Source organism: Flavobacterium sp. CECT 9288 (assembly GCF_918731615.1).
GTDB lineage: Bacteria > Bacteroidota > Bacteroidia > Flavobacteriales > Flavobacteriaceae > Flavobacterium.
The window spans coordinates 922,743-980,413 of the sequence record NZ_OU957226.1 but is presented as its reverse complement, the minus strand read 5'-3'; the positions used below and the strand labels follow the sequence as shown (position 1 = coordinate 980,413).

At 35.8% G+C, this 57,671-nt stretch carries 32 protein-coding genes (2 of these 32 cut by a window edge); 11 read left to right on the top strand and 21 right to left on the bottom strand.

What is annotated here, in order from left to right; all coding sequences use genetic code 11:
* The 7 genes from LQ189_RS04335 to LQ189_RS04305 form a co-directional block, all read right to left on the bottom strand.
* Nucleotides 1-237 carry the start of a family 16 glycosylhydrolase gene (locus LQ189_RS04335; protein WP_221916645.1) on the bottom strand. Its footprint begins 522 nt before the window's first position, so the window shows 237 of its 759 coding nt (coding positions 1-237); the start codon lies at nt 235-237; its stop codon lies off the left edge, out of view.
* A 6-nt stretch (nt 238-243) separates the two neighbouring features.
* On the bottom strand, nt 244-2,538 hold the full coding sequence (gene bglX, locus LQ189_RS04330; RefSeq protein ID WP_230154528.1) for a beta-glucosidase BglX: 2,295 nt from the start codon (nt 2,536-2,538) through the stop codon (nt 244-246).
* 74 nt (nt 2,539-2,612) lie between these two features.
* Entirely contained in the window at nt 2,613-4,265 is a 1,653-nt protein-coding gene (locus LQ189_RS04325) for a family 16 glycosylhydrolase (RefSeq protein WP_230154522.1), read from the bottom strand.
* Nucleotides 4,266-4,341: 76 nt separating this feature from the next.
* A complete protein-coding gene (locus LQ189_RS04320; RefSeq protein WP_230154520.1) occupies nt 4,342-5,937 on the bottom strand; it encodes a PKD domain-containing protein in 1,596 nt (531 codons plus the stop codon).
* Nucleotides 5,938-5,957: 20 nt separating this feature from the next.
* On the bottom strand, nt 5,958-7,433 hold the full coding sequence (locus LQ189_RS04315) for a RagB/SusD family nutrient uptake outer membrane protein (RefSeq protein ID WP_230154518.1): 1,476 nt from the start codon (nt 7,431-7,433) through the stop codon (nt 5,958-5,960).
* A gap of 11 nt (nt 7,434-7,444) precedes the next feature.
* The gene (locus LQ189_RS04310) at nt 7,445-10,489 is read right to left on the bottom strand and encodes a TonB-dependent receptor (protein WP_230154517.1); all 3,045 of its coding nucleotides are present in this window, start codon (nt 10,487-10,489) and stop codon (nt 7,445-7,447) included.
* 238 nt (nt 10,490-10,727) lie between these two features.
* Entirely contained in the window at nt 10,728-13,529 is a 2,802-nt protein-coding gene (locus LQ189_RS04305) for a triple tyrosine motif-containing protein (RefSeq protein WP_305070272.1), read from the bottom strand.
* A gap of 185 nt (nt 13,530-13,714) precedes the next feature.
* On the opposite strand from LQ189_RS04305, the gene uvrA reads away from it, so the two are divergent.
* Entirely contained in the window at nt 13,715-16,513 is a 2,799-nt protein-coding gene (uvrA, locus tag LQ189_RS04300) for an excinuclease ABC subunit UvrA (protein ID WP_230154515.1), read from the top strand.
* A 58-nt stretch (nt 16,514-16,571) separates the two neighbouring features.
* Here the strand turns inward: uvrA and LQ189_RS04295 are convergent, their stop codons facing one another.
* From LQ189_RS04295 to LQ189_RS04270, 6 genes are all read right to left on the bottom strand, one after another.
* Complete coding sequence (locus LQ189_RS04295; RefSeq protein WP_230154506.1) at nt 16,572-17,369, bottom strand: DUF3575 domain-containing protein; 798 nt, start codon at nt 17,367-17,369, stop codon at nt 16,572-16,574.
* A 48-nt stretch (nt 17,370-17,417) separates the two neighbouring features.
* Nucleotides 17,418-17,726 (bottom strand): hypothetical protein, encoded by a 309-nt coding sequence (locus LQ189_RS04290; RefSeq protein ID WP_086455536.1) that lies wholly within the window; start codon nt 17,724-17,726, stop codon nt 17,418-17,420.
* Between the two features lie 201 nt (nt 17,727-17,927).
* A complete protein-coding gene (locus LQ189_RS04285; protein ID WP_230154504.1) occupies nt 17,928-19,394 on the bottom strand; it encodes a lipopolysaccharide biosynthesis protein in 1,467 nt (488 codons plus the stop codon).
* Nucleotides 19,395-19,432: 38 nt separating this feature from the next.
* Nucleotides 19,433-20,722: a glycosyltransferase family 4 protein gene (locus LQ189_RS04280; RefSeq protein ID WP_230154502.1), complete on the bottom strand. Its 1,290-nt coding sequence runs from the start codon at nt 20,720-20,722 to the stop codon at nt 19,433-19,435.
* Nucleotides 20,723-20,783: 61 nt separating this feature from the next.
* Nucleotides 20,784-23,201 carry a YfhO family protein gene (locus tag LQ189_RS04275; RefSeq protein ID WP_230154500.1) on the bottom strand — a complete coding sequence of 806 codons (2,418 nt, stop codon included), beginning with the start codon at nt 23,199-23,201 and terminating at the stop codon, nt 20,784-20,786.
* Nucleotides 23,202-23,254: 53 nt separating this feature from the next.
* A complete protein-coding gene (locus tag LQ189_RS04270; RefSeq protein ID WP_230154498.1) occupies nt 23,255-23,539 on the bottom strand; it encodes a DUF4834 family protein in 285 nt (94 codons plus the stop codon).
* 132 nt (nt 23,540-23,671) lie between these two features.
* Here LQ189_RS04270 and LQ189_RS04265 point away from each other — a divergent pair, with 132 nt between their 5' ends.
* Nucleotides 23,672-24,631: a transporter gene (locus LQ189_RS04265; RefSeq protein ID WP_230154497.1), complete on the top strand. Its 960-nt coding sequence runs from the start codon at nt 23,672-23,674 to the stop codon at nt 24,629-24,631.
* A gap of 22 nt (nt 24,632-24,653) precedes the next feature.
* Nucleotides 24,654-25,772: a GTP cyclohydrolase gene (locus tag LQ189_RS04260; protein WP_230154496.1), complete on the top strand. Its 1,119-nt coding sequence runs from the start codon at nt 24,654-24,656 to the stop codon at nt 25,770-25,772.
* A 68-nt stretch (nt 25,773-25,840) separates the two neighbouring features.
* On the opposite strand, the gene LQ189_RS04255 is transcribed toward LQ189_RS04260, so the two are convergent.
* Complete coding sequence (locus tag LQ189_RS04255) at nt 25,841-27,103, bottom strand: pyridoxal phosphate-dependent aminotransferase family protein (protein ID WP_230154495.1); 1,263 nt, start codon at nt 27,101-27,103, stop codon at nt 25,841-25,843.
* 265 nt (nt 27,104-27,368) lie between these two features.
* On the opposite strand from LQ189_RS04255, the gene LQ189_RS04250 reads away from it, so the two are divergent.
* The 5 genes from LQ189_RS04250 to LQ189_RS04230 all read left to right on the top strand — a co-directional run bounded on the left by LQ189_RS04250 (nt 27,369) and on the right by LQ189_RS04230 (nt 33,316).
* Entirely contained in the window at nt 27,369-28,133 is a 765-nt protein-coding gene (locus LQ189_RS04250; RefSeq protein WP_086454205.1) for an NYN domain-containing protein, read from the top strand.
* A 96-nt stretch (nt 28,134-28,229) separates the two neighbouring features.
* The gene (locus LQ189_RS04245) at nt 28,230-29,735 is read left to right on the top strand and encodes an FMN-binding glutamate synthase family protein (protein ID WP_230154494.1); all 1,506 of its coding nucleotides are present in this window, start codon (nt 28,230-28,232) and stop codon (nt 29,733-29,735) included.
* A 36-nt stretch (nt 29,736-29,771) separates the two neighbouring features.
* Nucleotides 29,772-30,350, top strand: coding sequence for a non-canonical purine NTP diphosphatase (locus LQ189_RS04240; protein WP_230154493.1), 579 nt, complete (start codon nt 29,772-29,774; stop codon nt 30,348-30,350).
* A gap of 191 nt (nt 30,351-30,541) precedes the next feature.
* Complete coding sequence (locus tag LQ189_RS04235; RefSeq protein WP_230154492.1) at nt 30,542-32,464, top strand: DEAD/DEAH box helicase; 1,923 nt, start codon at nt 30,542-30,544, stop codon at nt 32,462-32,464.
* An 84-nt stretch (nt 32,465-32,548) separates the two neighbouring features.
* Nucleotides 32,549-33,316 carry a carboxypeptidase-like regulatory domain-containing protein gene (locus LQ189_RS04230; protein WP_086454201.1) on the top strand — a complete coding sequence of 256 codons (768 nt, stop codon included), beginning with the start codon at nt 32,549-32,551 and terminating at the stop codon, nt 33,314-33,316.
* Nucleotides 33,317-33,635: 319 nt separating this feature from the next.
* On the opposite strand, the gene LQ189_RS04225 is transcribed toward LQ189_RS04230, so the two are convergent.
* Nucleotides 33,636-35,099, bottom strand: a complete 1,464-nt coding sequence (locus LQ189_RS04225; protein WP_230154491.1) for an aminoacyl-histidine dipeptidase — start codon at nt 35,097-35,099, stop codon at nt 33,636-33,638.
* A 209-nt stretch (nt 35,100-35,308) separates the two neighbouring features.
* Here LQ189_RS04225 and LQ189_RS04220 point away from each other — a divergent pair, with 209 nt between their 5' ends.
* Nucleotides 35,309-36,265 (top strand): DUF3810 domain-containing protein, encoded by a 957-nt coding sequence (locus LQ189_RS04220; protein WP_370634888.1) that lies wholly within the window; start codon nt 35,309-35,311, stop codon nt 36,263-36,265.
* Nucleotides 36,266-36,396: 131 nt separating this feature from the next.
* Here the strand turns inward: LQ189_RS04220 and LQ189_RS04215 are convergent, their stop codons facing one another.
* The 6 genes from LQ189_RS04215 to LQ189_RS04190 form a co-directional block, all read right to left on the bottom strand.
* Nucleotides 36,397-38,355, bottom strand: coding sequence for an OmpA family protein (locus LQ189_RS04215; protein WP_230153766.1), 1,959 nt, complete (start codon nt 38,353-38,355; stop codon nt 36,397-36,399).
* A 14-nt stretch (nt 38,356-38,369) separates the two neighbouring features.
* On the bottom strand, nt 38,370-39,299 hold the full coding sequence (locus tag LQ189_RS04210) for a type IX secretion system membrane protein PorP/SprF (RefSeq protein WP_086455432.1): 930 nt from the start codon (nt 39,297-39,299) through the stop codon (nt 38,370-38,372).
* Between the two features lie 39 nt (nt 39,300-39,338).
* Nucleotides 39,339-51,527, bottom strand: coding sequence for a Calx-beta domain-containing protein (locus tag LQ189_RS04205; protein ID WP_230154487.1), 12,189 nt, complete (start codon nt 51,525-51,527; stop codon nt 39,339-39,341).
* A gap of 566 nt (nt 51,528-52,093) precedes the next feature.
* Complete coding sequence (locus LQ189_RS04200) at nt 52,094-52,240, bottom strand: choice-of-anchor L domain-containing protein (protein WP_230154485.1); 147 nt, start codon at nt 52,238-52,240, stop codon at nt 52,094-52,096.
* Nucleotides 52,227-52,406: a hypothetical protein gene (locus tag LQ189_RS04195; protein ID WP_230154483.1), complete on the bottom strand. Its 180-nt coding sequence runs from the start codon at nt 52,404-52,406 to the stop codon at nt 52,227-52,229. The genes LQ189_RS04200 and LQ189_RS04195 overlap by 14 nt, the downstream gene beginning before the upstream one ends.
* A gap of 1,402 nt (nt 52,407-53,808) precedes the next feature.
* Complete coding sequence (locus tag LQ189_RS04190; protein WP_230154481.1) at nt 53,809-55,113, bottom strand: NAD(P)/FAD-dependent oxidoreductase; 1,305 nt, start codon at nt 55,111-55,113, stop codon at nt 53,809-53,811.
* Nucleotides 55,114-55,474: 361 nt separating this feature from the next.
* Here LQ189_RS04190 and LQ189_RS04185 point away from each other — a divergent pair, with 361 nt between their 5' ends.
* Both LQ189_RS04185 and LQ189_RS04180 read left to right on the top strand, forming a co-directional pair.
* A complete protein-coding gene (locus LQ189_RS04185) occupies nt 55,475-57,337 on the top strand; it encodes an ABC-F family ATP-binding cassette domain-containing protein (protein WP_086455173.1) in 1,863 nt (620 codons plus the stop codon).
* Nucleotides 57,338-57,668: 331 nt separating this feature from the next.
* Nucleotides 57,669-57,671, top strand: partial view of a DUF6090 family protein gene (locus LQ189_RS04180; protein ID WP_230154473.1) — the 5' end (the start) only. It continues 705 nt past the right edge of the window; 3 of the gene's 708 nt are visible here — the first part of the coding sequence; its start codon is at nt 57,669-57,671; the stop codon falls past the right edge of the window.

Sequence of the window (57,671 nt, the reverse complement as noted above, 5' to 3'; positions counted from 1 at the left end):
TTCTTTTTTTGCAGTAATTACCAAACAACTTTTTTCAATTTTATGATTATCAGCCGTATATAACTGTCTTTCATTATTACCCCAACCACAATTTGGACAACCGTCACCCAACTCGATGTTCCAAGTTTTTTCATTTAATGATTTTTCATCAAAATGTTCTTCCCAAACTAATTTGCGTGTACCCACTTGTGCGAATGAACAATTGAAAATTAGGAAACAAACCAATATATTTTTCATAAATGCTTAGTTTTTAAATTGAAAATCTTTTTGGAATTGCGTTACAGAACTGCCTCCAACAAAGACTTTAAAGTCTCCTGCTTCGGCTTCCCACTTTTTATTCGCGGTAAAAAACTCAATCGTTTTTTCATCAATATTAAACACGACTTTCTTAGTTTCATTAGGTTGTAACTCTATTAATTCAAAACCTTTAAGTTCTTTTACGGGGCGCGTAACGCTGGCGATCAAATCTCTAATATACAACTGCACTACTTCTTTACCTATTACATTACTTGTATTTTTAACATTGACCGATACTTGAATAGATCCACCTTTGGTGAAACCATTAGAAGACAATTCAAAACCTGAATATTCGAATTTAGAGTAACTTAAACCATGTCCGAATGGGAATTGAGGCGTGTTTTTCTCGTCAATATAATGAGACCAAAAAACACTTTCTGGTTCATTCATTACAGGTCTTCCCGTATTTTTATAATTATAATACAAAGGCAATTGCCCCACATTGCGCGGGAAAGACATTGGTAGTTTTCCACTCGGATTGTAATCTCCATATAGTACTTGCGCTATAGCGTTACCACTTTGGGTGCCTAACTGCCATCCCTCTAAAATTGCAGGAATTTTTTCTGCAGCCCACGGAATAGTAAGAGGCCTACCATTGTTTAAAACCAAAACAATATTAGGATTCACTTTATACACTGCCTCTAGTAATTCTTGCTGTACACCTGGTAAATCTATCTCCGTTCTACTTCTACCCTCACCAGATTGCAAACCGTGTTCCCCTAAAACCATAATCACAACATCTGCCTGTTTTGCATTTGTAATAGCTTCATCAAAACCGGTTTTATCAGTAGTGTTGATTTTAGTTTCCCAAATAAATTGAGTGCGTCCCACTGCAACATCGGCACCTTTTGAAAAAGTCAGTTGATTTCCAGAGTATTTTTGCAATCCTTCTAAAACAGAAACCGCCGTATTGTCTTCAGCTGCAATTCGCCAGCTTCCTAATGGACTTGTTTTATCATTTGCCAAAGCACCAATTAACGCTATTTTTTGACCTGATTTTTTTAATGGTAAAATATCATTGTCATTTTTTAAAAGCACAATTGATTTTTTTGCCATGTCTAAAACACCTTCATGAAACTCTGGTTTACCTACTGTGGATTGCTCTCTTTTTTCATCACAATATCTATAAGGATCATCAAAAAGTCCCAATTCAAATTTTACTTTCAATATCCGTCTTGCAGCATCATTAATAAAGCTTTCTTTTACTTTACCCTCTTTAACCAATGCCACTAAATGGTCGACATAAGCGCTTGATTCCATATCCATATCAGATCCTGCATTTATGGCAATCTCGGCAGCATGCTTGCTATCTTTTGCGTATCCATGCGCTATCATTTCATTTATAGAACCCCAATCTGAAACTACAAAACCATCAAAATTCCACTCTTTCTTTAAAATATCCCTTTGTAAATATGCATTTCCAGTAGCAGGTATGCCATTCAATTCATTGAAGGAATTCATAAAAGTACGCACGCCAGCATCAACAGCTGCTTTAAAAGGAGGAAATATGGTGTTTTGTAAGGTATTTTCGCTTACATCTACCGTGTTATAATCTCTTCCTGATTCAGCAAAACCATAACCAGCAAAATGTTTGGCACAAGCCAAAATAGTATTGGTCGCAGCCAAATCATTACCTTGAAAACCTTGTACGCGAGCCACCGCAATCTTACTTCCAAGGAATGGATCTTCACCAGCTCCTTCCATAACACGACCCCAGCGTGCATCACGAGCCACATCAACCATGGGAGCAAAAGTCCAATTTAATCCCTCTGCCGAAGCTTCTTTGGCAGCAATAGCAGCTGATTTTTGTATGGCTTGTAAATCCCAACTTGCGGCTTCGGCAAGTGGAATAGGGCTAATTGTTTTATACCCGTGAATTACATCAAAGCCAAAAAGCAAAGGAATTTTGAGACGGGTTTGTTCTACAGCTATTTTTTGTAAAGCACGAACATCCTTTACCCCTTTTACGTTAAGCATAGATCCAACTAAGCCTTTTTTGAGGTCTTCATACTTTTTTGCGGCTTGTCCTTCTTTTGGAGTGGGTCCCGTAATGTCCCAAAAACCATTGTATTGATTGAGTTGACCAACTTTTTCCTCAAGAGTCATCAATTGAAGTACAGAATCAACCTTTTTATCTAATGCGTTTTTTTGCGCCAAAGGAGTTGATGGTTGTGTGATTTTTTTACTACAAGCAACTACAAAAAATAGGCTGCCAAGTATAAATAGAAATGAATACTTCATTTGTGGTATGTTTATTAAAGCAAAAGGCAGGTAAAAAAACCTACCTTTTACTATTATTGCTAATTTAAATGTGCTTATTGATACACTCTTACATAATCAATCTCCATAGAAGATTGACTAAAGGCTGGATCAATAGCACCTCCAAAGGTTCCTCCCATTGCAACATTTAAAATCAAAAAGAAATCTTTGTTAAATGGCAACGCACTTGTATTTGCAACCGTGTGAAACAAAACATCATCAACATATATTTTAACTGATTCTGGGCTCCAAATGGTTTTGTAAATATGAAATTCAGTAGCTGCATTCGCTATAGTTGTTGAACCTCCGTTACCATTCCCTCCTGAATTTCCGGGATAATGTAAGGTGCCATATATAGTAGTAGGTTGACTTCCTTTGAATTCCATGATATCAATTTCTCCGCAGGCTGGCCAAGTATTAGTTGCGTAATTTTCCCCTAACATCCAGATTGCTGGCCAAGTACCAGCACCAGTTGTTAATTTGGCTCTTACCTCAACCCTTCCATAGGTAAATTCAAATTTGTTTTCAGACTTCAATCGAGCCGATGTGTATCCTGAACCTACTTTTTTAGCAGTGATTTTTAAATTTCCACCTTGAACAATCACGTTGTCACTAGCACTTGTATAAGACTGAGATTCATTATTACCCCAACCTCCTGCACCTAAGTCATAACCCCATTTAGTAGGATCTGGCGCTCCATCAGTATTAAATTCATCTGAAAATTTAAGCACGGTATAATCCGTTATAGGCGTTGGGTTCACTACTGAACCTGCTGGCGATGTACTAAATATTAGATACCAAGCTAGTGCAGTATTATTTGCTTGCACCAGTCTTACTAACATTCTATTGTCAGTAATTGATAAAATTTCATATTGCGATGCTCCAGCATAATAGCCCATAAAGCCTCCGTCAGAAAAATTCATCACCGTTCCTGTAGTAACTCTCGTTTCCTTTGGATTTTTTGACACAAATGAAGTAGAAGGACTTAGAGATACTATTTTCGTTCCTGATGTACTATAAGGCAAACAAGCATCATCACCACCATTTACACCTCCAGCAACACTTTTATAAGAATTATGAAAAAAAGTATTTCCTTTGTTATCCTGCTTATATTCAATTTTACCGTTTACCAGAGCAAAAGTATAATTGCCATCATAAAAACAACTAGCTGATTTTTCAAAAGGTTCTGCTTGGTAATAATTTGCAAAATAATTTTTAGTAGCATCGCCATCATTTTGTCCAACACCAAGATGTCCTTTTTCAGATGATGCTAAGTACCATTTTTTTCCTACAGCCGTACCACCAGTAAGTAACTTTGTAGATACTTCATCATTAAAATTAGTAAAAACAGTAACTTCAAGTGTTTGATTTGTTGTTATACCACCTTTACCAGAAGCAATTACCGTTACCATATATGTGTTAGTCCCATTTTTTTTGTAGGGATGCTCTGTAATACCTCCCGGAGAATTTTCTATTTCGCTATCACCGTAGATATATTTATAAGAAATGGCGTTATCTGCCTTACTTATAAATTTTACTTTTCCTGATCCATCTCCATTGGGAAATGCGGCTGATTTCCCAATAATTTCAGCAGTAACTTTTAGATTTGAGGGAGCTTCTATGGCTCCAAATCCTAGATTATCCTCCTGACAATTCACCATTAAAAGCAGGATAAAAACAGAAACTATTTTGATTAGTATTTTTTTCATTTTATTATTTTTTAAAATTCAAATTGTAATAATGTACACTAACTATTAATGCTAATTTTAAAAGTTAAAACCCTAATTAGTTGTGAAAGTAAACATTATCAATATAAACCGTATTGTTACCCGATGGTGCTCCTACATAAATTAATTGTGCAATATGTGCTCTTGTAGTTAAACCTGTAAATTGACTCAATGGAATATCAAGACTAACCCACGATCCTTGGGCTGGAGAATTTACTGTTATTTCGTGTTCAACATCATCGCCTCCACTAAAAGCTCCATCGGCACCAAAATCAACTAGTTTAATCTTGAATTGTGTAAAATCAGAAGACCAAACATCAGTATGAAAATGAGTCATAGCAGTTGCATTTATAGGAGTTGAAGTAGCCTCAATACCCACAAAATTTAGGGCGCTATATTTTTTAGTTGCATTTCCACTTATACTCAAATCAGTTAATGTTGCACTAGACCAAGAAGTTCTCCAAGTATCGACAGCTACATTTGTATATGCATCACTAAACATAGAAATCACACTTGATGCAGGACGTGTAGGTGTTGGCGCTGCAGTAACAGAGCCTGCAGTGTTGTAGAAAAACACATTGTCTACATAAACCGTATTACTTCCTGCTGGAGCTCCTACTAAAATTAATTGCGCAATGTGCGAACGTGTAGTTAATCCTGTAAAATCACTTAAAGGAATGTCTAAACTGACCCATTCCTCTTTTTTAGGATTGGCAATGGTTATTTCGTGTTCTCTATCATCACCACCGTCAAAGGTTCCGTTTGCACCAAAATCAACTAGTTTTACTTTGAATTCGGTTACATCTGACGACCAAATATCAATATGAAAAAATGTCATAGCTGATGCGTTTATAGGAGAAGAAGTAGCCTCTATACCTACAAAATTTAATGCGCTGTATTTTTTTGCTTTGTTTCCACTGATATCAATATCCTCTAAAGTTGCTTGTGACCAAGAAGTTCTCCAAGTATCAACCGCAACATTAGTGTAGCTATCGCTAAACATAGAGATAACATTTGCAGCAGGAACAGTTGGAGCTGGAGCAGCAAATAAATTTGTAACCGTTACTGGAGTTATTTTTTGAGTAGTTGCTGCACCACCACTCAATGCTACAACACGTACATTGTAAGTTCCTGGAGTTTTGTAGGTGTGGGTTATTACTTCACCTTGCATAAAATCTACTGGAACTTCATTAGGAACATCACCAAAATAAACTTGAAAAAAAGTCTCTAATTCTGCTTCTGCAGAAACATTTACGCTTAAATTACTACCAATTGCCACAGTCGCAACTAAATTTCTAGGCGCTAAAAAAGAGACCGTTACGTCTTGAATGGTTTCGGTTTTTTTACCGTTGAGAGTTATCCCGATAATTTTTGCTTTAAAAACTCCTTCGCGGTATTTGTGGGTGTATGTCCCGCCAGGATTCACAATAACAGACTTTGTTGTAGCATCTCCAAAAAAGATTTCAAATTGAGTTACTCCTTCACCTTTTGGCAAAAAAGTAACATTACCGGAGTTATCTTGAGTAATGGTTGTAAGTGCCGACACGTTTTTTGGTGCACCTATAGTTTCTAAATCTACATCATTATTTTCCTCCGTACACCCAAAAGAAAGGGTCAGAATGAAAATACTTAGAATTAATTGTAACTTTTTCATATCTAAATTATGTTAGTTTTTTAATACCCTTGATTTTGTTTCCAATTCCCATTAGAAAACTGAATTTCCTCAATAGGGATAGGGAATAATTCGTGTTTATTAGCTGTAAATCCTGGGATTTCTTGTGCAGCTTTACCAGTACGAACTAAATCAAAGAAACGATGTCCCTCTCCTGCTAATTCTACTCTTCTTTCGGCTAAAATAAAATCTGTTAAAGCTGCGCCAGAAGAGCTGATGTCATGGTTCAAGTCCCCAAAAGCACGTCTGCGAACTAAATTTAGGTATCCTCTTGCTTTTACATCGTCTATTCCACCGCGGTTGAAAGCCTCTGCTGCCATTAATAATACATCGGCATATCGAATAGCACGGTAGTTGTTAGGATTTGTCAAGTTTAAATCATTTTGAGCAGTTGTGCTTCTTTTTCTAGGTATGTACTTTCTGTTAAAAAAACCAGTATGCTCGTATCCTTTTCCAAAAGTTGCTCCTGTACTAGCTGCCCAAGCTTCAATATCAAGAATAGCAACTGCTTTACGATTATCACCGGCTTCGAAAGCATTAACAATTTTTTGTGTAGGAACATTAAAGCTATATCCAGAAGTAAATAAATCTCCACTATAGCTACGAGGACCACTAAAACCTACGGCAACATTCCCTTCACTACATTGAAGACATTCAAAATTGGCACCCTCAACATCTGTATATTGTACTTCAAAAACAGATTCTGGTCCGTTTTCACCTTCGTTTTCAAATATCGTATTGTAATTTGAAACTAATGAGTAACTCCCTGACGTTATCAACTTATCAAAAGTTGCAGCGGCTGGTGCAAATTTGTTTTGATACAAATAGGCTTTTCCTAACAAAGCAAGCGCTGCTCCACGAGTTGCTCTTCCTTTTTGAGTAGTTGTTAAAGGTAAATTTTCAGAGGCAAAAATTAAATCGGCTTCTATAGATGAATAAACTTCTGCTTTTGAAGAACGAGGCATTTTTTTCTCATCTCCTGGAACAAATCTTGCGTCTCCTTTCATCGGGATACCACCAAACCATTTTACTAATTCAAAATGATAGTATGCTCTTAGAAATCGAGTTTCGGCAATAATTTGATTTTTGCCTTGAAAATCAGTTTTATTTTTAAATTCTAAAATATAATTTGCTCTTTGTACACCTGCAAACATCCAATCCCAAAGGTTTTTTAATTGTTTGTTAACTGGCGTATGAATCATATCATCAATTTGCTGAATACCTGGCTCATTTGATGCATTCTCACCTCCTGCTAAAGTGTTGTCTGAGGCTATTTCACCAACTAAAACATTCATATAACTAGACTGTAATAAATCATATGCAGCAATCAATGCTTTGTCATAGTCTTCTTTTGAGTTGAAATAATTTTCAGAATCAATAGAATACTCAACAGGTCTGTCTACGAACTCATCGTTACATGAAATGATAGCCATGGCTATAGCTGCTGTCATTACAATACTAAAAAGATATTTTTTCATTTTTATTCAGATTAAAAATTAATGTTCAAACCTAACAAGTACGTTCTTGGAATAGGGTAAAAACCATTGTCAATACCTCCACCCAATGGAGCTCCACTAGATGCCCCTGGATCAAAACCTTTGTATTTTGTAAAAGTGTACAAGTTGTTTACACCGGCATACAACCTAACTTTTGAAAGACCAGCTTTTTCAATAAACTTATTTTCAAGAGCGTATCCTAACTGTATGTTTTGGATTCTTGCATACGAAGCATCTTCAACAAAGAAACTTGAAAAATTAGAGTTACCTGTTGCACCTGTAGTAACTCTAGGAGTGCTATTTGTACTTCCTTCGCCTGTCCAACGGTCTAAAACATAATTCAGTCTGTTAACATCTGTTAGGTTTCTTTCATAATTTCGAACCATATCATTGCCTACAGAGGCAAAAGTATACATGGCAAAATCAAAATTTTTATAGTTCATTTGAACATTGAAACCCATTGTAGCCTCAGGAATTGGATCACCTATGTTAGTTCTATCACTGGCATTTAAAACACCATCACCATTTACATCAACAAATCTTAAATCACCCGGACTTGCTTCTGCTCCTAATGATAATTGAGATGGATGCGCACTTACTTCGGCTTGATTCTGAAAAATTCCATCAGTTTTATAGCCGTAGAAATAACCAATTGGTCTACCTGCTTCCATTCTTGATGGTGGTGGTGGTTGGCCAACTCCAAAGGATCCTCCCTCAAGATACCCAATACCATTGTTCACCTCTAGCACTTCGTTTTTCAAGAAAGTAACATTGTATCCTACGCTTAAAGAAAAGGAATCTGAAAACTTATTTTTATAATCTAGAGCTAGCTCTAAACCAGTATTTCTAACCGTACCAGCATTAATTGTCGGTGCATTAGATCCTGGTGCAGCAGCACCATTGATACCAGAAACAGGAATAAATGGAATTAACAAATCAGCTCTTGTGTCAATAAAATAATCGGCTACAAATGATATTTTGTTTTGAAGAAATCGTAAATCCAAACCTATATCAAACTTGCGAGCTTCTTCCCATTTCAAATTAGCGTTTGGAATTTGCCCTACAGCAAAACCATTCACTAACACATCATTAAAAACGTAAGTTGCCTCACCATTTAATTGAGAAATATATCCATTGTTAGGGATTTGATCGTTTCCTAAAGTTCCGTAACTTCCTCTAAATTTCATGAAATTAACAAACTTATCTTGTCCAAAGAAACTCTCATCAGATACTACCCAACCAGCTGTAAATGAAGGGAAGTAAGCCACTTTGTTTCCTGGTCCAAATTTTGTAGAAGCATCACGACGAATCATTGCCGAGAAAAGGTACTTGCCTTTATAATCATACTGACCTCTTGCAAAATAAGAAAGTCTACGTTCATCATAATTGTAGGAACTGTTTGTGACAAAAGTTGCTATTCCTCTAGTTAGAGCAATATCAGCAAATTCCCATGAATTATAAGGAACATCAAAACCTGTGGCAAACAAACCATTACCGTACTCTTTAAAAATAGTGTTACCTATAGTTGCTGTGATATTATGCGCATCGGCAATTTTCTTAGTATAGGTACCGTAAATATCAAATGAATAATTATTGTCGTTTATAGCACCTTGAGTTACAGAACTTCTTTGTACATCAAAAACTTTTCCTCCATAACTGATTTGTTTAGAAAATGTCTTCGACTCGCTATTAGACGTATTAAATCCTAGTGAAGTAGTAATCACAAAATCTTTAAATAGTTTGTAATCTAAACCAAAATTACCATTTAGTTTTTTGAAATTATAATCGTTATAGGTATTTGCAATTTGAGCTAAAGGATTTATTATTTCGTTACCAAGACCCGTACCAGCAAGAGTAAAATCACCATTAGCATCATACGGTTTTAGTGTAGACGGCATATTCAACGCATTAAATAACACTGAGCCTAAACCACCTTCATTAAGTGTATTTCTGGTAAAATAAGTGTAAATAACATTCGTTTTTAATTTCAATCTATCAGTAACATCAGCACCAAGTGCAATTCTTGCAGTATTTCTTAAAAAGCCTGATTTTTTTTCTCCAATGATCCCTTCTTGATCAATATGAGAACCACTTACTGCATAGGTTATTTTATCAGATCCTCCAGAGAAAGAAATATCATGATTGATTATTGGAACTGAAGTACTAAAAATTTCATTCTGCCAGTCGGAACCTTTACCCAAACCTGATACATTTGGAAAAGGAATTGCGTTACCACCATTAGCATAACTTTCGTTAAGCAACAAAGCATACTCGGTTGCATTAAGCATAGGTAACTTTCTTGAAGTTTCTTGAAAACCAGTGTAAGCGTTATAACTTATTTTGGATTTAGTATTCTTTTTACCTGATTTGGTTGTAATCAAGATAATACCATTGGCACCAATAGTACCATAAATGGCAGCTTGAGCATCTTTTAATACCGTAATCGTTTCTATATCATTAGGATTTAGTAAGCCTAACTCGCCAACATAACCATCTATAATAGTAGTAGGTCTATTTTCTCCATTCGTAGCAATACCTCTAATTCTTATATCTAAAGCTGCTCCAGGTGCTCCAGATGTAGAGGTAACATTTACTCCAGACACGGTTCCTTGCAATGCTTGTTCCACTCTAACTGGTTTTAATACCTCAAGTGTTTTGCTATCTACAACAGAAACTGCTCCTGTTACTTCTCGCTTTTTTTGTGATCCATAACCTATGACAACAATTTCATCTAATGTATTTGCATCTTCTTTTAAAACAATAGAAAGGTTCTGTGTGGCTTGTGTAACCTTATATTCTACACTTTTAAAACCTACGAAAGAAAATATTAAAACGGAATTAGGCGAAACGCCTTTTACATAAAAACGACCATCAAAATCTGTAGTGGTTCCTGATGAAGAATTTTTTACTTGAATATTTACCCCTGGTATTGGTAAACCAGAACTTGCCTCTTTGACAACACCTCCTACATCATACCCTTGTGAAAAACCTACAGTGGTAATAAATAGAAATAAGATTAATAGATAGTTTGACTTCATAATTTATGTTTTTTGTGAATTATAAAATTAACACCTAAAGAGTGCTAATTAGTAAATTAGAACCACAACAAAAAACATACAAAGCAAAAAAAAAGTAGTATTACTGATGATTTCTCAATTTATCACCTAATTTGCTGTGAAATCTAAATCTTAATAAAATCTTAAATCCCCAAAAAAAATCAACGACAACGTTAATGTTGTGGTAATGTATAGTTTTTTTGACCCAAAAAACTGCAACCTATACAGATAAAATGTACTCTACAAGTCCTTGCTCATGAGACAATTCCATTTTTTTACGCAAACGATATCGTTTTATCTCAACACTTCGTACCGATATGTTCAATAAAGGGGCAACTTCTTTTGAGGATAGATTAAGCCTTAAATAAGCACATAATCTTAAATCATTTGGAGTTAATGTAGGATGCGCCGCCTTCATTTTTTTCAAGAAATCTTTATCGGTACTATCAAATGCCTCTTTAAAAATACTCCAACTATCTCCTTCATTGATGTTTTTATTTATAGTAGAAATTACAGATTTTATACTTTTATTGCCATCCTCACTTGTTTTTTTCAAATCTTCTTTGATAAAAGCCAACAACTCATTTTTACTATTCAAACTCATTGTAGATGCGGCCAATTCTTTATTTTTTGAATCAACTACTTGAGAAAGTTGCTCATTTTTTATTCGCATAACCTCTTGCTCGTTCTCCAACTCTTTTATTTCTAATAACAGATTGTTTTCCTCTATTAATTTTTTTTCTAATTGTTGATAATAGCGTTTGTAAGCCTTGTGTATAAATCTTGCTGCAAAGACCAGCACAATTAAATAAATCAAAAGTGCAACATGAGTAAAATACCAAGGTTTGTTTATTCTAAACGAATAGGATATGGTACTATCTAAAGTAGAATTAGCATATTTTGCTCTAACTTTTAAGGTATAATTCCCCGGAGGTAAATTCTTAAAATTAACGGATGATTTGGCACTCCATTCACTCCACTCCTCTTGAAACCCTTCCAGTAAGTACTGAAACTCGACATTTATATATTTATTGAACTCTGGTACAGCATAAAAAACTGTAATGTTATTTTCATCATGATTAAAACTTCCCTCACTTAGAATACTTTGGTTTTGAAACGATTCGTTTTGTTTATTTGTAGTTATTCCTGATAATGAAATGTTGTAATTCTTTAAACCTAATTCATTTAAATTTAAAATATAATATCCATCCGTTGTTCCTATTAAATAATTGGAGTGAGAAATTTGAGTTATATTTTCATATCCCAACATAGAGTTTGTTAAAGCTGATGGTATGGGAATTACATTTTGCGTAAGTTGCTTGCTAAATTTACTCAGCGAAAAATAATGAATGTAATTCTTTGAAAACAACCAAATCTTGTTAGAATTGTCAACAATTAACTTACCAGATGTGTATTCATCTTTTTCAAAAACAGTACTCAGTATAGTATCCTTTATAAACTGTTTAGTTTTTTGATTCAGTTTAAAAATGCCTGCTTTGTTAGCATAATAAACATCATTATTAAAGGTAGTTAAACTTGCATTTTTCCCTTTTTGAGGTGTTTTATAAGCCTGCACTCGTTTTACTTTCAATAGATCTTTATCAAGTTCCAGTCTAAAAACTCCTTTGTATTCATGACTTACGTAAATATCTGAATTTTTTAAAATCTCAAAATACTTAGATGAGTAATTAAAACCTTTGATTTTATTTCTAAAACTCCATTGATTATTTCTTTTTTCTAAAACTGAAATACCATAATAATTTCCTTGTAAAAGATGTGCTTTGTCATTTGGAGACGCCTCAAATTTCCAAGTTCCAGAGGCCGAAAAAATATTCTTAGCCATTCCATTCTCAACAATAAATGTTCCTGAATCATGGCCACAAAAAAGTGTACCATCATGTTCAAATAAAGACCAAACTTGACCTTTAGTACCACTCACAAAACGAAATTCCTCCTGTACAGAATCCTTTTTAAAAAACAATCCTTGATTTGTTCCTACATATAAGTTCCCGTTACATTTTAAAGAGGTGTAAACAGTCCCCAATATTCCTGTATCATCACTATAATTTTGAATGGGCGAACGCAAATTGATACAATTGATACCATTGTCAAGTCCCAACCATACATTTTGATCAACATCTTCATAGAGTGATAAAACAGTATTATTACTCAAACCTTTATTTTGAGTGATATGAAATTTCAATTTACCTGTTGAATCAAGTATAAAAACACCATTTGAAATAGTTCCTAAGGCAAAACTTCCGTCACTTAACCTCTGACTGCAATACACATTACCTGTAGCAAATTCATTGTCCACATCAGTTTTAATTTTTCTCAAACGTTTATCAATAAGTTTAAAAAAACCATTTTGTTGCGTTTGTAAAAGAAGTCCATCATCATCAGCAAAAATATTTACCATCTTATTTTGCAATACAATTTGATCATTGGTTACAAGACGATACGTACCACTTTCTATTTCAAAAAGACCTTCATTTGCTATTTGAAAATAAATAGCATCTTTAGTACGAAAAGATTTAGTAATGTTGTTTTTGGGACTAATGATGTTAAAAGTATCTGTCTTAGTATCATAAATATACATTCTATTTAAAGACTGAAAAACAACCCATTGTTCAAAATCTAAAACATTCCAAAACTGTTCATCATCAAGAATTTTGTATTTAATTTTCTTACTTAAGGAATAGTATTTAAGTTTCCCGTTGGACATTCGTTTCCAAAAACCAAATTCCATGTAGGCACCAGAATAAATCTTATTCCCTATAACCTTAACAGATCGTATAATAGTTTCGTTTGGGGACGGATACAGTTCCCAGTTAGACCCATTAAACTCGAGTAGTCCGTCATTATTTGCTAGATAAATAAATTGTTTTTTATCCTGTGAAATCATCCAGTTTTGATTTCCTGCGCCATAGGTTGAAGAACTATATTTTACAATAGGCGGCAACTCTTGTGAGAAGGCACAAAAACAGTATAAAAAAAGAATAAAGTATAACTTTGTTTTCAATGGTAGCGTTTGTTTGTTTTGTCAAAAATAAATCTAAAAATAGTACTTATTTATCGGATGGAAAACATAATTACCATACAAGGCCAAAATTGACTTTTAAACCTCATTTTTAATCATTATTTGTGAGTTGTTCATCCTGAAATCTCTGTTCAAAATTGATTACTTTTGTAAAAATTATCATTTTTATGCAAGTTGACCTTTCTAAATTAGACCCAAAGAAAAATATCATTATAAAAGGAGCGCAAGTACACAATTTAAAAAACGTGGATGTTGCTATACCTAGAAATAAACTAGTGGTTATTACAGGTCTTTCTGGATCTGGAAAATCAAGCTTAGCATTTGATACTTTGTACGCCGAGGGACAGCGTAGGTATGTAGAAAGCTTATCCTCTTATGCCCGTCAATTTCTTGGCAGGCTCGATAAACCAAAGGTAGAATATATTAAAGGTATTGCTCCAGCTATTGCCATTGAACAAAAGGTCAACACTACAAATGCCCGTTCTACAGTGGGCACCTCTACTGAAATTTACGACTATATAAAATTACTTTTTGCAAGAATAGGACGCACTTATTCCCCAGTTTCTGGTGCTGAAGTCAAAAAAAACACAGTTACTGATGTAGTAAATGCGGTAAAAAAGCTAGAACAAAACAGTAAATGGTTGTTATTAGCTCCCATTCATTTAGAACCAGGCAGAAAAATACATGACAAGCTTAATGTTCTTTTGCAACAGGGTTTTGCTAGAATATTGGTAAACAATGAAATGATTAGGCTAGATGCTGTTCCTGAAGCTATAAACGATAAAGAAATTTATTTAATAGTGGATCGTATTGTGGTTAACCAAGATCCCGAAGTTGAAGAAGAATTTTACAACCGCCTTGCCGATGCAGTTCAAACTGCTTTTTTTGAAGGGAAAGGCGTTTGCTACTTACAAGAATTAAACACCCATATCAAACATACTTTTTCAAATAATTTTGAACTGGATGGCATCACTTTTTTAGAACCAAATGTACATTTGTTTAGTTTCAATAATCCTTATGGCGCCTGCCCAGTGTGTGAAGGCTACGGAAACGTTATTGGTATAGATGCTGAACTAGTTGTTCCTAACACTACTTTATCTGTTTTTGAAAATGCTATTTTTCCATGGCGTGATGATAGTATGAGTTGGTATCGTGACGAGTTAGTTAACAAAGCTTACAAATTTGATTTTCCCATTCACAAACCTTTTTATCAACTTACTGAAGAACAAAAAGAAGTTCTTTGGACAGGAAATGGTTATTTTCAAGGCTTAAATGATTTTTTTAAAGAGCTTGAAGAAAAAAACTATAAAATCCAAAATAGAGTGATGCTTTCTCGCTATCGAGGCAAGACAAAGTGTACCGCATGTAAGGGAAAAAGGCTGCGTGTAGAAGCTTCTTATGTTAAGATTAATCAAAAAACAGTTTCTGATTTGGTTGATTTGCCTATCAAGCACTTGGTTACTTTTTTCAAAAACTTAGAATTAAACGTTTATGAAAAACAAATAGCCAACAGATTACTTATTGAAATCAACAACAGATTGTCTTTTTTAACCGAGGTAGGTCTTGATTACTTAACACTCAATAGAAACTCAGCCACACTGTCTGGTGGTGAATCACAACGTATTAACTTAGCTACTTCACTTGGCAGCAGCCTGGTAGGATCTATGTATATCTTGGATGAGCCAAGCATCGGGTTACACCCAAAAGATACCGAAAGACTAATAAAAGTTCTGCTTTCTTTACGCGACTTAGGTAATACTGTAATTGTTGTAGAGCATGACGAGGATATCATGAAAGCGGCTGATATGATTATAGACATTGGCCCCGAAGCTGGAAGTCTTGGTGGAAATTTAGTGGCTCAAGGAACATTTGACGAGATATTAAAATCAACTTCACTTACTGCAAAATATCTGAATGGTGATTTAGAAATTTCGGTACCAAAAAAACGCCGACAGTTTAAGAACTTCATAGAAATTAAAGGAGCTCGAGAAAACAACTTACAAAATATTGATGTTACATTTCCGCTAGATGTGTTAACGGTCATTACAGGTGTTTCAGGTAGTGGAAAAAGTACACTGGTAAAGAAAATTCTTTTTCCAGCTATGCAAAAAAAGCTAGAAAATATTGGAGAGAAAGCGGGACAATTCTCAGAAATATCAGGTTCGTTTTCGCAAATAAAACATATCGAATATGTAGATCAAAATCCTATAGGTAGAAGTTCACGTTCAAATCCGGTAACGTATATTAAGGCGTATGACGACATTCGGGATTTGTATGCCAAAGAAAAACTTTCAAAAGTAAGAGGATACCAAGCTAAACATTTTTCATTTAATGTTGATGGTGGGCGCTGCGAAACCTGCAAAGGAGAAGGATCTATCAACGTAGAGATGGTATTTATGGCTGATGTGCAATTGCCATGTGAAACCTGCCACGGTAAACGATTTAAAAAAGAAGTATTAGAGGTAGCGTTTGAAGGGAAAAATATTCATGAAATTCTAACCTTGACTATAGATGATGCAATTGCTTTTTTTACAGCTCAGAAACAAACTAAAATAACTCAAAAACTACAACCTCTTCAGGATGTCGGTTTGGGTTATGTACAATTAGGACAATCATCCTCTACCCTTTCTGGCGGAGAAGCACAACGTATAAAACTGGCTTCATTTTTAGTAAAAGGTGCCACAAAAGACAAAGCTTTATTTGTTTTTGATGAACCAACAACCGGTTTACATTTTCATGACATCAAGAAATTATTAGCTTCCTTTGAGGCTTTAATTGAGAAAGGACATTCTATAATAGTAATTGAACACAATCTTGATCTGATTAAATGTGCCGACTGGTTAATTGATCTTGGTCCCGAAGGTGGAGAAAATGGCGGAAAATTATTAGCGGTTGGTACTCCAGAGCAGGTTGTGAAAAATAAAGAATCTATTACTGGAACCTATTTAAAAGCAGTTCTAAAATAATAAAAAAGCCGATATACTTTTTCAAGTATATCGGCTTTTAATATTTGCAATAAGTTATTTAGAATCGGTATCCTAAGCTAATTCCGCTTCTTACACCACCCCATGGGCCACTTACAATGATCTTAGCACCACGAGCATTAACCTCTGTTTTTATATCAGATAATGGAAGTTCAATGTTATCTAGTTCTTTTTTCAACTCTTGCTGTTCAAAAGTTGTTAAGTTTCTATCCGTTATTCCCACAAAATCACCTTTTGAAGTACCATAATGAGGACCTACGATCCACCAATCAAGGATGATATGTTTCCCTAAATGAAATTGTGCACCAAGCTGTAATCCAAAGGAATTAGCAGTCAATTCACCGCCCATTGCAAGATTTTGCTTTGTTACTCCTGCAGGTTCACTACTAAAAGTGAAATTTACATTGGTAATATCATACCTTACATTTCTGTAGAATGGAGCTACATAAAAACCTTTTCCGTATCCTTTTCCTAAGTAAAATCTAATCTCTGGAGTAAAAGCTTTGTAACCCAATTCTGCATTTTCAAAAATACCTTGAGTATCTTCGCTATCTGCTGTTAAGTCATTTAATTGTGTTCTAAATGGAACTGCTCCTTTTGGAATAAAACTATACCCTACAACAAGTCCAATGCGCTTAGTAAGACTTCTTTCGTATTGCAACTGATAGTTTCCAAAAATTAAACTGGTTAAACTGATTTTAAAGTTGTTCTTTTTTGGAGAATCTACATCATCACTGATAGTGATACGTTCTTTACTATCAATTTCTCCAGGAGATTGTGCAACAGCAATACTAATGTTAAACAGCACAGCTGCAAGGATAAGTAATTTACATTTCATAATGAGTCTATTAAAATATTTGAATATTGATTTCAAAAATAATAAAAATTATCCCATGTAGCATTTTTCTTCAAATGGATTTCCATCCTCATCAATCGATATTAAAATCTTTTTAGCTTTTGATGAAACTTGCGTAATGTAAATCCATACAAAAGACCATAACCCTAAAGTTGCACAAAAAATTGCAAAATTATAGATGTGGTTTACTTTCTTTTTCTTTTTCAATAATACCGCATAAGGAAGTTTATCATTGCGTTCTACGACTACAAATCCTTCTTTCGTTTTTCCTTTCAAAAGATTAGAAAATTTAACCAAGTTAGCATTTGAACTTTCTGCTTGTGACGTTGTATGTATCATTTAAATGAGTCCTTTTGTACTTTATATTATTTTATAATGCACCACAAAATTACCATCTTAATCACACACCAACAATACCCACTTTTAGTGATATTTCAATTATTTTTAATGAAAAATTCAAACTAGAAATACAAGAAAAATTTAATAACAAGAAATAGACTAGTATCCTATAAAATTAGAGTTCACAGTTGCGATTAATCTTTACAAAAATTTTATTTTTTTGAGAACCATATTTATAGCATCATTGATCTCATTTGAAACAACAAATTTGTAATTAACATAAACATACAATACTGTAATCAAGATTGATTTTAGTAAAATATTTAAAATAGGATTAAAAGGAAAATCCCAAAAATAAAACATAAGAAACAACAAAAATGTTATTGCTAGTGAATGTAAAGTTTGCTTTGTAAAAGGATATAAGTGCAATCTTTTGACAACAAAAAGCAATTTAGCGATACTGTACAATGTTATAGAAACCAATGTAGCAAATGCAGAACCCATAATCCCGTAAAGAGGAATAAAAATAGCATTTAAACCAATGGCTACCACTACAAGAAATACACCTAAAAATAAAACGGCACGATAGTATTTTGTATTGAAAATGATTGCATTATTATTCCCTAGAATTAAATCAAAGTACTTAGAAATTCCAATCATAAAAACCACTAATATTCCTCCACTATATTCCTTCGGAACAATTTCATACAACTGATTAATATTAACAAAAATACCTAGCATGACATAGCCACCAACAACTTGCAGATTTATAGATGTTTTTTTATACAATACATTCAACTCCGTGAGTTTGTTATCGTGCATTAATTTTGCAGTAATCGGATAAACAATTTGATGCATGGCTCGACTAGGAACGGATATCACTAACGCTATAAAGGTTGCAATAGAGTAATACGCAATATTATCGATAACCATGTATTGGTTAAGCATAATTTTATCTCCATCCAAAAGTAAATTGGCAACACTACCTGATAAAATGATATAAAAAGTATACTCTAAAATGTCTTTAACGTTTTTAGGTACCGCGATTTGAAAACTAGGCATCTTGATATAAAAAGCATAAGCCATAGTGACTACAAGTGCCAAAAAATAAATTCCAGCAGTAATGTAAATAAAATCTACAATGGTAATCCACTTATAATAGACTCCTACTAATGCTAGTAATGACAACAATCTAAGCCCAACCTCTTTAATAAAATTACCAAAAACGGAGTGCATATGCACTCGTGCCCAAGCATAAAATATTTCGAAATATGCCATTGATAAACCTATAAACGGTATCAACCAAATAAAATCTTTTACAATTGGATTTTTTTTAGAAACAAAAAATAAAATGTCATCAAAAAACAAAAAACCAATAAAGATTAATGGAATCGATAACAATAGTGGAAACAAAACCGTAAAGGATAAAAACTGAGCTTTCTCCTCATCTGTTTTGTATTGAGAATAAAACTTGACTAATGTGTTTTGCATTCCTATTGCAAACAAAGGCATAATCACATTGGCAACAGATAAAATATAATTAGCTAGAGCATAATACGTAGCACCTAAAAAAATAGGATATAAATAAAGTGTATTTAATGCTCCTATCCCAAAACCGGCGTAGGTAATTATGGTATTCTTTAATGATTGATTTAATACTATTCCCATTATTTAATGATTGTAAAACACAAACAGGCTTTACTTTACTATATTTTGTTAAGCAATTGAACTAATTCTTTAGTAAGGTTTTTTCTAGAATAGTTATGTAAACCAACTCCATTGGATTGCAACCTTCCTTCTAAAAATTGATCATAAAACTCTAAAATTACTCTTTTAAGTTTCATTTTCTCAGAATAGTCAAAAAATACACCTGTGTTGGTATTCGTAATAATTTCAGCAAAATCAGAATCTTCAGGCCCAATTGCTATAATAGGCCTATTGGAAACCATGTATTCAAAAAGTTTCCCTGGGATAATACTTTTAGTATCTTCAGAGTTGATTTCGATTAGCAACAAAACCTGTGACTTTCTTTGGTGCGCAATAGCTTCTGCATGTGAAACATAACCCAGATTATTCAAATATTCTTTTAACCCGAATTGAGAAATCGTTTCTAAAACTTCTTGACTGACCGCGCCTATTAGTTTTATTTCTAAATTCAATTTAAAACTAGGGATTTCCTCTAGCAGTTCCAGCAGCACTTCCCATAACATCTTTGGATTTCTCTCAGAGAGAAAAGAACCAATATGTGCTAAGCTAAATTTGACATCTAAAATTTGTTTTTCAACTTGCTCTGTATCATAACCATTGGTAATTACCGAAATTGGTTTATTTGTAATCGCTTGAAATTCCATTTTAGTAGTTTTACTCGTTACAATAACCGTATCAGCAGCATTCAAAACTTGATGCTCTAAAGCTTTATGTTTCTTGGCGGCAAAACTTGATAATCGCAAAGATTTATGATACCCTATTGTGGTCCAAGGATCTCTAAAATCAGCAAACCATTTTAGATTTAATTTTTGTTTTAATTCTAATCCAATAAGATGCAAACTGTGTGGCGGACCCGAAGTAATAATGGTATCAATATCATTTTCTAAAATGTATTTTTCTAAAAATGATACTGATGGTTTTACCCAAAAAACGCGGGCATCAGGAATAAAAAGATTCCCTCTAACCCAAAGAAAAGTTTTATCAAGAAAAGATTGCTTTTTTTGATTAGGAATAATCCCCGAATTCATTTTTTGAGTTTTATTCTTGGATAAAAAAGAGGCCAATTGATAAGGCTCAAAAATCCTATGCTTGATAATAATTGCTTGATCTGACACCTCACTTACAAGATTTTGATCTACAATAGGATAGGTAGGATTCTCCGGAATATAAACAACTGGCTGAACGCCAAAATCTGGTAAATACTTTACAAACTTAAGCCAACGCTGTACTCCTGGTCCTCCCGCCGGTGGCCAATAATAGGTAATTATTAAAACTTTATTATTTTTCAATTTATTCCTGTTGAATTAAAATATTCCTGACAACTACTCCGAAAAAATAAAACAACATGAACTAATCAACGTTCTTCTGGATCTTCTTTTTTTCGTAATAAATTCCCCCAATCAGTAGTAATAATATTCCAACTCCGCTTATCAGCGTAATCGTACTACCCGTTTTTACTACTTGAGGCTCAAATTTAAATTCAATTTTGTGTTTTCCAGCTGGTATTGGCAATCCTCTTAAAAGATAATCAACTCTCAAATGATCTACTTTTTTATCGTCAATGTAAGCATTCCAACCCTTACCATAATAAGCTTCAGAGAATACGGCGAAGCCTTCATTTTTATTGGTAGCAGTATACTTGATGTAATTGGGTTTATACGTAACTACAGATATTTTAGCCGCACTATCTTTGGCGAAAGCCGTATTTTTTACTTGAAACTCCTTTGTATTAATGACAACCGTATTTTTTGAATCTAATTTATCCAAAGCTTTCATTTCGGCATCGGGAGAATTAACTTGTTTCACCTGACTTACAAACCATGCATTACCATTGGCATCAGGGTTAGCAACCGGAAACTCTTTCCCTTCCTTATCTTTCTGTATCAAATACTTCACATTAAGCATGTTCAGCACTTCGATATTGTTTTTTACAATTTGATAATCCAGTAATTGCTGCATTCTTCTTGGTCTCACAGCACTGTAACCCCCAATAGATTTATGAAAATAAGAGGCTCTAGCACCCATAATATCTCCTACCTCAAATACTCTATAATTTGAAGTATCTTTTAAAATTTCCGCATCTGATGGAGATTCTTGGAAAGGAGCTTCTACTTGGTACTTGCTCACAAAATCTTTACCTGAAACATAATTTTTAGCAACAAAAAACAAGTCAGAAACCATCAATAGACCCACGATTACAATAGCAGTATTCTGTGCAAATCTCTCCTTTAAAGACAGCCACAAAACTCCAGCTACCAATATTATAAAGAAAGCAGAGCGAAGCAAATCTGCACTAAACAAACTCATTCTATCTTCCTTCAAAGCGTTGACAAAGTCAGGACCATAGCTTTCTTGAAAATACGCATCAGTACCACCAGAAAAACTAAACATGCTTTTACTTAAAAACAAAATAAGAAGTATACCTAAAGAAAGAATTGTTGTTTCATACAAAGATTTCCACTGCGCATTTTTATCTGATTTGAAATACGATTGCAATCCCATTATTGCAAGTACTGGAAAGCACATTTCTAAAACTACCTGAATAGAAGACACTGCTCTAAACTTATCATACAACGGTATGTATTCAATAAAAAAATCAGTTAATAGAGGGAAATTTTTTCCCCAAGAAAGCAGTAAGGAAACAAATGCGCCTGCTAAGAAAACGTATTTAATTTTTCTTTGGTCTAAAAACAAAGCCATCACTGCCAAAAAGAAAACTACAATTCCTATGTAAGCTGGTGCTGCCACGATGGGTTGATCTCCCCAATAAGTAGGCATTCCTGAGACAAAATCAGTTGCTTGATCCTCAGGAACTCCTTGTCCTATCATGAACTCAAACATGTGACTATCCTTGCCTACTTTTTCATTATTTGAACCTCCAAAAAGACGAGGAGCAATAAGGTTAAAGCTTTCCATTACGCCATAACTATATTCGGTAATATAATCTTTAGACATGGATGAAGTAGTCTGGTTTTTAGTCCCATCAGGGTTAAAAGTAAGCTCACTTTTGCCTCTGATACTGAAATTAGTATATTCAGAAGTAGCCAATAAGTTAGTTGCATTGGCACCAAGCGCAAAAATACCAGCAACTGCTAGAACTCCAAAAGAATATAGTAACGTCTTATATTCTTTATCCTTTATGTATTTATATATAAAATACCCTGAGAGTATTAAAAGGAAAATCAAGAGGTAATACGTCATTTGAAAGTGATTCGCATTGATCTCTAATGCTGTCGCAAAAAGTGTGATCAATCCACCCAACACGTATTTTTTTTGGAAAACCAAAATAAATCCCGCAACAACAAGTGGCATGTACCCAATTGCATGTGCTTTTGCATTATGCCCTACACCCAAAATAACAATCAAATAAGTGGAAAATCCAAAAGCCAAGGCTCCGAAGAAGGCCTTTAGAGGATCTATTTTCAGCACTAATAATAATGCATAAAAACCTAAAAAGTAAAGAAATAAATAATCAGCAGGACGAGGTAAAAATCGCAATGCATCATCCAGAGCACCAATATAATCATGCGAATATTTGGCTCCTAATTGATACGTAGGCATTCCACCAAACGCAGAATTAGTCCAATACGGTTCTACATCATTTGTGGCTCTAAAATCGTTTTGTTCCTTGGCCATGCCTGTATATTGAACAATATCCGATTGGAAAATTTGTTTTCCTTGCAAAACTGGATAAAAGTAAATCAAGGAAACAAGAACAAAACCAAAAATGGCAAGAGCGTGTGGGTAAAACTTATTAATTATTTTCAATTTATAATGTATTGGATTTAATAAATGTATTGATGTGGTTCAAGCAAAACGGTTTAATCTATTTCTTCATAGTCCACGTAATCCCCTACTTTTTTAGTCTCGCGTGGTTTTTTTACGTTTTCTGTGCTATAAATTATTTCATCTTGTTGCTGCTGTTGCTGCGTATTGTTCCAAGATTTTTGCTGATATTGCTGTTGTTGCATGTTTTGACTTGCTTTTTCTACTACTTTTTTTATAATTAATGGCAAAAAAAGTTTTGCTAAAAATTTGAATATGTAGTAAAATGCAATGATAAATAAAATTGTATTTAAAACACTTTTAAAAGAAGCTGTTTGCATAAGGGTAATTTTTTCCAAAAATAATAAATTCAGAACTATATTTGGGGACAAAATTAAGATATCATTCTTAATTAAATGATAAATTATAGTACTTTTGAAAAGCTATGTTAGACAAAAACAAAAAAAACAATCATGCGAAAATTCAAATCATTCCTTGTAGCGGCTCTTTTTGCAATTCCAAGTATTCAATATGCACAGTACACCGATGAAATAAACTCTAATAGACCCGGAGAAACCATGTCTGCATTTGCCGTGGGTAAATCAGTTATTCAGGTTGAAACAGGAGTTTATGGAATCAATCAAAAACACAATTTATTGGGGTATGAAGCAAATGGTTTTGGTCTTGATGCCACATTGCGCTGGGGTTTGTTTCTGGAACGTTTAGAGTTGATAGCTGATATTCAATATCAAAATGAAACGTATACTTCTTTGTTCAGCAAAACGGCCATTGCTGATTTTAAACAACTTGTTTTAGGAGCAAAATATTTAATTTACGACCCTAATAAAAATTATAAGAAAAAAGTAAACCTATATAGTTGGAAAGCAAACAAGGCGTTTCACTGGCGTCAATTAATTCCTGCTGTTTCAGGTTTTGTAGGCGTAAATTATTCGGCAGAGAATAATCCGTATGCGTTTTCAAACAGAAACCCAACCGAAAGTAGATATCCTGCTCAATTCTCGCCAAAAGCAATGTTAATTACTCAAAACAATCTAGGTGACGGAAGATGGGTTTTAGTTTCAAATTTCACTGCAGATTATATTGGTACAGATTTTCCTAGCTATGGTTATGCCGTTACACTTACACGTGGTTTTAATAACAAATGGTCTGGTTTTGTAGAAAATCAAGGTATAAAAAGTGACTTGTATGCAGATGCCATCATAAGAGGTGGAGCAGCTTATTTACTCAACAAAAACATGCAAGTAGACGCTTCAATAGGCTCTAGTTTTAAAGAAACTCCATCAGCTTTATTCGGTGGAATAGGTTTTTCATGGCGATATGATGGCAAATACAAAGAAGTTCGCATTGATGTAAAACCAGACAAAAAAGAAGCTAAAGCTAAAAAAGTAGCCAAAAAAATTAAAAAAGGATAATAAAAACATTCTAAAACACAACATGATTACAATACACGAAGCCGTATCAAAAAAAGAATTAACAACGTTTATTAAATTTCCTTTTTCCCTTTACAAAAACAATCCCTACTGGGTTCCGCCGCTTATTGCTGATGAGCTCGAAACATTTGATAAAACAAAAAATCCAGCTTTTGAAAATGCAGAAGCCTATTTTTATGTAGCCAAAAAAAACAATGAAATCGTTGGCCGAATTACAGCAATAATTAATTGGAGTGAGGTAAAAAACCAACAGAAATTAAAAGTACGTTTTGGTTGGTTTGATGTAATTGATGACATCGAAGTGACAAAAGCTCTATTAGAAAAGGTTTACGAACTTGGCAAAAAAAACAATTTAGATCATGTAGAAGGACCTATGGGATTTTCAAATCTTGACAAAGTTGGGGTTATGACTGAGGGTTTTAATGAAATTAGCACCATGATCACGTGGTACAACCATCCTTATTACGCAAACCATTTTAGAGAACTAGGATTTAAAGTTGAGAAAGAATATTTAGAGAGTAAATTTCCTTTTGAAAATGTAAAACTTGAGTTTTTTGAAAAGGCAAATGATTTGGTTAAAAAAAGATATCAATTGAGTCCGTTGAACTTTAAAACCACAAAAGAAGTAATGCCGCACGTAGATAAAATGTTTGATTTATTCAATAAATCCTACGCTTCCTTATCCTCTTTTGTAGCTATTTCTGATACACAAAAAGAGTATTTCAAGAAAAAATACATCAGCTTTATCAATCCTGAATTTATAAAGTTTGTAGAAGACAAAGATCATAACATTGTCGCTTTTAGTATCGTAATGCCTGATTTTGCTGAGGCTTTACAAAAATCCAAAGGGAAGTTGTTTCCGTTTGGGTTCTTGCACATGCTAAAGGCTAGAAAACAAAGTAAAAATGTGATTTTTTATCTGATAGGTGTACTACCCGAATATCAAAACAAAGCTGTTACTGCCATTCTATTCAAGGAATGTTATGAAACATTTAAAGAAAAAGGGATTCTAAACTGTTTTAGAACTCCTGAACTTGCAGATAATGTTGCCATTCAAAATCTATGGAAACATTTTGACCCTCAAGTACACAAAAAGCGTTGTACTTTTAGAGCTGAATTGTAAACATTCAACCATAAAAAAACCATCTGCTTAAAAGTAACAGATGGTTTTTATAATTTTAGAATAAGATCTTAAGCGTCTAAATCAACTGTAGTTCTACTTGCAATGTCCTTATAAGTACCATTTTCTAGTTTTTCACGAATAGCTTCAAATGCTGTCAATGTTTCATTAACATCATCAATAGTATGTGAAGTTGTAGGTATCATACGCAATAAAATAATTCCTTTTGGAATTACAGGATAGATTACAATACTTAAAAAGATACCATAATTTTCTCTTAAATCATTTACCATCACCATAGCTTCTGGAACACTTCCTTCAAGATAAACTGGAGTAACACACGTATTAGTATCACCAATATTAAAGTTTCTCTCTTTTAATCCGTTTTGTAATGCGTTTACATTTTCCCAAAGTTTATCTTTCAATCCTGGGTTGTTACGCAACAATTCCAATCTTTTTAAAGAACCAATAGTTTGAATCATTGGCAATGCTTTGGCAAACATTTGAGAACGTAAATTGTATTTTAAATAATCAATAACGTCTTTATCAGCTGCCACAAAAGCACCAATATTAGCCATGGATTTTGCAAATGTAGAGAAGTATACATCAATACCATCTTGACAACCTTGTTCCTCACCTGCTCCAGCTCCTGTTTTACCTAAGGTTCCAAAACCGTGTGCATCATCAACTAACAAACGGAAATTGTACTTTTCTTTTAAAGCAACAATTTCTTTCAATTTACCTTGTTGTCCTCGCATACCAAAAACACCTTCGGTAATAAACAAAATCCCACCACCTGTTTCAGTAGCCATTTTAGTAGCACGTTGCAGGTTTTTCTCCATACTTTCAAGATCATTGTGCTTGTAAGTATATCTTTTTCCACTGTGCAAACGTACTCCATCTATAATACATGCATGTGCGTCTACGTCATATACAATAATATCGTTACGTGTCACTAAAGCATCAATAGTGGACATAATTCCTTGGTATCCAAAATTCAATAAGTAAGCTGATTCTTTCATAACAAAAGTGGCTAACTCATTTTCTAACTGCTCGTGATATTTTGTATGACCACTCATCATTCTTGCGCCCATAGGATATGCTGCTCCATACTGTGCAGCGGCATCTGTATCAGCCTGACGAACTTCAGGATGATTGGCTAAGCCTAGATAGTCATTCAAACTCCAATTCAAAATATTTTTACCTCCAAACTGCATTCTAGGTCCCAACTCACCTTCTAATTTTGGAAAAACAAAATACCCTTCAGCTTGTGAAGCCCATTTCCCTAGAGGACCTTTATTGTTTTGAATTCTTTCGAATAAATCTTTTACCATAATATGTAAAGTAATAATTTTAATTTTAAGAAGTTGCAAAAATAATTATTTAAATTTTATAAAGGACTTGAAAGTAAATTTATTTTTCAAGCATTCTATTTGTACAAAAATTCGATCATTTCAAACCATAAAATTTAAAAAAAGCAAAACTCAAACTTCAAGACTCCCTCTTTACAGTGCATTTTTGAACAAATCAAATGCAAAACATTCCAACCATAACACAATAAACTTTGTATATTTGACTTACTAAAATAAATTTAAATTTATGTCTAACAATACAAAGGAATTAAAACTAGCGGTACTTATTGATGCTGACAACGTTCCCTACAGTAATGTAAAAGGAATGATGGAAGAGATTGCTAAGTTTGGTACGCCTACTACAAAACGCATCTATGCCGATTGGACAAAACCAAATGCTAGCGGTTGGAAAAGCGTATTATTAGAACATGCCATTACTCCTATACAACAATACAGTTATACGGTAGGCAAAAATTCCTCAGATTCAGCCATGATTATTGATGCCATGGATTTACTCTATTCCGATAAGGTAGATGGTTTTTGTATTGTATCTAGCGACTCTGATTTTACAAGACTTGCCATTCGATTGCGAGAATCTGGAATGAAGGTCATAGGAATTGGCGAACAAAAAACCCCCAATTCATTCATTGTAGCCTGTGACCGATTTGTGTACATTGAAGTCTTGGACGGAGCAATCAAAAAGAAAGAACCAAAAAGAACAGCAACTGATCCTAAAAAACCATCTCCTAAAAGCTTAAATAAAGTAGATCTGCAAACTATAGAATTAATTGAATCTACTATTGAAGATATTGGTGATGATAGCGGATGGGCGTTTCTAGGTGATGTTGGAAATTTAATTGTAAAAAAGAAACCCGAGTTTGATCCAAGGAATTATGGTTTTTCAAAACTAACTCCGATGTTGAAATCCTTAACAGATATTCTTGAAATAGATGAGCGCGACTCAGATAAAAAAGGAATCAAACACGTTTATGTACGTTTACGATTTAGTTAACATCTTTTTTACTTTTGGTTGCCAATATTAAAAACATTTTTAACAAGAACTTATCCATTTTGAATACAAAGCCATTTTCAAATTGAAATTTAATATATGAGAACAAAATTTTTCCTTTTTGGTTTCCTTTCTTTGCTAGTAAGCGTGATCATAAACATCTATTTTCAAAAAGTATACTTTCTTAGTTTCATTTTATTATTAATACTAATTATTGGAGTTTACAACAGCGTTCAAACCAAGCATACCATATTAAGAAACTTTCCTGTTTTAGGATACTTTAGGTATTTATTTGAAAGTATAGCACCAGAAATACAACAATATTTCATAGAAAGAAATACCGATGGCAAGCCTTTTTCAAGAAATGAAAGATCATTAGTCTACCAAAGAGCAAAAAACTTAAGCGCTACAACAGCTTTTGGAACACAATTACATCTTAATCAACCCGATTACGAAGGCATCAAGCACTCCATATTCCCTGTAAAAGTTAATGAAGAGCTACCCCGAGTAGTTGTAGGAGGACCAGATTGTAAACAACCGTATTCAGCTTCTTTACTCAATATATCCGCGATGAGTTTTGGCTCTTTGAGCGAGAACGCAATCATTGCCCTTAATAATGGCGCAAAAAAAGGCGACTTTTATCATAACACAGGCGAAGGAGGTTTAACGGAATTCCATCTTCAAGGCGGAGCAATTGTTTGGCAAATAGGAACTGGATATTTTGGATGTAGAGATAAGCATGGAGCATTTGATGTTCAAAAATTTTCAGAAAAAGCAAATCTCCCATCTGTAAAAATGATAGAAATCAAACTATCACAAGGAGCTAAGCCCGGTCATGGCGGAGTACTTCCTGCAAGTAAAAACACTCCATTAATAGCTAAGATACGAGGCGTAGAACCGCATACGACTATTCTATCACCACCGAGCCACTCTGCTTTTCATGATGCAAGTGGTTTGATACAATTTATAAAAACACTTAGAACGGCATCAAATGGAAAACCCATTGGCTTTAAACTGTGCATTGGAATAACCGAAGAATTTGAAGCCATTTGTCAAGAAATGATAGTACAAAATTGTTTTCCAGACTTTATAACGGTTGATGGTGCAGAAGGCGGAACCGGTGCTGCACCACTAGAATTTTCTGACGGAGTTGGCATGCCATTAGAACCAGCGCTTATTTTTGTAAATAAAACATTGACTCAGCTCCATATAAAAGATAAAATAAAAATTATCTCTAGCGGAAAAATCATTACCGGTCATGCCATTTTAAGAGCCATTGCCATGGGAGCAGACATTTGCAATACTGCAAGAGGATTTATGTTCTCACTAGGATGTATTCAAGCCTTGAAATGCAACAATAATACTTGTCCAACAGGAGTAGCCACTCAGGATAAAATGCTAATGAAAGGATTAGTGGTAAGTGACAAGTCTGAAAGGGTTTATCATTTTCACCACAATACGTTACATGCTGCAAACGAACTTTTGGCAGCGTCAGGTAAATCTAGTTTTCAAGATGTTGACAGTAGCATTTTTATGCGTGGTGATGAGTTTACCAAATTATCTGATTTATATTTCCCTGATAATTTAACCCGAGTTTCAAATTAAAAAAATTTAGTATCTATAAATTTCTCATCTAAAATCATGAAAATAGTTTTTGCGTCTAATAACAAAAATAAAATTATAGAACTTCAAAGCATGCTTCCAAAAAGCGTAACTATACTGAGCCTTGAAAGCATAGGATGCCATGAAGAAATTCCAGAAACAGCCCCTACAATTGAAGGGAATGCCATTTTAAAAGCAAATTATGTAACTCAAAAATACGGCTACGACTGTTTTGCAGATGATACAGGTCTTGAGGTACTAGCACTAGATGGTGCTCCAGGAGTTTACAGCGCCAGATATGCCGGTGAGCAACGTAATCCTGAAGACAATATGAACCTCTTATTAAAAAATTTAACAGATAAAGAAACTAGAGCAGCACAATTTAAAACCGTAATCGCTTTAAATTTAAACGGCGAACAACATTTATTTACTGGTATTGCCAAAGGAGAAATTACGTTAGAAAAAATTGGAAATCAAGGATTTGGCTACGATCCTATATTCCAACCAGAAGGATTTACCGAAACTTTTGCACAATTACCATTGGAACTAAAAAATGAAATCAGCCATAGAGGTAAGGCAACAAAACAACTATTAATGCATCTTAGCAACAAAAGTTAAACAAAAACTGTGAAATTTTACTTAAAAAACATAGTTGCAAAGCTATATTTTTTGTATCAAAAATAGTCCTGAATTCAATAACAAACCATAACTTTCTGATAATCAAATTATAATAAATCATTAAATCTTGAAATAGCATTAGTTTATATGAATAATTTAGAGTAATTTTGCACCCTATTTTAAAAATACATATGAATAAATTTGAACAATTAGGATTGAGTGAATCGTTACTGAAGGCGGTTTTAGATCTAGGATTTGAAAATCCGAGCGAAGTACAGGAGAAAGCGATTCCCCTATTATTGGAAAAAGATACAGATATGGTGGCGTTGGCTCAGACAGGGACAGGGAAAACGGCAGCTTTTGGTTTTCCAGTTATCCAAAAAATTGATGCTAACAACAGAAACACACAAGCATTAATTTTATCTCCAACACGCGAGTTGTGTTTGCAGATTACCAACGAACTTAAAAACTACTCTAAATACGAAAAAGGTATTAATGTAGTAGCCGTTTACGGAGGAGCTAGCATCACAGAACAAGCGAGAGACATAAAGAGAGGAGCACAAATTATTGTTGCAACTCCAGGAAGAATGCAAGACATGATTAATAGAGGTTTAGTAAACATTTCTCAAATTAACTATTGTATTCTTGACGAAGCTGACGAAATGTTGAACATGGGTTTTTACGAAGATATCGTAAACATCCTTTCTACTACGCCAGACGATAAAAACACATGGTTGTTTTCTGCAACAATGCCTGCTGAAGTAGCGCGTATTGGAAAACAATTCATGACTGATCCTATTGAAATTACAGTTGGAGCTAAAAATTCAGGTTCTGCTACAGTTTCTCACGAATTTTACCTAGTAAATGCACGTGACCGTTACGAAGCTTTGAAACGTTTGGCAGATTCTAACCCAGATATTTTCTCTGTAGTTTTTTGTCGTACCAAAAGAGATACACAAGCTGTAGCCGAAAAATTAATTGAAGACGGATACAGTGCTGCTGCATTACACGGTGATTTATCACAAGCACAACGTGATGGAGTTATGAAATCTTTCCGTGGTCGTCAAATACAAATGCTTGTTGCTACTGATGTAGCTGCTCGTGGTATTGATGTGGATAACATTACTCACGTAGTAAACTACCAATTACCTGATGAAATTGAAACGTACAACCACCGTTCTGGCCGTACTGGTCGTGCAGGTCGTTTAGGAACATCTATTGTAATTGTTACTAAAAGCGAATTGCGTAAAATTTCATCTATTGAAAGAATCATCAAGCAAAAATTTGAAGAAAAATCAATTCCATCTGGAATCGAAATTTGCGAGATTCAATTACTTCACTTAGCTAACAAAATTAAAGATACTGAGGTTGATCACGAAATTGATACGTACCTTCCAGCAATTAATAGTGTACTTGAAGGCTTAACAAAAGAAGAGTTAATCAAGAAAATGGTATCGGTAGAATTCAACCGTTTCATCAATTATTACAAGAAAAACAGAGACATTTCAACTCAATCAGGTGAAAGACGCGAAAGAAGTGATGATAGAGATGGTGCTCCAAGAGAAAACAACAATGGCGGAGCAACTCGTTATTTTGTAAACATCGGTTCTAGAGATAACTTTGACTGGATGTCATTAAAAGACTATTTAAAAGAAACATTAGACTTAGGTCGCGATGACGTTTTCAAAGTAGACGTAAAAGAAGGTTTCTCTTTCTTTAACACTGATCCTGAGCATACTGATAAAGTAATGGAAATATTGAATAACGTTCAACTAGAAGGACGCAGAATCAATGTTGAAATTTCTAAAAATGACGGTGGCGGAAGACGTGATCACAACGGAAGAAATTCTGGTGGTGGTTTTGGTGGAAGAAGCTCGGCTCCTAGAAGAGAAGGAAATTTTGCTCCAAGAAGAGAAGGTTCTGGCGGATTTAGAAGCGATAGAAGTTCAGCACCTAGAGAAGGTGGATTTAGAAGCGATAGAGGAGCAGCTCCAAGAAGAGAAGGTGGTTTTTCATCTGACAGATCTAGAAGCGAAGGTTCATCTGATAGAGCTCCTAGAAGATCAGAAAGCTTTGGTGATGCACCAAGACCAAGAAGACCAAGAAGAGACTAAAGTTTAGTTAATATTCTTATAATTATACTGGAACTACAAAATATTTAATCCTGATTTATTACTTTTAAAGTCTTAAATTAGAGTATGAAATATTTTGTAGTTTTTTTATTTACTGTATTCTCAATTACAGCACAATCTCAAGTCAAAGAACCTTCTCAAAAAGTAGATGGCATCATCCTTAGTAATACAACTAAACAACCTTTATCAAGCGTAAACATCATCAACGTAAATAAAGTACGTGGTGCCACAACCGATGAAAGCGGACATTTTGAGATTGATGTTCAAGTTAATGATACATTGCACATTACGAGTTTAGGTTTCCAATCCTTGAGAGTACGCGTAACAAATGACTGGATAAAAAACCGAAGTACTAAAATTCAACTTACAGAGAAAGCCATTGCGCTTGAAGAGGTTATCATTAGACCCTTTAACCTAACAGGGTATCTTGAAGTAGACACAAAAATCATTCCCGTGCGAGAGAATTACCGCTATAGTATTTCTGGATTAACACAAGGATATGAAGCAGGACAGGTATCACCTAATGCTTTTGGAAAAGTTCTAGGTTCCATATTTAATCCAGCGGATATGCTCTATAATTTTTTTGGTAAAAACCCAAAAGAGCTGAAGAAGTTAAAAGAAATGAAAAAGGATGATACCGTACGAAAATTACTGGAATCTAAATACGACCGCGAAACTATAGCTGTCCTTTTAGGCATTGACAAGGATGAAATCCCTGAAATTTTACAACGTTGTAATTACTCGGACTCCTTTATTAAAACGGCTAATGACCTACAAATAATGGATGCTATTAGTGGCTGTTATGAAGAATATAAGATATTAAAGAAAAAATAAATTTCAACATTTCATAAGTAAAACCAATCAATCCTCAATTCAAAAAAATTGGGGATTTTTTAATTAAATAGGCAATAAATCAAAATATTACATACATTTACTAAATTGAACATTAACCACTAAATATATTATCATGGCAAAAAGTCAGGATGCGAAAAAGACTGTAAAAAAAGAGCCTTTAAAAACCGCTAAAGAAAAGAAAGAAGAAAAAAGAGAAAAGAAAAACGCTCCTAAAAGAGATTAATATCCAGTATTAGTTTACAGTCTCAGTTTGCAGTTCTTTGAAACTGAATACTGAGACTGTTCCTGATTACTAAGATTATTTAACTGGAATATTTGCTAAAATTTCTACAAAAAATTTCCAGAATTTTTGTGATGATGAAATACTAGCTCTCTCATCAGGTGAATGTGCACCATGAATTGTTGGACCAAAAGAAATCATATCCATCTCAGGATAATTTGTTCCTAAAATACCGCATTCAAGTCCTGCATGACAGGCTACCACTCTTGGTTTTTCACCGTTTTGCTTTTCATAAAGAGGAACCAAAACATCTAAAATTTCCGATTTAGAATTTGGAGTCCATCCAGGATAAGAACCTGAAAATTCAACTTCACAACCCATTAATTCAAATGCAGAACGCAACCCATTTGCCAAATCAAATTTTGAAGTCTCTACAGAAGATCGTGTTAAACATTGTACCGAAAGTTGTCCATCTCCTAAAACTACTTTTGCAATATTATTTGAAGTTTCAACTAGATTTTCAAAATCAGCACTCATGCTGTACACTCCATTATGAGCAGTATACATAGCTCTCACAAAATAAAACTGAGCAATTGACGGCATAACCTTAGCAGGTGTTGTTTCTAATTTTTCAAAAACAACTTCTAGATTTGGCTCCGTAGTTTTTAGTTCGGTTTTTATTTCGTTTACAATTTGCTGCATGTCAAACACAAATGCTTCGTCATACACCTCGGCAATTATTACTTTCGCTACACTTTCTCTTGGAATTGCATTGCGCAAACTTCCTCCTTTTATTTCGGAGATTTGCAACCCAAAATTATCAAAACCATCAAACAATAAACGGTTCATTATTTTATTGGCATTGCCCAAACCTTTATGAATATCCATACCAGAATGACCTCCTTGCAATCCTTTCACGGTAATGGTATACCCCACAGAACCTTCAGGAGTTTCCTCTTCATCATACTCTGCAGTAGCTGTAACATCTATTCCACCAGCACAACCAATATCAATTTCATCATCTTCCTCTGTATCTAAATTCAGTAAGATTTGTCCCTGTAAAACACCACCTTTTAGGTTAAGAGCTCCAGTCATTCCTGTTTCTTCATCTATAGTAAACAAGGCCTCAATAGCTGGATGAGGAATATCTTTACTTTCTAAAACAGCCATGATAGCAGCAACTCCCAAACCGTTGTCAGCACCTAAAGTAGTACCTTGAGCACGAACCCAGTCACCATCAACATACATGTCTATTCCTTGTGTATCAAAATCAAAAACAGTTTCTCCATTTTTTTGATGCACCATATCTAAATGTCCTTGAAGCACAATTGCTTTACGGTTTTCCATACCTGGAGTAGCCGGTTTTCTTATGATTACATTTCGAATTTGATCTTCAAAAGTTTCAAGTCCTAGGCTTTCGCCAAAATTTTTCATGAAAGCAATCACACGATCCTCTTTTTTAGAAGGCCTTGGCACTGCATTTAAATCCGCAAACTTACTCCAAAGTGCTTTTGGCTCTAGATTTCTTATTTCTTGACTCATATTGGTAATTGATGTTTTAATTTTACAATACAAAGTTACAAAGTTTAAATTCCAATAGGCACTAATTAATATTGTAATTATATTTACAACTCAAATTTTTTATCTTGAAAACAAAATATTTTCTCCCGATTTTTTTCCTCATCCAAATTATATTGCTCCAAATTGCTCCTTTTTATCCTGAACAAATAGAGCGCTGGTACAGCAATGGTATGTATCCTGTATTATCTCAGTTCTTGCGCACAATCTTAGGAAGGGTTCCTTTTTCAATTGGTGATTGTCTTTATTTTATTTTGATTCTTTGCGTTTTGAGATGGTTTTGGAACAACCGAAAAACTTATAGATCCCAGTCGAAAAATTCACTTTTAAGTATACTGAGTTTTACATCTGTACTTTACTTTTTATTTCATTTGCTCTGGGCACTCAACTACTACCGTGAACCGCTTTTTGAAAAAATGAAAATTAAAAACGAATACACTGATGGCGATTTACTTGTTTTTACAAAAATGATTATCGCAAAAACGAATGCTATTCAATATAACATTACCACTAGCAAGGCTTTAAAAGTTTCCATTCCGTACACACAAGAACAAATTTTTAAAAAGAGCTTGAACGGTTATCATGCCATTGCAAAAAAGCATTCTTTTTTTAAATTCAACACTCTTAGCACCAAAAAATCATTATTTAGTCTACCCTTGACCTACATGGGATTTGGAGGTTATTTAAATCCTTTTACAAATGAGGCTCAGGTAAATGATCTCGTACCGCTTTATGGTTTTCCTATGACTGTAAATCACGAGATGGCTCACCAAATGGGTTATGCTAGTGAAAGTGAATGTAATTTCATTGGATTCCTAGCTTGTGTTGAAAATGAAGATACGTATATCCAATATTCCGGCTACAGTATGGCTTTACGCTATTGTCTAGGAAATTGGCAAATACGAGATGAAGGCATTTACAAACAACTACTAAAAACCATACATCCCGGTGTTTTAAAAAACTACAAAGAAAGTGAGCAATTCTGGAAGCAATACGACACCTTTATTGACAAAGGTTTTCATGCTTTCTATGACCAATTCTTGAAGATCAATCAACAAAAAGACGGCATGGAAAGCTATAGTAAGTTTGTAAATTTGATGGTGAATTACAGTAAAACACATACCCTATAAAATGTGAAAGAAACAACTAGTATGATAATGAATTGACTCCTACTCCATCATTCATTTATCTAATACGATATAACAAAAAAGGCTATCCCGTTATGGATAGCCTTTTTTGATTTTTGTTGTTTAGAGAAGATTTATTGCATCGATATAACAATAAACTCACTTCTTCTATTGGCTTGATGTTGTGCCTCTGTACAGTTTGATTGGTTCGTAGGTTCACATCCGCAATCGTTTACAAGTTGTGATTCACCGTATCCTTTTGCTGTTAATCTATTTGCAGCTATACCGTTTTTGATCAACCATGCTTTCGTTGATTTAGCTCTTCTATCAGATAGTGCTTGGTTGTATGCTGCGGTTTGTCTGCAATCTGTATGGGATCTAATATCGATGGTCATCTTTGGGTATTGTTGCATCACTGCTAATACTTTTTCTAGCTCAAATGCCGCATCTTTTCGAATAAATGACTTGTCTAAATCAAAATAAAGTATTGGAATATCCAAGGTCTTAGCTAAGTCTGTACCTACTTCAATAACTTTTTTTCTTGGCTCTAAGGCCAATGGACCTTGTGTTGCTCCAGATACTTTTGCTATTACAATCTTATTCTCTTTGGTTTCATACTCTGGCTTTTCGCCACGTAAATAATATGTGGTTCCGCATGTTACCTCAAAGCTGTAGGCTCCTGATGATGGAGTGGTGATTTCTTTAATCAAATTAAAATTCGCGTCAAACAAACTTACCTTGGCATTGGCCAAGACTAAATCTGTATCTTGATCCTTTATTATTCCTTGAAGTACTTGATTACAAACAGGAACAGGAAATTTATTGAATCTATAGATGTCATCAGATCCTAACCCACCCTCTCTATTAGAGGTTACAAATCCTTTTTTATTCTCTGCATCAATCACAAATGAAAAATCATCTTGGGTACTGTTTATAGGTGTACCTATGTTTGTTATGGTACTACCAGGAGTTTTTGATGATAAATCCATCACAAACACATCTAACCCTCCTAGTCCTGGGTGGCCATCACTGGCAAAGTACATTTTATTGTCTGCTGAGATAAAAGGAAAGGTTTCTCTTGCCTCTGTGTTGATAGGCAATCCTAAATTCTCTGGTGTCCCGTAGGTGCCATTAGCATTGACGCTTACTTTAAAAAGATCTGACAATCCCTTGGTACCTGGCATGTCTGATGCAAAATACAAAGTTTTCTCGTCTACACTCAGCGCTGGATGCGCTACACTGTACTCATTACTGTTAAAAGGTAGCTCTTGTACATTGACCCATTTTCCATTTTCGTTCGTGGCCTTGTAGAGTTTTAATAATATAATACGTCTGCTGTCTTTTTGCTTTTTCCCGTTTAGGTAATTATTACGCGTGAAGTACATGGTTTGGCCATCTTTGGTAAAAACAGGTGTTGACTCATGAAACCTACTGTTGATGTTTTTATTAAACACCTCTGGTTTACCCACACTACCATCTGTACTGATCTGGGAGCTGTACAAGTTAGTGAAGGATTCATTGTTCCACTTGAACACTTTTTTAGCTACTCCGCCTGTATCGCGCGCCGATGCAAAAAGTAGGGTATTGTTGTAGTAAGCGCTTCCATAATCAGAGTAAGGGGAGTTGATTCCGGCATCAAATATTTCATATTTCCCTGAGTTTTCCTTGATGTCTTTTAAGTAATCACGCTGACTCGCAAAGAGTTTCCCTCGCTGGTCTGTGGCTGATTTGGAAATGAACTGTTCTAGCATTTTATCGGCCTTAGCATAGTTGCCTACGGCTTTTAACGATTGGGAATACCTGTAGTAATACTCGGCTTCTTGAACTGGGTTCATCGCAAAAAGAGCAGAATACCATTTCTCTGCCTTGATCAAATTGGCTATAAAGAAATAGGAGTCTCCCAGTTTTTGAAACATTTTCTCGTCTTTATATCCTTTCTCTGCTACTTTCTCATAGGTAGCTATGGCATCAACGTAAGAATAATTATCGAAGTTTTTATCCGCAATTGCAACTCCTTTTTTTTGGGCATACCCCATTACTGTTGACACTAAAAAAACTACACAGCATCCGAAATGTTTGGCGCTTAATTTCATAACGTTATATTAAATTAAAAGAATCTAGGTGATGTGATTTTGTTATATCGTTTGAATATTTCGTAACGAAGAAATATTTCATGTGACCCTGAATTGTAATTAGCCAGTCGTGTGGTTTCCATATCGTATGCATACCCAATAAACCAAGAGTCTGATACCTGAAAGCCTACCATGGCACTCAATGCAGCACTCCAGCGGTAAGCAGCTCCTACTGTAAACTTGTCATTAAACAAGAAGTTAGCCGATAAATCTACTTGTAGTGGAGCACCTTGAACCATCTTAGTCATCATGGCTGGTTTGAATTTTAAATTATAATCTAAATCAAATACGTGACCGGCTGTTAAGTAATAGTTTACGCGTTCTCGTGCAATATAAGAATTGGCTCCTACTCCTGCGTATTTATCAAAATGCTCTGTCTCTAACAAGTTAGGAACTGAAAGACCCACATAGGTTTTATCTGAGTACCAATAAAGTCCCACTCCTATATTAGGTGAAAACTTATTGTCTATGTTATTCTCAAAACTATAGTCATTAGGATCATACTGATTCAACTTATCAAAATTGACATTCAATAGATTTGCTGAGGCTTTTAATCCAAAGGAGAGTTTGAAGTCTTCTGAGGTATTGATGTAGTATGAAAAATCAACTGCTAGATTGCTCTCATCAGATGGCCCTATCCTGTCATTTATGATTGATACTCCTAGGCCTAGTTTAGTATCATTGATAGGAGTATTAATAGAGGCAGTATTAGTTACTGGTGCCCCATCTAGCCCTACCCACTGGGTGCGGTGTAGGGCAAAAATATTCATGGACTGACGCGAACCTGCATAGGCTGGATTTATATTGATCGAATTGTACATGTACTGTGTAAACTGAGCATCTTGCTGGGCATTTACTATACCCGAGAGTAAGAGTACCATTACTACTACTAATTTTGTCTTCATATTGCTTCCATTTTTAAACTTATGAGCTTTATTTATTTATTATCTGTTGATGTATAAGTATCCTGCTTTTTCAAAACTAGTGGCTGCACTGTCCTTATATCTCAAGATGTAATAATACGTTCCTTCTGGTAACTCTTCGGATTGTTTGATGGTTACTCTTCCTTCTGAAACGCCTCTAAAAGCTCTATCATCATTGTTATATCCTGCTCTCTCAAATACTAGTACTCCCCAGCGGTTGTATATCTCTACCGTATTGTCGCTGTAACATTCTAGTCCTCTAATGCGGAACACTTTGTTGTCTCCATTTCCATTTGGCGCTACTGCATTAAACACTTCGATCACACATCCTTGAATAGCAAGTACTGTTGGTCTATCACTTAAAGCACTAGAATCATCTGATAAATCACTTACTACAACTCCTAGTGGGGTAACTCCTGTTGCGGTTGCTTGGTTGGTTACGCTTCCTAAATTGATGTCGGATTGTTTCAAGCGATATACTCCTTGATAGGCTGTATTGTTTGTCGCTCCTACTGGCAATAAAGGTATGCTATTACCCGATAGTATCAAACCTGGTAGCACATCGGTTACTGTTACATTGTTTAATGGCGTGTTTCCTGTATTGCTTACCGCAAAACTGTAGGTAATAGTCTCTCCTGCTTGTGCAAAACCATCTCCATTTTCATCATTGAATACGGCTGTTTTAACTATGGCTATATCTGGCGTTTCGTTCACAACTACTGTAACTGTGGCTGTGGTACACACCAACGGATTAGAACCTGTTTCACATACTTGATACGTAATACTATAAGTTCCTGCTATTGTATTTGGCGATACAGTTAAGTTTCCATTTGCATCTATACTCAATGGTCCATTTGTTACTGGCGTCACATCTGTATTAGCAGCTGTTGCTGGTACTCCGTTAATGGTATCATTTGCTAGAACATTTCCTCCGGTGGCTGGTAGCGTATCATTTAAAGCTACTAATACATTGTTTACTACTACCGTTGCGGTAGCTGTGGTGCAATTTGCTGGTGTTGCTCCTACTTCACATATTTGATATGTTATCGTGTACGTGCCACTTGGGGTATTTGGTGCTACTGTTAAATTACCATTTGCATCTATACTCAATGGTCCACTTGTTACTGGCGTTACATCAGTATTAGCTGTAGTTACAGGTACTCCATTTATCGTATCGTTTGCTGTTACATTTCCTCCTGTCGATGGAATGGTTACGTTATTAGCTACGATTAAATTATTAATCACTACCGTTGCTATAGCTCGTGTACAATTTGATGGGCTTGCGCCGACTTCACAGATTTCGTATTCTATGTTGTAAGTACCACTTGGTGTATTAGGTGCTACTGTTAAGTTTCCATTTGCATCTATACTCAATGGTCCACTTGTTACTGGTGTTACATCAGTATTCGCTGGCGTGGCTGGTACACCATTAACCGTATCGTTTGCTGTTACATTACCGCCTGTTGGTGAGAATGTGTTGTTATTGGCAACAATGATATTGTTTACTACAACCGTTACTGTAGCTGTGGTACAGTTTGCAGGAGTCATTCCTGTTTGACAAATTTCATAAACGATAGTGTAGGTGCCACTTGGTGTGTTTGGTGCTACTGTTACATTTCCTGCAGCATCTATACTTAATGGCCCGCTAGTTACTGGTGTCACAACAGTATTTGTCATGGTTGCCGGTGATCCATTTACACTATCATTTCCTAACACATTCCCTCCTGCTGCTGTAAAAGTATCATTACTAGCAACTAATGGATTTACATAATTAACAGTGACCGTAGCTGTGGTACAATTTACTGGTACAGCTCCTGCTTCACAAATTTCATACGTGATGGTGTACGTACCATTTGGGGTGTTTGGCGCTACTGTTAAATTTCCATCTGCATCAATACTCAATGGTCCATTTGTTACTGGTGTTACATCAGTATTAGCTGTAGTTACCGGTACTCCATTTAAAGTATCGTTTGCTGTTACATTTCCTCCTGTTGATGGAAGAGGGTCGTTATTAGCAACTAATGCATCAGTTACTGCATTAACGATGATAGTCAAAGTAGCACTATTCGATACTATGCCACTATTGTCGTTTACGGTGTAAGTGATTGCTGTAGTAGTACCATTATAGTTCAATACCGGTGTAAAGGTTATTACTCCTAAATTATTTACCGTATAGGTACCTTCTCCTGCTACCGTGAATGTGGTTTGTATACCTGCTGTAGCAGGATCCAAATCTACTGTAGTAACATCAATGGTACCGTCACCATCAGTATCGTTAGTCGTTACATTAATTGTAACAGGTGTGTCTTCATCTGTTGTTACAACGTCGTTGGTAGCTATTGGTGTAACATCATCATCTAAAATTATTCCCGTGCTACTTACTGCTCCGCTGCTAATGCTAAAGCTTTCGTCTGCTTCATCAATAGTGTCTGCTGTAGTGGGTACACTTACCGTTCCCGTGGTTGCTCCTGCTGGAACTGTTACGGTAATGCTTGTTGTAGTGTAATCAGCACTTCCTGCGGTTCCATTGGTCAAAGTGAACGTATAGGTGGTATCTACCGCAGATGGGTTGCTCAACGTAAAGTTGAATACTACAGCATCTCCTTCAACAGCATTTGAAGGACTGATACTTGCTACTGTTGGTGCATTGTCATCATCATTGATTGTTCCTGTAGCGGTATCTGTTGTTGATCCAACGGTTCCTGTTGTACTGGTAATAGCTACGGTGAAGGTTTCGTCTAATTCATCGATAGTATCTGCCGTAGTGGGTACTGTTGCTGTAGCTGTTGTGGCTCCTGCTAAGAACGTTACCGTTACTGGAACTGTTGTATAATCGCCATTGGCTGTCGTTACATTGGTAAAGCCTAAAGTAACGGTGATGTCTGTAGCTGATGGGTTGCTCAATGTAACTGGGAAACTCAAGTTTCCTCCTTCTGTGATTGAAGCATCTGCAATCGTTACCACTGGTGCATCGTCATTATCATTGATTGTTCCTGTGCTACTTACTGCTCCGCTGCTAATGCTAAAGCTTTCGTCTGCTTCATCAATAGTGTCTGCTGTAGTGGGTACACTTACCGTTCCCGTGGTTGCTCCTGCTGGAACTGTTACGGTAATGCTTGTTGTAGTGTAATCAGCACTTCCTGCGGTTCCATTGGTCAAAGTGAACGTATAGGTGGTATCTACCGCAGATGGGTTGCTCAACGTAAAGTTGAATACTACAGCATCTCCTTCAACAGCATTTGAAGGACTGATACTTGCTACTGTTGGTGCATTGTCATCATCATTGATTGTTCCTGTAGCGGTATCTGTTGTTGATCCAACGGTTCCTGTTGTACTGGTAATAGCTACGGTGAAGGTTTCATCTAATTCATCGATAGTATCTGCCGTTGTGGGTACTGTTGCTGTAGCTGTTGTGGCTCCTGCTAAGAACGTTACCGTTACTGGAACTGTTGTATAATCGCCATTGGCTGTCGTTACATTGGTAAAGCCTAAAGTAACGGTGATGTCTGTAGCTGATGGGTTGCTCAATGTAACTGGGAAACTCAAGTTTCCACCTTCTGTGATTGAAGCATCTGCAATCGTTACCACTGGTGCATCGTCATTATCATTGATTGTTCCTGTGCTACTTACTGCTCCGCTGCTAATGCTAAAGCTTTCGTCTGCTTCATCAATAGTGTCTGCTGTAGTGGGTACACTTACCGTTCCCGTGGTTGCTCCTGCTGGAACTGTTACGGTAACGCTTGTTGTAGTGTAATCAGCACTTCCTGCGGTTCCATTGATCAAAGTGAACGTATAGGTGGTATCTACCGCAGATGGGTTGCTCAACGTAAAGTTGAATACTACAGCATCTCCTTCAACAGCATTTGAAGGACTGATACTTGCTACTGTTGGTGCATTGTCATCATCATTGATTGTTCCTGTAGCGGTATCTGTTGTTGATCCAACGGTTCCTGTTGTACTGGTAATAGCTACGGTGAAGGTTTCGTCTAATTCATCGATAGTATCAGCCGTTGTGGGTACTGTTGCTGTAGCTGTTGTGGCTCCTGCTAAGAACGTTACCGTTACTGGAACTGTTGTATAATCGCCATTGGCTGTCGTTACATTGGTAAAGCCTAAAGTAACGGTGATGTCTGTAGCTGATGGGTTGCTCAATGTAACTGGGAAACTCAAGTTTCCTCCTTCTGTGATTGAAGCATCTGCAATCGTTACCACTGGTGCATCGTCATTATCATTGATTGTTCCTGTGCTACTTACTGCTCCGCTGCTAATGCTAAAGCTTTCGTCTGCTTCATCAATAGTGTCTGCTGTAGTGGGTACACTTACCGTTCCCGTGGTTGCTCCTGCTGGAACTGTTACGGTAATGCTTGTTGTAGTGTAATCAGCACTTCCTGCGGTTCCATTGATCAAAGTGAACGTATAGGTGGTATCTACCGCAGATGGGTTGCTCAACGTAAAGTTGAATACTACAGCATCTCCTTCAACAGCATTTGAAGGACTGATACTTGCTACTGTTGGTGCATTGTCATCATCATTGATTGTTCCTGTAGCGGTATCTGTTGTTGATCCAACGGTTCCTGTTGTACTGGTAATAGCTACGGTGAAGGTTTCGTCTAATTCATCGATAGTATCAGCCGTTGTGGGTACTGTTGCTGTAGCTGTTGTGGCTCCTGCTAAGAACGTTACCGTTACCGGAACTGTTGTATAATCGCCATTGGCTGTCGTTACATTGGTAAAGCCTAAAGTAACGGTGATGTCTGTAGCTGATGGGTTGCTCAATGTAACTGGGAAACTCAAGTTTCCACCTTCTGTGATTGAAGCATCTGCAATCGTTACCACTGGTGCATCGTCATTATCATTGATTGTTCCTGTGCTACTTACTGCTCCGCTGCTAATGCTAAAGCTTTCGTCTGCTTCATCAATAGTGTCTGCTGTAGTGGGTACACTTACCGTTCCCGTGGTTGCTCCTGCTGGAACTGTTACGGTAATGCTTGTTGTAGTGTAATCAGCACTTCCTGCGGTTCCATTGGTCAAAGTGAACGTATAGGTGGTATCTACCGCAGATGGGTTGCTCAACGTGAAGTTGAATACTACAGCATCTCCTTCAACAGCATTTGAAGGACTGATACTTGCTACTGTTGGTGCATTGTCATCATCATTGATTGTTCCTGTAGCGGTATCTGTTGTTGATCCAACGGTTCCTGTTGTACTGGTAATAGCTACGGTGAAGGTTTCGTCTAATTCATCGATAGTATCAGCCGTTGTGGGTACTGTTGCTGTAGCTGTTGTGGCTCCTGCTAAGAACGTTACCGTTACCGGAACTGTTGTATAATCGCCATTGGCTGTCGTTACATTGGTAAAGCCTAAAGTAACGGTGATGTCTGTAGCTGATGGGTTGCTCAATGTAACTGGGAAACTCAAGTTTCCTCCTTCTGTGATTGAAGCATCTGCAATCGTTACCACTGGTGCATCGTCATTATCATTGATTGTTCCTGTGCTACTTACTGCTCCGCTGCTAATGCTAAAGCTTTCGTCTGCTTCATCAATAGTGTCTGCTGTAGTGGGTACACTTACCGTTCCCGTAGTTGCTCCTGCTGGAACTGTTACGGTAACGCTTGTTGTAGTGTAATCAGCACTTCCTGCGGTTCCATTGGTCAAAGTGAACGTATAGGTGGTATCTACCGCAGATGGGTTGCTCAACGTGAAGTTGAATACTACAGCATCTCCTTCAATAGCATTTGAAGGACTGATACTTGCTACTGTTGGTGCATTGTCATCATCATTGATTGTTCCTGTAGCGGTATCTGTTGTTGATCCAACGGTTCCTGTTGTACTGGTAATAGCTACGGTGAAGGTTTCGTCTAATTCATCGATAGTATCAGCCGTTGTGGGTACTGTTGCTGTAGCTGTTGTGGCTCCTGCTAAGAACGTTACCGTTACCGGAACTGTTGTATAATCGCCATTGGCTGTCGTTACATTGGTAAAGCCTAAAGTAACGGTGATGTCTGTAGCTGATGGGTTGCTCAATGTAACTGGGAAACTCAAGTTTCCTCCTTCTGTGATTGAAGCATCTGCAATCGTTACCACTGGTGCATCGTCATTATCATTGATTGTTCCTGTGCTACTTACTGCTCCGCTGCTAATGCTAAAGCTTTCGTCTGCTTCATCAATAGTGTCTGCTGTAGTGGGTACACTTACCGTTCCCGTAGTTGCTCCTGCTGGAACTGTTACGGTAACGCTTGTTGTAGTGTAATCAGCACTTCCTGCGGTTCCATTGGTCAAAGTGAACGTATAGGTGGTATCTACCGCAGATGGGTTGCTCAACGTGAAGTTGAATACTACAGCATCTCCTTCAATAGCATTTGAAGGACTGATACTTGCTACTGTTGGTGCATTGTCATCATCATTGATTGTTCCTGTAGCGGTATCTGTTGTTGATCCAACGGTTCCTGTTGTACTGGTAATAGCTACGGTGAAGGTTTCGTCTAATTCATCGATAGTATCAGCCGTTGTGGGTACTGTTGCTGTAGCTGTTGTGGCTCCTGCTAAGAACGTTACCGTTACCGGAACTGTTGTATAATCGCCATTGGCTGTCGTTACATTGGTAAAGCCTAAAGTAACGGTGATGTCTGTAGCTGATGGGTTGCTCAATGTAACTGGGAAACTCAAGTTTCCACCTTCTGTGATTGAAGCATCTGCAATCGTTACCACTGGTGCATCGTCATTATCATTGATTGTTCCTGTGCTACTTACTGCTCCGCTGCTAATGCTAAAGCTTTCGTCTGCTTCATCAATAGTGTCTGCTGTAGTGGGTACACTTACCGTTCCCGTGGTTGCTCCTGCTGGAACTGTTACGGTAATGCTTGTTGTAGTGTAATCAGCACTTCCTGCGGTTCCATTGGTCAAAGTGAACGTATAGGTGGTATCTACCGCAGATGGGTTGCTCAACGTGAAGTTGAATACTACAGCATCTCCTTCAACAGCATTTGAAGGACTGATACTTGCTACTGTTGGTGCATTGTCATCATCATTGATTGTTCCTGTAGCGGTATCTGTTGTTGATCCAACGGTTCCTGTTGTACTGGTAATAGCTACGGTGAAGGTTTCGTCTAATTCATCGATAGTATCAGCCGTTGTGGGTACTGTTGCTGTAGCTGTTGTGGCTCCTGCTAAGAACGTTACCGTTACTGGAACTGTTGTATAATCGCCATTGGCTGTCGTTACATTGGTAAAGCCTAAAGTAACGGTGATGTCTGTAGCTGATGGGTTGCTCAATGTAACTGGGAAACTCAAGTTTCCTCCTTCTGTGATTGAAGCATCTGCAATCGTTACCACTGGTGCATCGTCATTATCATTGATTGTTCCTGTGCTACTTACTGCTCCGCTGCTAATGCTAAAGCTTTCGTCTGCTTCATCAATAGTGTCTGCTGTAGTGGGTACACTTACCGTTCCCGTGGTTGCTCCTGCTGGAACTGTTACGGTAATGCTTGTTGTAGTGTAATCAGCACTTCCTGCGGTTCCATTGGTCAAAGTGAACGTATAGGTGGTATCTACCGCAGATGGGTTGCTCAACGTGAAGTTGAATACTACAGCATCTCCTTCAACAGCATTTGAAGGACTGATACTTGCTACTGTTGGTGCATTGTCATCATCATTGATTGTTCCTGTAGCGGTATCTGTTGTTGATCCAACGGTTCCTGTTGTACTGGTAATAGCTACGGTGAAGGTTTCGTCTAATTCATCGATAGTATCAGCCGTTGTGGGTACTGTTGCTGTAGCTGTTGTGGCTCCTGCTAAGAACGTTACCGTTACTGGAACTGTTGTATAATCGCCATTGGCTGTCGTTACATTGGTAAAGCCTAAAGTAACGGTGATGTCTGTAGCTGATGGGTTGCTCAATGTAACTGGGAAACTCAAGTTTCCACCTTCTGTGATTGAAGCATCTGCAATCGTTACCACTGGTGCATCGTCATTATCATTGATTGTTCCTGTGCTACTTACTGCTCCGCTGCTAATGCTAAAGCTTTCGTCTGCTTCATCAATAGTGTCTGCTGTAGTGGGTACACTTACCGTTCCCGTGGTTGCTCCTGCTGGAACTGTTACGGTAATGCTTGTTGTAGTGTAATCAGCACTTCCTGCGGTTCCATTGGTCAAAGTGAACGTATAGGTGGTATCTACCGCAGATGGGTTGCTCAACGTGAAGTTGAATACTACAGCATCTCCTTCAACAGCATTTGAAGGACTGATACTTGCTACTGTTGGTGCATTGTCATCATCATTGATTGTTCCTGTAGCGGTATCTGTTGTTGATCCAACGGTTCCTGTTGTACTGGTAATAGCTACGGTGAAGGTTTCGTCTAATTCATCGATAGTATCAGCCGTTGTGGGTACTGTTGCTGTAGCTGTTGTGGCTCCTGCTAAGAACGTTACCGTTACTGGAACTGTTGTATAATCGCCATTGGCTGTCGTTACATTGGTAAAGCCTAAAGTAACGGTGATGTCTGTAGCTGATGGGTTGCTCAATGTAACTGGGAAACTCAAGTTTCCTCCTTCTGTGATTGAAGCATCTGCAATCGTTACCACTGGTGCATCGTCATTATCATTGATTGTTCCTGTGCTACTTACTGCTCCGCTGCTAATGCTAAAGCTTTCGTCTGCTTCATCAATAGTGTCTGCTGTAGTGGGTACACTTACCGTTCCCGTGGTTGCTCCTGCTGGAACTGTTACGGTAATGCTTGTTGTAGTGTAATCAGCACTTCCTGCGGTTCCATTGGTCAAAGTGAACGTATAGGTGGTATCTACCGCAGATGGGTTGCTCAACGTAAAGTTGAATACTACAGCATCTCCTTCAACAGCATTTGAAGGACTGATACTTGCTACTGTTGGTGCATTGTCATCATCATTGATTGTTCCTGTAGCGGTATCTGTTGTTGATCCAACGGTTCCTGTTGTACTGGTAATAGCTACGGTGAAGGTTTCGTCTAATTCATCGATAGTATCAGCCGTTGTGGGTACTGTTGCTGTAGCTGTTGTGGCTCCTGCTAAGAACGTTACCGTTACCGGAACTGTTGTATAATCGCCATTGGCTGTCGTTACATTGGTAAAGCCTAAAGTAACGGTGATGTCTGTAGCTGATGGGTTGCTCAATGTAACTGGAAAACTCAAGTTTCCACCTTCTGTGATTGAAGCATCTGCAATCGTTACCACTGGTGCGTTAGCCACAATCAAATTAACGAAATTAGAAATATTTTCACATATAATGGTACTATGTCTTACTATGACTCTATAATCATATCCATTTTGGGTAACTGTTACACCTGTCAAGGTTAAAGTAGCAGTTGTTGCTCCTGAATAAATACCACCATTTGTGACATTTGCCCAAGTAGTTCCTCCATTTGTACTTTCTTGCCATTGATAAGTTAGACCTGCATTTGCATCAGTAGCTGGTGGAATAGTATAATTTGGAGTACCAGCTGCAAATGTTGTTGTATTAGTTCCAGTAGCGGTAACTGTGAATATGGCATTTGCACCTGAGTTAGTTGATTGATTTGTTGGTTGCGTAGTTATAGCGACTTGTGTGGCAATTGTAACATTTGCATTTGTACCAGGATAAGTAGCTGCATTAACAGTACCATCGGCTGCAACGCCAGAAGGATTAGTAGGGTTTCCTGAATCGTATACTACTACAACTCCCCCATAAGTTCCATCTCCATTGGAATCGGCGGTTGATGAACCATAAGCTTCGTTGGCATCTGAACAACCATCATCATCTGAATCTAAATCTAAATAATTAGGTTTACCATCTCCATCAGTATCACATTGACCCGCAGTTAATGGTAAAGCAATTGGTAATCCTGATGGTACATTAACTACAATATCAGACGTAGAACCTCCATAGTAACCTCCAACAAAATTTAAATTACTTGAACTTGTCCCCAACAAAACCCCATGATATTCAAAAGAATCAGTACTACCAAGTCTTAAAGTAAATGTATTTACTCCTGCTGGTATTAACAACCATCCATCTTGTTGTCCACTCTCATAACCACCAGCAACTAAACCACCAGCACAAAATGCACTAGTACCGCCGCTCAAATTAGTAATATTTACGCCATCATCGAATCCAATGAATGAAGCAGCAACAACTCCTTCGGAAGAGGGGGTCGTACCCGGCAACCAAGTTCCTGTAGCAGTATTCCAATTACTATTAAAAGGAGCAATACTAGAACAAACAGCAGAAGCATCAGTGGCCCATTCGCGTTCGTATACAAAACCTTGGTTCAAAGCCGTAGGCACTGCATTTGAATTAACAGAAGGAACGCTATAAATGGAAGTACTTGGCACATCAACAAACGTACCCCCAATATTCCACTGTATTCTTCCATCACTACCTGCATTATTATCTGTATATATAACCCTAAATCTTAAAAAGCGATCTGCAGAATTTCCACACTCTACACTATCTAAAATACCATCATTGTCATCGTCTAAATCGACACTATCTACAACGCCATCTAAGTCATTGTCAGCAATTGTAATTGTAATTGTAGCAATATCACAATTCACTGGAGTGATACCATTCTCACAAATTTGGTATTCTAAAACATAAGTAGCGTTTGGAGTTCCAGGTGCCACAGAAACAAGACCAGTGTTCGGATCTATTATAAAACCACTAGGGTTGGTACCGTTTGGATTTGGTGTAATTGTAATTTCACCAGGGTTAGTTCCAATAACTGGGGTACTACCAGCTAACAAATCGTTAGCTACAATAGTTGTAGAGGTGCCACCATTGCCTAATACAAAAGCATCATTTGCAGCATTAATCTGAGCAATTATTGTTACTGTTGTGCCACCACCTGTGGGATCATTGGTGGGATTGCTTGTTAATGTTGTAGACCCTACTGTTATACTTGCTATATTGCTATAATCGCCTGAAGAAGCATTACTAGCAATGTTAACTTGAGCAGTAAAAGTTAGAATGCCTGATGCTGGGTCACCCACTATTTTTGCTGGAACTGTAATATTGGACAAATTTAATGTTGTAGGTGAAAAAGTAGTAACAGTAGCGCCCCCAGGAGTTGCTGGTGATAATGAAGCGGTATTAAAAGTTACATTTGGGTTAGATAAAATATCACTAAAACTAACAACTGTTTGAGAACTTGAAGGATTTGTAATTGTAAAAGTATAGGTCATAGAAGTCCCAGCAGCAACAGTAGGAGATGGCGACACTCCTTTTGTCAAAACTGGAGGAATACAAGCCGTGGCATCGAATTGAGAGAATGGAAGTGAAGGCCCTAAATCTAATAATGTGTTGGTTGAAGGATCATAACTCAAGAAGCGTATTTCGCTTGGATTACTAGGGTTATTCTGATAAAAGTAAAGCTTACCCGTAGCATCAGACCAAGCACCTCCGGCTCCAAGTAAAAGATTTACACCAGATGGTACTGTAGTAGTTATAAGTGAATATGCCCCTGTAACTGGATTTAAAGAAACTAATCCTTGGGTAGTTGATATACCATACAATTTATTATCATAGCTAGAAAAAGCCAAATCTGAGGTCTGGGAACTAGATACAGGTAATACAGGTCCTGTAAACGCTGTTGTGGTATAGGTCATGGTATTGACATTAAGCTTAACAATATGATTCCACGCACCAGAAGTGCCTGTTCTACCCATAAAATAATAGGTATTGGTATTTGAATCGAACTCTCCAGTAGCATTAAAAATATTTGTAGAAAGCCAAGGAATTATTGGTCCAGAACCAGGCGCAGTAGATTGTGTAGGTTTGCCTAAATTTACTATATTTCCTGCAGAATCAAAAATTATTATATTATAGAAATCGGCACTTCCTGTCCCAGCAGGAGTTCCGCCTGATCCTGCTCGCCCAATAATTAAGCCATAAGCCAAAGACAAGTTAGAATTAAAACCCATGGCATTAACTGTAATACCAGAAAATGGAAAAAGTGTTGTAGAGGTTCCTGGAACACTCGGATTAATAACAGAGAGTACAGAGGCTTCAACATTAATGTTGCCACCAGAAACTACATATCCATTTCCGTTACAAGCGAAAGGTGCTGTTAAAGAAGAAATGTTTGTTCCCGGAGGAAATTGCGCATACATTCCAAAAGGAACTAGCAAAAGAACAAACAAAAAACCCTTGAAGCTCTTTGCTATTAAAGTAATACTAATTTCAAAAAATGTAGTTTTATTCATAATTAAAAATATTAGAGTTATACTATGTAATTTTTAGACTGGTTTTGGTCGCGTGGTACCGAAGGCTTTAATCCTAATCCTATTTGAAAAAAAATTTACCTAATTTGATTGAACACAAACTCATCACACTATATTTTAAAATTATCTTTTCTTCCAAAAAATTGTTGCACTTAAAGCATAATTGTAGTAAAATCTTTTTTTTCATATGTAGATAATTATTGTTTTTTATTTGTCATTTGGCATCGCTTATCTTCATTAGTGTTTATCTCACAATATTATATTTTTATCGGAGTTCTAATATTTTCGATTACTTACACAAACTTGTTGTTAATGCCGATTTCATAATAAATATTTAAAAAAAACGTTAACGAATCATTTTTTTTTCTGTCACATACATTCAATATCTGTTCTAAAAATAAATATTGATAATTAATTTATTCTATAGATTTTAGTAAACATCAATATTTTTATAACATTTTAAAGTGTCAAAAACTCCATCAATATTAAAATCTAGCTTTAAAATCATCCTATTGGTATTTTTTTTAATTTTCATTACATAAAAATCCTTATAAAACAAACGCATCATCATAAACTGTACCTACATAATTTGGATATTCTTCAGAACCAAATTGATATCCTATCTTTAAACCAGTTATGGAAGGTCCTAAAGTAATCGTAAGAGAATAAGCTCCAAGATCTTCAACACACCCCATTTGTAAAAGTGGCCACTTGGTTTGCTCTTAAAGTAGCAGGTGCAGCTGCACCACCTAAGGTACCACCAGTAATTACAATTCCAGGCCCTTGTAAGGCGAGGTTAATTTGTGCATTAGTAGGATTAGTTACCGCAGTAACTTGAGAACTACTATTTATAGTATACAAAACAAAATAGGAATAAAAATCCCGTTACTTTAAAAATAAATGAAGGTAGTTGTATTTTCATAATTCACTTTGTTAATTTATTTTGATTCTTAAACTTAAAAAAATATTTCTTCAAAACTGTCACCAACTAAAATAAGTAGTAACCGAAAAATTTAGATTTAAAAGTATATTACTTTATTAAAAAAATTCCATCCTATCATTGACTAAGAACAAATTATGTAATTTATTTACGTTAAAATATTGTTAGCGGTTTCATAATTAAATGTAAAAATAAAATTTTTATCATTTCGTATACAATTAGCTTCTGTAAAATAGTTAAAAGGCAATTAAAATCGTTGATTAACCCTATTACACAAAAAAAAACAACTTAAGTACTTTATATAAAATAGAATACGATTTTTTTTCCTACAAAAAAGAAAGTAAAAGCATAAAAAAAATGACATACAATTTAAAAATTTCGTAACTCGCCCACTTTGATCTAATTAAATTTAAAAATTGATTACGGATTTGCAGGAATAAAATCGACGAATGACGTTAAAGTGTCGATAAGTGGAACTGTAAGTAACTCATAACCATAAAAATATACTTCAACAAAAGAGAATGACTAAAAATGGCTACTACCATAAATAACCATAAGAATTTAGTATAAAAAATCTAATAGATTAATATAAAAAAACCTTGAATTAAGACATGAATAAAGTTACTTTTAAAAACAACTTATAGTAAAATCTTAAAATAAGGTAATCTTTATAAAGAGCGTAGATTTGACCTTGAAAAAAGCAATCAAAAAAAAGCCAATGAAATACAACAAACTGCTGGTAAATCCTCAACCAATTCTTAACTAAGTATAAAAAAAGGGTTCAACTTTAAATTAAAAGTCAAACCCCTGTATTATAAAAATTAAATGCATTTTAAGATTGTATTACAAAGAGTATTCATTACAACCTTCAACTCCACAACTGTTGCATTCCTTTGTTTTCAGAACACTAACTTTAAAATCAAACGCACCTTCATCACAAATTTTCTGAAGTGTTTTAAAAAAGGTTTCCTCGTGCTGTGCTCCAGAAATAGCCTATTTTGCATCAAAAACAAAAAAAGAAACTCCTTGGACCCCTATTTTTTGAATCTCGCCATAACGGCTCTTTCAATTGAAAATCCAATCCCGAATTCTTGTCATTTTAAGCCTAAACGTAATCTTTTTATATTTTTAAGCTAAATTTTCATCTGCACAAGCCACAAAATTTGGGTCTAATGGTTAACTTTTCTATTCGAATTGAAAAAAAATTTGCGTACAAAATTTCGCAAAGCTGTTTCTAGGCTTCTTTACTACTGTAGCGAAACGTTTTAAAGTTATAAAACCCGTTTAAAATTAATTATAGATATTTTGAAATTAAAAATAAGCTTAAACCTCGTCACTGGTAAACGTAGTAAAGCTTTTCTTTTTATACGGTCTAATGATGAGTCTACCCTCACGATCAAAACGAATGTAATTGTAGACCCAATTTAAGAATACAACGGCTTTGTTCTTGAAACCAATGAGCGAAAACAAATGGACAAACATCCAAACGAACCATGCAAAGACACCATTAAAATGATATTTAGGCAAATCGACCACAGCTTTATTCCTGCCAATAGTAGCCATAGAACCTTTGTCATTGTATTCAAATGATTCCAAGGGTTCCTTTTTAAGTAATCGTATTATATTAGTGCCCAGTACTTCACCTTGTTGTAAAGCAGGTTGAGCCATCATAGGATGCCCTTCTGGATAGGCAACTGATACCATAGACGCAATATCGCCAATAGCAAATATATTTTGATAGCCATGAACCTGACTGTATTCATTGACTTTGATTCGCGCTACTTTTTCAACCAATGATTTTCCATCTAAACCGGCAACTAATGCACCTTGAACTCCAGCAGTCCAGATTACGGTAGCGGTATCAAAAGTCAAATCAGAATTGGTTGTAATGGTACGTCCATCATAATTGGTAACACGAACGTTTTTCCAAATCCTAACTCCCAAACTTGTTAAAAATTTCTCAGCAGCTTGCGATGATGCTTCGCTCATGGTATTTAAAATTCGATCACCGCTTTGAATTAAGTTTATTTCCATTTTAGCAATATCCATATCCGGATAATCTTTTTGGAGAATGGCTTTTTTCATCTCGGCAAGAGCACCTGCAAGCTCTACTCCTGTTGGTCCGCCTCCTACCAAAACAAAATTAATGAGACTGTTTTGTTCCGAAACATCTTTGGTAAGTACTGCTTGTTCAAAATTCTCTAAAATGAGACTTCTAATATTGAGTGACTGCGGTATGGTTTTCATAGCCATACTGTTGCGTTCTATTTCTTTATTTCCAAAATAATTCGTTTTGGAACCCGTAGCAATAACCAGATAATCATAGTTTAATTCTCCAATTTCGGCAATTACTTTTTGATTTTTGGTGTCAATTTCCTGAACATTGGTCAATCTAAAATAAAAATCATCATATTCCTGAATCACTTTTCGAATGGGATATGCAATAGACCCTGCCTCTAATCCGCCAGTAGCCACTTGATACAACAAGGGCTGAAACGTATGGTAATTGTGCTTGTCCAGTAATACTACTTGCACTTTTTTATTCTTTAATTTTTTTGCCAAGGCTATTCCCGCAAATCCGCCACCTATGATGACCACTCTGGGTAAGGATGAATGAGGTATGTTCATTGTAATGTATTGACTGTTTGATTCCAAATATACAAAGATATTTTAGAGTACCTCAAACTCTGGTAAATTGTCAAGTACTATTGCTCGCAAAAATTTCTTTCCAGAAAAAGAGTTTCTTTACCAAGGTCTTTTATCTCCATAACTATTTTAATTTTAAAATATAACTGATGACCAGGCGAAAATTGTGTTTAGATCAATTAGCATTCTCTAAAACAATTCCTATTGAAAAAGCCACTTCCTAAACTTAAGAGTCAACAATACCATTCTAATTAAAGAATATTACTTCATTCAGCCATAGGATTGCATTAAACAATTGGTAAATGGGCATTTAATAATGTACTTTTGCAAAAAAAATACACTTGTGAATTACCTTTCAGTAGAAAACATATCGAAATCATTTGGAGAAAGAACCTTGTTTAAAGACATTTCTTTCGGAATAAACAAAGACCAAAAAATAGCTTTCATTGCCAAAAACGGTTCTGGAAAAACCACGATCATGAGCATTATCAATGGTCTTGAAGAAGCAGATTCTGGCCAAGTTGTGCTTAGAAAAGGGATTAAAATGGCGTTTTTGTCCCAAAACAATAATTTACAAGACGAATTGACTATTGAAGAAAGCATTTTTGCCTCTGATAATGAAACGCTAAAAGTCATTGAAGCCTACGAAAAAGCATTGGAAAACCCCGAAGACGAAGAGGCGTACCAAAAAGCTTTTGATGGTATGGATCAGCATAATGCGTGGGATTTTGAAACACAATACAAGCAAATTTTGTTTAAATTGAAATTAGAAAATTTCAAGCTTAAAGTAAAAAACCTTTCGGGTGGACAAAAAAAACGTCTATCACTAGCCATCATTTTGATCAATCGTCCTGATTTGTTAATTCTTGATGAACCTACGAATCACTTGGATTTAGAAATGATTGAATGGCTCGAAAGTTACTTTGCCAAAGAAAATATTACCCTATTCATGGTGACGCACGACCGTTTTTTCTTAGAGCGTGTGTGTAATGAAATTATAGAACTAGACAACGGAAAATTATACCAATACAAAGGAAATTACTCGTATTATTTAGAGAAAAAAGAGGAACGAATTGCCTCAGAAAATTCTAGTGTTGATAAAGCACAGAATCTTTTTGTTAAAGAATTAGAATGGATGCGCCGTCAGCCAAAAGCGAGAACGACCAAATCAAAATCGCGTCAGGATGATTTTTATGAAATCAAAGAAAAAGCACAAAGCAGACGCCGTGAAAACAAAGTAGAGCTTGAAATTAACATGGAACGCATGGGAAGCAAGATTATTGAGCTTCACAAAATTTCTAAAAAATTCAAGGACCATGTAATCATGGATAACTTTAGTTTTGATTTTCAACGTGGTGAACGCATTGGAATCATTGGTAAAAACGGAACAGGAAAATCGACTTTCTTGAATTTATTGACTGGTACTTTACCACTTGATGGCGGAAAAGTAGTGGTGGGTGAAACCATAAAAGTAGGCTACTATACGCAAAGCGGAATCAACCCAAAACCAGGACAGCGCGTTATAGATGTCATTAAGGAATACGGGGAATTTATCCCTTTGATGAAAGGAAAATTGATTTCGGCATCACAATTATTAGAACGCTTTTTATTTGATGCCAAAAAACAATACGACTTTGTAGACCGATTGAGCGGTGGTGAGTTGAAACGTTTGTATCTGTGTACCGTTTTGATTCAGAATCCGAACTTTTTGATTCTGGATGAACCAACGAATGATTTGGACATTGTAACACTTAATGTATTAGAGAGTTTTTTACTAGATTATCCAGGTTGTCTTTTAGTGGTTTCTCACGATAGATACTTTATGGACAAAATTGTGGATCACTTATTCATTTTTAGAGGGAACGGTGTTGTGGAAGATTTTCCAGGAAACTACTCTGATTTTAGAGCCTATGAAGACAGTGCTGATGTTGCTCAAAAAGAGGAAAACAAAGCCGAAAAGAAAGACTGGAAACAAAACAATCCAACTGGAAATTTGACTTTTAATGAGCAAAAAGAATTCCAGAAAATAGAACGAGAAATAAAAGATTTAGAGATTCAAAAAGTAGCTATTGAGCAACTTTTTTCGGATGGGAAAATTACGGATGCTGATATTGAGAAAAAAGGAAATGAATTGCAAAACCTCATCCAAAAGATGGAACTTAAAGAAGAACGTTGGTTTGAATTAAGCGCCAAAATGGAAGGTTAAAATTAGTATTCAGTTGCAGTTTGCAGCTTCGAAAATTATTACTATTCAGGATTAAATCCACAACAAAATTTTGATTTTGTTGTGGATTTTTTTTTGCATAAAACTATTTTTTGACTTGAGAAAAATTACATTGAATTAAAAGACCGATTGGTGTTTTGTAGTTTATTTTATATATTTTTGAGAAATTTAATTTTTGATTTTTGTCAGACTTATACGTATTGATAATGGAAGATTGAATTGATCTCATGAAATCAATATACAAGTTGCAAAAACAGTTTAAAAAAATGAACGAATAGACAAATTAAAGGAACAATATTTTAACCAAAACTATATG

Coding starts and splice junctions, on each gene's coding strand:
- bglX (WP_230154528.1), bottom strand. CDS start 2,538: ATGAAGTATTCATTTCTATTTATACTTGGCAGCCTATTTTTTGTAGTT.
- LQ189_RS04325 (WP_230154522.1), bottom strand. CDS start 4,265: ATGAAAAAAATACTAATCAAAATAGTTTCTGTTTTTATCCTGCTTTTA.
- LQ189_RS04320 (WP_230154520.1), bottom strand. CDS start 5,937: ATGAAAAAGTTACAATTAATTCTAAGTATTTTCATTCTGACCCTTTCT.
- LQ189_RS04315 (WP_230154518.1), bottom strand. CDS start 7,433: ATGAAAAAATATCTTTTTAGTATTGTAATGACAGCAGCTATAGCCATG.
- LQ189_RS04310 (WP_230154517.1), bottom strand. CDS start 10,489: ATGAAGTCAAACTATCTATTAATCTTATTTCTATTTATTACCACTGTA.
- uvrA (WP_230154515.1), top strand. CDS start 13,715: ATGCAAGTTGACCTTTCTAAATTAGACCCAAAGAAAAATATCATTATA.
- LQ189_RS04295 (WP_230154506.1), bottom strand. CDS start 17,369: ATGAAATGTAAATTACTTATCCTTGCAGCTGTGCTGTTTAACATTAGT.
- LQ189_RS04290 (WP_086455536.1), bottom strand. CDS start 17,726: ATGATACATACAACGTCACAAGCAGAAAGTTCAAATGCTAACTTGGTT.
- LQ189_RS04285 (WP_230154504.1), bottom strand. CDS start 19,394: ATGGGAATAGTATTAAATCAATCATTAAAGAATACCATAATTACCTAC.
- LQ189_RS04270 (WP_230154498.1), bottom strand. CDS start 23,539: ATGCAAACAGCTTCTTTTAAAAGTGTTTTAAATACAATTTTATTTATC.
- LQ189_RS04265 (WP_230154497.1), top strand. CDS start 23,672: ATGCGAAAATTCAAATCATTCCTTGTAGCGGCTCTTTTTGCAATTCCA.
- LQ189_RS04260 (WP_230154496.1), top strand. CDS start 24,654: ATGATTACAATACACGAAGCCGTATCAAAAAAAGAATTAACAACGTTT.
- LQ189_RS04255 (WP_230154495.1), bottom strand. CDS start 27,103: ATGGTAAAAGATTTATTCGAAAGAATTCAAAACAATAAAGGTCCTCTA.
- LQ189_RS04250 (WP_086454205.1), top strand. CDS start 27,369: ATGTCTAACAATACAAAGGAATTAAAACTAGCGGTACTTATTGATGCT.
- LQ189_RS04245 (WP_230154494.1), top strand. CDS start 28,230: ATGAGAACAAAATTTTTCCTTTTTGGTTTCCTTTCTTTGCTAGTAAGC.
- LQ189_RS04240 (WP_230154493.1), top strand. CDS start 29,772: ATGAAAATAGTTTTTGCGTCTAATAACAAAAATAAAATTATAGAACTT.
- LQ189_RS04235 (WP_230154492.1), top strand. CDS start 30,542: ATGAATAAATTTGAACAATTAGGATTGAGTGAATCGTTACTGAAGGCG.
- LQ189_RS04230 (WP_086454201.1), top strand. CDS start 32,549: ATGAAATATTTTGTAGTTTTTTTATTTACTGTATTCTCAATTACAGCA.
- LQ189_RS04225 (WP_230154491.1), bottom strand. CDS start 35,099: ATGAGTCAAGAAATAAGAAATCTAGAGCCAAAAGCACTTTGGAGTAAG.
- LQ189_RS04220 (WP_370634888.1), top strand. CDS start 35,309: ATGTATCCTGTATTATCTCAGTTCTTGCGCACAATCTTAGGAAGGGTT.
- LQ189_RS04215 (WP_230153766.1), bottom strand. CDS start 38,355: ATGAAATTAAGCGCCAAACATTTCGGATGCTGTGTAGTTTTTTTAGTG.
- LQ189_RS04210 (WP_086455432.1), bottom strand. CDS start 39,299: ATGAAGACAAAATTAGTAGTAGTAATGGTACTCTTACTCTCGGGTATA.
- LQ189_RS04205 (WP_230154487.1), bottom strand. CDS start 51,527: ATGAATAAAACTACATTTTTTGAAATTAGTATTACTTTAATAGCAAAG.
- LQ189_RS04200 (WP_230154485.1), bottom strand. CDS start 52,240: ATGGGGTGTGTTGAAGATCTTGGAGCTTATTCTCTTACGATTACTTTA.
- LQ189_RS04190 (WP_230154481.1), bottom strand. CDS start 55,113: ATGAACATACCTCATTCATCCTTACCCAGAGTGGTCATCATAGGTGGC.